This window comes from Bradyrhizobium sediminis, assembly GCF_018736085.1.
GTDB lineage: Bacteria > Pseudomonadota > Alphaproteobacteria > Rhizobiales > Xanthobacteraceae > Bradyrhizobium > Bradyrhizobium sediminis.
Map to the genome: position 1 here is coordinate 4,946,851 of NZ_CP076134.1, position 55,963 is coordinate 5,002,813.

Below are 55,963 nucleotides of genomic sequence, written 5' to 3' on the forward strand. Positions count from 1 at the left end.
GCGAAGCGCTTCGACCTCTTCGCCGCCGCGGCCGAACACGAAGCAATCGCCGCCCTTGAGGCGCACCACGCGCTGCCCCGACTTCGCGGCATCGACCAGCAGCTTGTTGATGGCGTCCTGGCCGATGCCGGGCCTGCCGACGCGGCGGCCGACCGGCACGCGCGAGGCATCGCGGCGCACGCGATCGAGAATTTCCGGCGAGACCAGTTCGTCATAGAACACGACGTCGGCATCCTGCAGCGCGCGCAGCGCCTTGATGGTGAGTAGATCCGGATCGCCGGGACCGGCGCCGACCAGCGTCACGCTGCCCTCGGCCTGGCCCGATGCCAGCGCGCCGGCGAAGACTGCGGGATCGGGAATCTGCTGCAGCGCTGCTTCGGCCTCGTCCTTGCGCCCGGCGAGAACCAGCGCGCCGATCGGACCGTCAACCACGCGCTCCCAGAAGCGGCGGCGCAGCGCCATCTCCGGCAAGCGCTGGTGCATCGATTTGCGCCAGCGGCCGATAAAGGCAGCGAGATCGCCGATGCGGGCCGGCAGCACGGCTTCGATGCGCTCGCGCACGCGGCGTGCCACCACAGGCGAGGCACCGCCGGTACCGACCGCAACGACCACGTCGCCGCGGTCGACGATCGCCGGAAAAATGAAAGTTGAATGGGTAAGGTCGTCCATCACATTGACGGGAAGACCGACCGACTTGGCCCGCACCGACATCGCAACCCCGATGTCGCCGGCGCCGGCGCACAGGATCGCAATCACGCCGTTCAGATCGGCCGTCAGCGGATCGCCTTCCGCGCGCTCGATCCGCGCCGCATCGTCGGCGCCAACCCCGCTCACGTCATGCTGGCCGTCGGTCGCGAAGTAGCGGATGCGCGCGCCCGCGGCCGCCAGCAGGCGCAGTTTCGCCCGCGCCAGATCGCCGGCGCCGACAAGCAGCACCGGACCGGCTTGCAGGTCGAGAAAGACTGGCAGAAATCGCATGCGACACTCGCTGCCCCAACTTGCGGGGTTGACTAGAATTATTTTCTATATATGTCTCGCACAACGCCAGCAAAGAGAAAATTTTTTCTTCTCTACTGCAGTGCAACTATAGAATTTTCACCTCCAAAGGCCAAGGCCAAGAGATGCATCTTCTCGACACCGATTCCACGATCGCCCGGTTGCGTCGCGCAGACCCGCCGATGGGATCTGCGCCCCCGCAGATTCCTGCCGAAGGGCGACTGCCCGTCCCCACCATGGATCACCTCGACGCGCTCGAGGCGCAGAGCATCTACATCTTCAGGGAAGCGTTCGCGCGGCTGAAGAAGCTGGCGCTGCTGTGGTCGCTGGGCAAGGATTCCAACGTCATGATCTGGCTGGCGCGCAAGGCCTTCTTCGGCCGCGTGCCGTTCCCCGCCTTGCATGTCGACACCGGCAAGAAATTTCCGGAGATGTACGCGTTTCGCGATCGCTACGGCAAGGAATGGGAGCTTGATCTGAAGATCGACTCCTGCCCGCCGCTGGAAACCATCGATCCGACCCTGCCGCCGGCGGCGCGGTCGGCCGCGCGCAAGACCGAGGGATTGAAGCTCGCGCTTGCCAAATACGGCTTCGACGGATTGATCGCCGGCATTCGCCGCGACGAAGAGGCGACCCGCGCCAAGGAACGGGTGTTCTCGCCGCGCGGCACCGAAGGCGGATGGGACGTGCGCGACCAGCCGCCGGAATTCTGGGACCAGTTCAACGCCTCGCCGCCGCCGGGGGCGCATCTGCGCATTCACCCGATCCTGCATTGGACCGAGGCCGACATCTGGGCCTACACCCAGCGCGAAAACATTCCGATCATCCCGCTTTATCTCTCCCAGGGCGGCAAGCGCTACCGCTCGCTGGGCGATGCCGATATCACCAATCCGGTGGCCTCCAATGCTTCCAGCATCGAGGAAATCCTGATCGAGCTCGACGGCACCAAGGTGCCGGAACGCGCCGGCCGCGCGCTGGACCATGAGACCGAAGATGCCTTCGAGCGGCTGCGCGTCGCCGGCTACCTATAGCGGATACCGAGTTGAGCGCCCCGATGAACATGATCGTCCCCACTGCGATATCAACGACGCCCAACGGCACCACGCGCCCGCAGGTCCGCATCGTCATTGTCGGCCATGTCGATCACGGCAAGTCGACCCTGGTCGGGCGCCTCTTGCACGAAACCGGCAGCCTGCCCGAGGGCAAGCTCGAAATGCTCAAAGCGGTCAGCGCCCGGCGCGGCATGCCGTTCGAATGGTCTTTCCTGTTGGACGCGCTGCAGACCGAGCGCGACCAGGGCATCACCATCGACACCACGCAGATCCGCTTTCGCACCCGCTCCCGCGACGTGGTGCTGATCGACGCGCCCGGCCACGCCGAATTCCTGCGCAACATGATCACCGGCGCCTCGCAGGCCGACGGTGCGGTCTTGATCATCGACGCGCTGGAAGGCGTCCGCGACCAGACCAGGCGCCATGGCTACCTGCTGCATCTGCTCGGCGTCAAACAGGTTGCGGTCGTCGTCAACAAGATGGACCGGGTTGATTTCAGCGCAGCCAGGTTCGAGGAGATCAGCAACGAGATTTCCGCGCATCTCACCGGTCTCGGCGTCACGCCGACCGCCGTGATCCCGATCTCGGCGCGCGATGGCGACGGCGTTGCCGAACGCACGCCGCGGATCGAGTGGTATGACGGGCCCACCGTGGTCCAAGCGCTGGATGTGCTCGAACCGGCGCGGCCGCTGGAAACGCTGGCGCTGCGGCTGCCGGTGCAGGCGATCTACAAATTCGACGACCGCCGCATCGTCGCCGGCCGCATCGAATCCGGCAGCCTCAGCGCCGGCGACGAGATCGTCATCATGCCCGCGGGCAAGATAGCCAGAATTCGCACCGTCGAGGGCTGGCCGGTGACACCGGTCAATGGAACCCAGGGCGCCGGGCGTTCGGTCGGCATCACCCTCGACCGCGAATTGTTCGTCGAACGCGGCGACGTCATTGCCCATGTCGGGACCAGCCCTCGCGACACGAGGCGGATGCGCGCGCGGATCTTCTGGCTGCATGACAAGCCGCTGGCGGCAGGTGCCTCGATCCTGGTCCGGCTCGGCACCCGGGAAACCCGCGCCAATGTGGTCGCGATCGAGAAGGCCGTCGATCCCGGCGAACTCTCGAGCGTCGAGACCAAGGCGATCGGGCGCAACCATGTCGGCGAAATCGACATCTCGCTGGCGCAGCCGATCGCCGCCGATCCCTACACCGACAATCCGCGTACCGGGCGCCTGGTGATCGAGGTCAACGGCCGTATCGCCGGCGGCGGCCTGGTGCTGTCGGTCGACGCCGGGCAGCGCGCCGTTCCCGTCGATATCGTCCCGGTCGAATCCGCGTTGCGTCCCGACGAGCGCTCGGCGCGTTACCGCCACGGCGGCGCGGTGGTGTGGCTGACCGGGTTGCCGGGCTCCGGCAAATCGACGCTGGCGCGCGCGCTGGAACGCCGGCTGTTCAGCCGCGGCGGCTCGCCGGTGCTGTTGGACGGCGACACGCTGCGCGCCGGGCTCAACAGCGATCTCGGCTTCTCCGCGACCGATCGCACCGAGAACATCCGCCGGCTCGCCGAAGTTGCTACCCATCTGGCGCGCAACGGCCATATCGCCATCGTCGCCGCGGTCTCGCCGGCGGTGGAGGACCGCGCCGCGGCGCGCCGTATCGCCGACACCGCGTTTCGCGAAGTCTATGTTGCGACGCCGGCGGAGGTTTGCGAGAACCGCGACCCCAAGGGCCACTACGCCAAGGCGCGTGCCGGCGCGCTGCAGGGGTTCACCGGGATCATCAACGATTACCAGCCGCCCACGGCAAGCGAATTGACCATCGACACCTCGGCGCGCTCGGTCACTGATGCCACCGACGAGATCGAGCGGATGCTGGCCGGATCTGGCGTCCTGTTCGACGAATTGGCCGATCTCGCCGCCAATATCTGAGGCGTGAGAAGGCCCGTTTGGGGCCTTCTCATCGACCCGGCTTTAGGGCTAAAAGGGCCCCGAACAAGGCCCTTTGCGGGGCCCTTTTGTCGTTGTCCCCCTGAAAACCGCGCATTAGACGCCGTTTCTCGCGAGAAATGCCATCATGAATCGTATCGACGCCCACGGACTGAAGATCGCCCCCGTTTTGTTCGATTTCATCGCCAGGGAGGCGACCCCCAAAACCGGGATTTCTCCGGATGCGTTCTGGGCAGGGCTAGCCGCCATCATCAAGAAGCTGGCGCCGAAAAACCGCGAGCTGCTCGCCTTCCGCGACGCCCTGCAGGCGAAAATCGACGGCTGGCACCGCGCCAGCAAGGGCAAGCCGTTCGATATGAACGCGTACACTTCTTTCTTGAAGGAGATCGGCTATCTCCTGCCGGAGCCGCCGACCCAGAAGGTCGAGACGGCAAACGTCGACGAAGAGATCGGCCAGATCTGCGGACCGCAGCTGGTCGTGCCGCTTACCAACGCGCGCTATGCGCTCAACGCCGCCAATGCGCGCTGGGGCAGCCTGTACGATGCGTTCTACGGCACCGATGCGATCCCGCACGAGACAAGCGAAAGCGGCAGGGGGTTTGACAAGGCCCGCGGTGCCAAAGTGGTCGCGAAGGCCAAAGCCTTTCTGGATTCCGCCGTGCCGCTGGCGACTGGAAGCCACACCGAGGTGACCTCCTACAGCGTCATTGCCGGGCAGCTCGCGGTCAAGCTGAAGAGCGGCAACGCCACCGCGCTGAAATCGAGCGCGCAATTCGCCGGCTACCGGGGCGAACCCGCAGCCCCGAGCGCGATCCTGCTGGTCAATAACGGCATGCATATCGAGATCAAGATCGACCGCGTTCACGCGATCGGCAAGGACGATCCGGCCGGCGTTGCCGATATGATCCTGGAATCGGCGGTCAGCACGATCCTGGACATGGAAGACAGCGTCGCGGCGGTCGATGCCGAGGACAAGGTGCTGGTCTATCGCAATACGCTCGGCCTGATGGACGGCACGTTGTCGGCCGACTTCGACAAGGGCGGCAAGACGCTAAAGCGCGCGCTCAACCACGACCGCGTCTACCATGCGCCGGACGGAAAACAACTCAAACTGCATGGCCGCGCCCTGCTGCTGATGCGCAATGTCGGCCATCACATGTTCACCGACGCGGTGCTCGACGAGACGGGAGCGGAAATTCCGGAAGGCATTCTCGACGCCGCGGTGACCGGCCTGCTCGCGATCCACGATCTCAAGGGCTCGTCGAAAACGAAGAACAGCCGCACCGGCTCGATCTATATCGTCAAGCCGAAGATGCACGGCCCCGACGAGGTCGCGCTGACCTGCGAACTGTTCGGCCAAGTCGAGAAGATGCTGGCGCTGCCGGAAAACACCATGAAGATCGGCATCATGGACGAGGAGCGCCGCACCACGGTCAACCTCAAGGCCTGCATCCAGAACGCCTCGAAGCGAATCTGCTTCATCAATACCGGCTTCCTCGACCGCACCGGCGACGAGATCCATACCTCGATGGAAGCGGGCCCGATGATCCGCAAGAACGACATGAAGGCGCAGCCCTGGATCAAGGCCTATGAAGACTGGAACGTCGATATGGGCCTGATCGACGGCCTGCCCGGCCACGCCCAGATCGGCAAGGGCATGTGGGCCGCGCCCGACAAGATGGCGGACATGCTGACGCAGAAGCTCGGCCATCCGCAGGCCGGCGCCACCACCGCATGGGTGCCGTCGCCGACCGCCGCCACGTTGCACGCGCTGCATTATCATCAGGTCAACGTGCAGGCGCGCCAGCAGGAACTGGCGAAGGGCGGCCCGCGCGCCAAGCTCACAGACATCCTCACCATCCCGGTGTCGCAATCGAACTGGGCGCCCGACGACGTCAAGCAGGAGATCGACAACAACTGCCAGGGCATCCTCGGCTATGTCGTACGCTGGATCGACCAGGGCGTCGGCTGTTCCAAGGTGCCCGACATCCACGACGTCGGACTGATGGAAGACCGCGCCACGCTGCGGATCTCGAGTCAGCATTTGGCGAACTGGCTGCATCAGGGCGTCATCACCAAGGATCAGGTGATGGAGTCGCTGAAGCGGATGGCGGTCGTGGTGGACAAGCAGAACAAGGACGATCCGCTGTACCGGCCGATGGCGCCCGGTTTCGATGGCGTCGCCTTCAAGGCCGCCTGTGACCTGATCTTCAAGGGCCGCGAGCAGCCGAACGGCTATACCGAATTCATTCTGACGGCGCGGCGCCGGGAAGCCAAGGCGGCGGGCTGATCTGTAGCCCGGATGGAGCGAAGCGAAATCCGGGACCACACCAACATGTTGCCGCAGTTCCTTCCGGAACGACTGACTTGCCCGCCCGAGCGCTACGGCTTCGCCAAGGATCAGATCCACAAGGACGTGATGACTGGTTCAGGGCGCTGAAGTAAGTTTGCCTCCCTGGACAACGGAAGGCCCCGGCAGAAATGCCGGGGCTTTTTTTGACTGTCCGTGAGCGGCCTCAGATTACCGCGATGTATTTCAAGAGCGAGATCACTCCAAGGATGATCACCACCACGCGCGCGATCTGCTTGGCGCGGCCGTCGAGCGGCAACAGGTTGATCAGGTAGAGAACAAGAATAACGACAAGAAATGTGACGAGCACACTGATAAGCATCAAAGCCCCCTATGGCGTCATGAAAAGCACGATTGCTTGCGAGCCAACGCCTGACGGCCTGCTTGGGTTCCCCGGAAGGAACCGGATCCCCGCACCCGGCAGTCAATTGGCCGGCACCCGGCCCTGTGCCGGACTACTATTCCCGCGCCACCACCGGCACGCGCTGATAGCGCGCGCTGATCCTTTCGGAGGCCGGCGAGAAATTCAGCGCCGCGCCGCGCTTATCGGCGCCGCGATTGGCCACCACTAGCCCGCTTTCGCCGGCGACGATGTCGCCCCTGCGCAGCGTCGGGTCGTCTTCGATCCTGACCGGCGCCAGCCCGAGCTGATCCTTGCCGTTGCAGGTGCAGCCCGCCACCATCTCGTTGCGGTAGCGGAACGCATTCGGCAGTTCGGAATAGGGTTTGCCGTTGTCGGTCACGGCGTTGTCGATGCTGCTCCCATAGACGATCCTGGTATCGCTGGCCGGACAGAAGCTGTTGCAGGAGGCCGCCCGGGTCTGTTTGTCCGACGCCGGGATCGGGAAATAGCGGCCGTCGCAGGTACGCACGCAATAGACCTGGCCGCCGCCGGCATGGTGCGGACGACCGTCATCTCGCGGCACCATTGGGCCGCCCTCATTGGCAAACGGCAGCTGGATCTGCGGCGCGCGCGAGCGGCCGCCGAACGCGCCGAACAGCGCGGAGAGAAAATCTTCGGCCTGCGCAGCGGGCGCGAGCGCCGAGACCAACAGAACCGCTGCCGCCACACGCCATGCCAGCCGCCTGCCTGATGTCCATTCCATATCGGCTCCGATCTCAGTACAGCGACGAAGTCGAAACGTTCATCGCCTGACGGCCAGACCTCGCGGTCGGGCGCGGCGGCGGCGCAGCCGGGCGGACCGAGATCATCGTTCGCGTGTCCACGGCCCTCGCTTCAAGGTGCGGCGCATGCTTCGGCAGCACCACCACCCTTGTGCCGACATCGACGCGGCCGAACAGATCGGCGACGTCTTCATTGGTCAGGCGAATGCAGCCACTGGAAACGAACTTGCCGATGGTCGAGGGATCGTTGGTGCCGTGAATGCGGTACTGGCTGGTGCCGAGATACATCGCGCGTGCGCCCAAGGGATTACCGGGGCCGCCCGCCACGAAGCGCGGCAGATAAGGCTGGCGCGCGATCATTTCCGCCGGTGGATGCCAGTCCGGCCATTCCGCCTTGCGGCTGATGGTCTGCACGCCGGACCAGGTAAAGCCCTCGCGGCCGACGCCGACGCCATAGCGAATGGCGCGGCCCTGACCGAGCACGTAATAAAGCGCCGTATTGCCGGTATCGATCACGATCGTGCCCGGAGTCTCGCGGCTGTTGAAGGCAACGACCGCGCGCTTCAACCGCTCCGGCACAGCGGCTGCGCTGCCGTCGCCTTCATCGGCGGGCTGTGCCGGCGCCACCATCATGTGGTCTGACGGAAACGCGCTTGGCTGGGTGGAGGCGTAGCCGAACACTTGAGCGCCGAACACTTGGGCGCTGGCGCTTGCGAGCCACGCCGGCGACAGCAGCAATGCCGCGCCGAGGACCAGCGCGCCGGTCGCGCGCAACGAGAGACTACGATTGCCTGCGAGTGCCTGTGTCATGATCTGCCCCGATGCGATGCGCATCACGCTGATGCCTCTGCGCAACCAACCCCACCGGGGCTGCATGGTTCCGTCCGACTCGACGCCGGAGCAGTGCAGTCAACCGGCCGACCCTTCACGTTTCTGCGACGGAACTTTTCGGCTGCGCACGAGTTGGGTCCGTACGTCGCCCGGTCATGGTGATGTTCGCGATCCTGACGGTGGTCGGCGTGGTCGCGTTCCCCACCCTCGGCGCGGGGCTGCTCGCGTCAGTGCTCTTTGCCGGGCTCACCTTTCTCGAAGGTCATTTCATCACACCTGCTATCGTCGGCCGCCGGCTCGAACTGAACGCGCTCGCGGTATTCATCGTGCTTGCCTTCTGGACTTGGCTGTGGGGACCGATGGGCGCCTTCCTGTCCTCGCCGGTGTTGATCGTCGCGCTCATCATCAAGGAACATTTGCTGCCAGCGGATTCGCCGCAGCTGCCGCCGGACTGATCGGATGGGTTAGAACCTCGTCCTGACAGGATGAGGTCTGGGTATGACGCCACGGGCGAACGCTCACGTCACGCAGCGGCCGGGCTCGAGATGCTTCGCGACTTCGGTCAGCACGCTGACCACGGGCTCGCAGGCCACCGCCGTCTTGCGGTCCCCGGATTTGGTCACGGCCGGAGCGGCGGGCGTGTTGCGCGCGTCCCTGGCGACCGGCACGCGGACCAGGACCGAGGTATCGGCAAGGCTGTCCAGGCGCAGCGAGATCGTGCGCGCCGACGCCGCCGGACCGACACCGGCAGCGCGATCGGCTTTGGCGGCACGATTGACGGAGGTTGCCGGCGCGCCCGCGACGGCCTGCCAGCGGTCTGCGAGATCGTGGCCGAAGGCCAGCGGAACCGCGCCGAGCACGAGTGCAACGCCGGCCGTGCCGAAAATTCCCTTTGCCATTTGTGACATGTGCATTCGTCCCTCGCCGCAATCGCGATCGCGGGAACAACGCGGGTGGAACAACGCAGTTCGGGAAACCCGCCATCACATAACCGTGTGCAAAGAATTTCGAGAAGGCGGGAACGAGTCCGGGGATCCCGGCGTCATCAGAACAGCCGGTCATCCCCCCTGCCCCATTGACCGGTGATGTAGGGCGCGGCTGTGGTGATGCCAGCCGCGCCCTGCTTTTATGATTTCTGCTTGCTGGTCTTGTCTCGCACTCGTCCCCGAGAATCGTCAGAACGCCTTAGGCAGCCGACAAACAAAGGGGCTGTGCGTTCTGGAACTGCGACGGTCCGGCACAGGGTGCGCTCGAAACCGCTCACGACATCTGCTAAAATTCAAGAACCGCAATCGACGCCAGAACAGGTGCATGAAAATTGCGGACCTCATGGGATAGAAATCGAGAAATGGCTGGCTGCAATGACTGCTACGACCCAAAAGACCTAACCCACACCACCACAACTTACCGCCGCGCGCTCTGGATCGTTGTGATTCTAAACGCTGGTTACGGCATCGCCCAAATGTTTGGCGGTTTTCTCGCCGGCTCTCAGGCGCTCAAGGCGGATGCTCTCGATTTTCTCGGTGACGGATCAATTACGCTCCTGGGCTTGCTTGCCCTATCGTGGGGCGCGGTCTGGCGCGCCCGAGCCGCGCTTGCACAAGGTGTTTTCCTCGCCGCGCTGGGCGTTGGCGTGTTGGCCGCAGCGGCTTACCGCATGTTCGTGTTGAACTCCCCCGAGCCGTTCCTGATGTCCGGCTTCGGACTAGCTGCCCTTGCCGTAAACGTCGCCGCCGCATGGGTACTCAGCAAACACAGGGAAGGGGACGCCAATGTCCGCGCGGTCTGGCTGTTTAGCCGCAATGACGCCATTGGCAACTTTGCCGTCATTGTCGCAGCCGGTCTGGTGTGGCTCACCGCCACGCCCTGGCCCGATCTCGCAGTGGCGGCCGTGATCGCGGGACTATTTTTGCATTCGTCCTTCGACATCATTCGGGACTCGCTGCGAGAGATGATCCGCACATAGCCCCCTGCTCCCGCAGAGTGAGGTGGAGCGCTGTGGAGCTCCGCTGGGAACGGCCAGAGATCGAGGTTCGTTGGAGTCCGGTGCGGCGTGACGGCGTCTTACGTGGGCGGGGTGATGCCAGCCGCGCCCTGCATTCTTGTCTGGAAACGCAAAGTTGGCTGCCTGCCCCGCTTGCCAGCGGCAAAAAAGAGCGGCGCGCCGTCGAGCGCGCCGATTTCTTTCCTCTCACGCCACCCTCGGCGTCCTGTTGCGCGAGTTGCGCTGGAAGAACAGTGCCTGGCTGGCGACGGCGGAGACCATCGCGGGCTGGAACGGTTTCGAGATCAGGAACGCGGGCTCGGGGCGTTCGCCGGTCAGGAAGCGCTCGGGATAGGCGGTGATAAACACCACCGGGACCTCGAAGGTCCGCAGCAGCTCGTTGACGGCGTCGAGGCCGGATGAGCCGTCGGCCAACTGAATGTCGGCCAGGATCAGGCCGGGCTTCTGGTTCCTGGCAAGCGCCACGGCGTCGCTGTGAGTGCGGGCGACGCCGATCACATGGTGGCCGAGATTCCTGACCAGGCTTTCGAGGTCCATCGCGATGAAGGTCTCGTCCTCGATGATCAGCACATCGGTCGCGATCTCGGCCGCCATTTCACGGCCGGCGTCGTCCGCCAGCCTGCGGGTCTCGCCGACGTCGGCACCGAGAATGAAGGCCACCTCCTCCTCGGAGAAACCTTCCAGCGACAACAGCAGGAAGGCCTGGCGCGGCAACGGGGTGATGTTGGAAAGGCGGCGCTCCGACGGCAGCGGCAGGGCCGTCACGTCGGGATCCTCGTTGAGCGAGACCGAATTCCAGATTTTCGTGAACAACTGGAACAGCCCGGCGCGCGGCCCGTGCCGCTCGTCGAGCAGGGACGGATCCTGCAGCAGCGCCTCCAGCATGGCCCCGACATAGGCGTCGCCGGAGGCCTGATTTCCCGTCAGCGCACGGGCATAGCGCCGCAATAGCGGCAGATGTTCCGCAACGAGCTGTGATCGCGACATCCCCACTCCGTCCTGTCTCGAGGTCAAACTTTTAGGTCAGGCATCCTGTCGGGGTGACCCGGTTTCCCCAGTTGCGCGGGACTACGCCCGAGCCCGAGAAAAGTTCCCGCGTCTGCTGGAACTTTCCGGCGGATTTCGAATTAGCCTTCCTAGAAGTTGCGGCAAGGACTTCAATCCAATGAATAATTAACGAGATTACACGGACTTAGCTCTCGGGGAAGCGTGGAACAGGTCATGAAAGATGTGAAGTCACAAGCCAGCAAGACGGCCGCTCCTGGCAAGCCGGGCCGCCTCAACGCCGAGATTCAGTCACGAATCGGGCATCAACTTCGGGCGATGTATGACGACGTGGTGCGGCAGGGCGTGCCGGACCGCTTCGCAGAACTGATCCGCAAGCTTGATGTTCCCTCTTCCGATCCCCAACTGGGACCTACGGGCGCTCCGGCAGCTCCGGCAATCAAGAATGACGGGAGGGACTGATGCCTCTCACAGATTCGCTCCGCGACGACATCCTGGCGTCGGTTCCGAGCTTGCGCGCATTCGCGATCTCGCTCAGCGGCAACGGCGACCGCGCCGATGACCTGGTGCAGGAGACGCTGCTGCGCGCACTCGCCAATATCGACTCGTTCCAGCCCGGCTCCAACCTGCCGGCGTGGCTGTTCACGATCCTGCGCAACCTGTTCCGCTCCGACTACCGCAAGCGGCGGCGCGAGGTGGAGGATGCCGAGGGCAATTACGCCAAGACGCTGAAGACCCAGCCGGCACAAGGCGCGCATCTGGAATTCGAGGAATTCCGTGCCGCCCTCGACAAGCTGCCGCAGGACCAGCGCGAAGCGCTGATCCTGGTTGGCGCCTCCGGCTTCTCCTATGAGGACGCCGCCGCAATCTGCGGCTGCGCGGTCGGCACCATCAAGAGCCGCGTCAATCGCGCGCGGACGAAGCTCTCCGCCCTGCTCTATGTCGACGGCGCCGACGACTTCGGCCCCGATGAAACGGTCCGCGCCGTGATCGGCGGCGGCGGCGGGTAGCTCGATATTCCCGTCATTGGAGGAGCAAAGCGACGAAGCAATCCATTGTTTGCGAAGATGGATTGCTTCGCGGAGCCTGTCATCGGGCGCGCATTCGTGCGACCCGTTGGCTTGGCCGGGACGGCGGCTGATGTGTGACGCAATAACGAAACCTACCGCACCGGCCTCACCGGTGCCGAGAATTGTTCGCTGCGGTCGCGCTCGGTCATGTCGACGACGGTCTCCATCGGGGCGGTGAGTTCGTAGACGTAGCTGACGTCCGTGAAATACCGCTTCGCGGCGCCGCCGAGCGCTTCCGGCGCGACGCGGTCGAGCAGGATGAGGCCGAAATCGGAGTCCTCGCGGCGGGTCGCGGCGCTGGTGTTGAACTCTTCCCAGCGGAAATGAAATGTCGTGTCGGGTTCATCCCCGGTCACTTGCCAATGCGCCGTGATGTGCGGGTGCTTGCCGACCAGCGACAGTCCCTCGTCGGAATGCGACGCCAGTTCGAAGAACAGCAGCGACAGGCTCTGCGCGGCCCGCGCGCTCACCGCAATATCGGGACCCGAGACCGCGATGCGCTCGGCGTGGGGAATCGCGCGCGCCTCGAACAGCCCCTTCAGCTTGACGCCCTGCCACTGGCTTTCGCTCAACAACGTCACCACGTTCGACATCGCATGGATGCGGCCGATCAGGAGATCGCGGGCGACGTCGATGTCGGCGCCGTGGCGCAGCGTGCGGGTCACGATCGACTGGATCACCGCCAGGATGTTCTTGACGCGGTGATTGAGCTCGTCGATCACGGCGGTGAGCCGCCGTTCGAAGCCGATACGCACCTGGATTTCGCGGCTGAGCCGCAAATTGTTGTAGGCGACGTAGCCGAACAGCCCGCAGACGATGCCGGTCAGCGCAAGCCCGATCGCCGCCACGATGGCGGCGGTCTGCCGGGCGCGCATCATCGCGTTGTTCTTGGCGTAATAGGCGAGCGACCAGTCGCGGTCGCCGAAGCTCACGGTGCGCACCATCGACGGCGGCGGCGCTTCCGGCGACACGATCCTGGAGCCGACGTGATCGCGATCGGTCGCGACCAGTTCCTGATCGGCGCTGTTGGGGTCCCTCAGCGCCACCGAGAACAGCGACAGATCGTCGTTCGCCAGCATCAGCGGCGCCAGCTCGTAGGAAAAGGTCACGAAGCCCGCCGGCTGGGAGGCACTGTCAGGCAGCACCGGCGCGGCAAGCACGACGCCAACCGGTCCGTCGGAGCGCAACAGCGGCATCGGATCGGACGCCACCGGCTTGCCCGCCGTCATGGCGCGGGCGAACATCGGCCCGAGAACTGGATGGTGGCTGTAGGACCGGCCCGGAAAGGCCACCGTCGCCGCGTTGCGGGGTTCGACGTCCATCAGCACATCGACCGGCCTGTCGAGCGACTGCCGGTCCAGCGGCTTGTCGTCGAAATTCCGGATCGAGGGATTGGGAAACCTCTCGCTCGCCAGCTCCTTGCGCGCCGCCTCGAGTTCGCCCGGCTGCAGCCGCGCGATCCAGCTGGCGACCACGAAATCGGTCTTGAAGGCGTAGATCGAGGCCCGCAGCGGCTGCAGCATATTGGCCTTGATCACGGAGGGCGCGCGGAACAGGCCGGAGGCGACGCGGGCGAGCAGTTCACGCTCGGTCAGGCGGTCCTGGACCAGGCTGGCATGAACGTCGATCGCGCGCGCCATCGCGATGCCGTCCACGGTCAGCTCCTGGTCGTGGACGCGATAGGCCGCAAGCCCGGAAAGCAGAGCCCCGATCAATGCGATGAAGGCGATGATGAAACCGAGCCGAACCACTCGCTTACTCAGAAGAAGAGGCGTTGGCGATGAAACAGATCAAACATCTCGCGGCCGCCGGTACGGCGACGAACCGCAACAGAATGAGTACCAACCGTCGGGATAATGAAGCAGCGATCATCGGCGCGCAACTGCGGCTGGAGAGTAGCACTAACAAGTGCCTGCCATGGATTGTCGTTATGGCGAGGCCAGAGGAAGCTAACCGCAGCGAAGCGATTTGGTTCCGTCTTTGCCGCCGTTCACCTCGAGGCCAATCCCAATGGTGTCATTCCGGGGCGATGCGAAGCATCGAACCCGGAATCTCGGGATTCCCCGGTGCGCAATTGCGCACCTGAGGTCTGGTCCTCCGGACCATCCCGGAATGACGGTGTCTGGATTGTCTTGCGCTGCCTGCCGCCTGCCACAAGTATTAACGCGACCGTTCAGCCCGCCTTGACCTTGTCCTTCGCCTTTTCCCTGGCCTTGGCCGCCGGCTCGAGGCCGCCCTTGGCCTCGATGAAGCCGATGATGCGGTCGAGGCCTTCGCACCTCTTCAGGTTGGTCATGACGAAGGGCCGCTCGCCGCGCATCCTCTTCGCATCGGTGCTCATCTTCTCCAGCGACGCGCCGACATGCGGGGCGAGGTCGATCTTGTTGATCACCAGCAGGTCGGAGCGAGTGATGCCGGGCCCGCCCTTGGACGGGATCTTGTCGCCGGCGGCGACGTCGATGACGTAGATGGTGAGATCGGCGAGTTCCGGTGAGAAGGTGGCGGCGAGATTGTCGCCGCCGGATTCGATCAGCACCAGGTCGAGATCGGGAAATCTGGCGCGCATGTCGGCGACCGCGGCGAGGTTCATCGAGGCGTCCTCGCGGATTGCGGTATGCGGGCAGCCGCCGGTCTCGACGCCGGCGATGCGGTCCGGCGTCAGCGACCCCGAGCGCACCAGGAATTCCGCATCCCATTTGGTGTAGATGTCATTGGTGATCGCGGCGATGTCGTAGCGCTCGCGCATGGATTTGCAGAGCAGGTCCATCAGCGCGGTCTTGCCGGAGCCGACCGGGCCGCCGATGCCGATGCGAAGCGGGCCGTGAGATTTCGACATGTCAGTTGCTCTTTCTCTGCCGTCGTCCCGGCGAACGCCGGGACCCATAACCACCGGCGGTCGTATCGTTAGCGAGTTGTCTCACACCATTTTCCAATCGCAGTTGCACGGCGTATGGGTCCCGGCGTTCGCCGGGACGACGCGTTGAGGGATACGTTGCATTCCGGATCACGGCGTCCAGGTCCAGCGAAAATTGTCTTCCCGGAAAGTCCTAGCGAGCTGCGGATCAGCCTTCTCGACGTCGCCGAGCGACTTGCCGCGCGCGTCGAAATAGGTGCGGTCGGCCTCGATCTCCAGCGTGCGCTTGCCGATCTCGCATTCGTAAGGCGCCGCGCGGCCGCCGCCGAGATATTTCCAGTGGTTGCCGTGGCGCGCGCCGCCGCACACGACGTCGCCGGGCTTGAGATTGTTCTTGCCGAGCTCGGCCTGGATTTCCGCCACCAGTTTCGGCGCGGTTGCGACCGCCTTCAAAACCTCGTCCAGACCGAGACTGCCGCCCGCCAATGCCGGCGCGGCCGCGAGCGTGACCAACCCCGCCAGCCCCCAGACGATCCGCGTAGCCCAACGCATGGCGAAAGCCCTCATGAGCGGAACAGCCTCGTATACTGCGTCTCGTGCCGCATCGAGGCGAGATCAGCGCGGAAACTCGCGCTGCCGAGATCGTCGAGCGCAGCGGCCATCACCCGTTTGGCGGTGGCGACGACGACCGGTTCGAGCTGCGCCAGCACGCGCTGGCTGTCGGTCTGCCCGAGCGGGATCAGCCGCGCGCCTGCGGAAATCCAGTTCGACGCCAGCGCGTGAAAGAACGCATGCAAGGTGGGGGCGAGCGGCATCGCATGCGCTGCGCTGACAAGGCCAACCGCGACGGGATAGACGATGGTAGCGCCGCAGGCCGCGATCACCTGACCGAGCCCCTCGCAAGGCCAGGCCGCACGCGCGATGTCGATGAAGGCGCGACCCTGCGCCGAGGTTTCGAGCTGGCGCTCGCGCGAGGGCACCAGGGCGGCGGCGAGCTCCGCGATGCCGCGCAGGGCCGCATCGTCGCCCAATGCGGTGGCGCGGTGGGCGTGGGCCAGCACCACGCCGTCGCAGAAACCGCTGCCGTCCGCCAGCATCGAGGCCAGCCAGTCCCGCAACGAGGCGGCATCGGTGATGTCGCCGGCTTCCACCGCCCATTCGATGCCGCTGGAATAGGAGAACGCGCCGACCGGAAAGGCCGGCGACAGCCAGGTCATCAGCCGGTACAGCGCCGCGGCTTCGGCTTCCGTCATGCCGTCCCGGCCGGCGACCGGCGGCGGCTCATTTGTGGTCATGAGCATGGGAATGACCGTGGTGATGGTCGTGGTCGCAGTGCTCGTCGTGGCGATGGTCATCATGGTGATGATGATCGTGTTCACCATGATGATGGTGGCCATGATCGTGCGATGAATGATCGTGGACCTCCGGCGCGTGGGCGTGGCCGGAATCCGCATAGGCGCCGCCTTCGGGATCGAACGGCGCCTCGATCTCGATCACCCGCGCGCCCAGCCCCTTCACCATCGCCTCGATGACGTGGTCCCTGCGGATGCGCAGGCCCTTGGGCATGATCTGGGTCGGCAGGTGGCGGTTGCCGAGATGCCAGGCGACCCGGACCAGATGGTGCGGATCGTTGCAGCGGATCTCGGCCAGCGGCTCGGGGGCGGCGACCACCTCGACCAGCCGGCCGTCCTCGAGCACCAGCGCGTCGCCGCCGCGTAGCGCAACGGCGGTTTCGAGGTCGAGCAGGAATTCCAGTCCCCGCGTGCCAGTCATCGCCATCCGCCGCCGGTGCCGATCGTCAAAATCGAGCACCACGGTATCGGCCGGCGCTTCCGTCCAGCGATGCTGTCCCCGGACTTCGGTGGCGCGGATCATGGGACCATGCCTGGAGCACTTCCGGTGGCTTCATCCTTCGAGACGGCGCTTGGCGCCTCCTCAGGATGAGGTTTCAGACCCTCATGGTGAGGAGCGCGGCAACGCCGCGCGTCTCGAACCACGAGGCCACCGAATATACAGCCATGATTCCACCCAGGCGGAACGCGCATCAGAACTTCTCGACCTTGCCGTCGCTGATGATCTCGATCACGGTCGGCGACACCTTGAGCGGCGCGGAATACTCCCGCCACACCTTCATGTGCGGCGCCTTGCCATGGGCGTTGAGATCCTCGCGGGTTTCCCAGCGCTCGACCACCACGAACAGATTGGGGTCGTGGATGCTGGTGTGGTTTTCATAGGAGATGCAGCCCTTCTCCTTGCGGGTGGCGGCGATGCATTCCTTGGCGCCCTTGATGAAGGCATCCCGGCATTCCGGCTTCACCTGCGAAGTGGCGACGACGTAGATCATCGATGGTTCTCCGGCTTCTTCCTGCTCAGCGGACGTCGACTTTTTCGGGCGTGATGACCTCGATCTTCGGCGGCGCGGCGAAGCATTTCACCGCGACGCGGCCGAAGGTCTTCATATGCTCGGCGCCGCGGTGCGGCACCAGCGCCTCGGCGTTTTCCCACTGCTCGACGAACACCATCTTGGCCGGATCGGTGACGCTCTCATGCAAGTCATAAGCAATATTGCCGGCTTCTTTCCGGGTTTCCTTGATGCAGGCGGTGGCGGCGGCAATGAATTCGGCGCGCGTTTCAGGCTTCACGGTCAGTGTGGCAACGACGTAAATCACGAGATCCTCCCGGTCTTTTGTTCTGGCTTGAAGTACCGGGAAAGACCTTAGAACATGAAATAGCGCTGCGCCATGGGGAGCACCTCGGCCGGGGCGCAGGCCAAAAGTTCGCCGTCGGCGCGCACCTCATAGGTCTCGGGATCGACCTCGATTTTCGGCGTGGCGGAATTATGGATCATGCTCTTCTTGGAGATGCCGCCGCGGGTATTTTCAACCGCATAGAGCTTCTTGTCGATACCGAGCTTCTTCGCCAGCCCCGAGGCCACCGCGGCCCTGGAGGAGAACACCACCGAGGACGCCGTCAGCGACTTGCCGAAGGCGGCAAACATCGGCTGGTAATGCACGGGCTGCGGCGTGGGAATGGACGCGTTGGGATCGCCCATCGGCGCGGCCACGATCGAGCCGCCCTTGATGACGCAATCAGGCTTGACGCCGAAGAAAGCCGGCGACCACAGCACGAGATCGGCGAGCTTGCCCTTTTCCACCGAGCCGATCAGCCTGGAGACGCCGTGCGCGATCGCGGGGTTGATGGTGTATTTCGCGATGTAGCGCTTGACGCGGAAATTGTCGTTGTTGCCCTTGTCCTGCGGCAACGAACCGCGCTGCTTCTTCATCTTGTCGGCGGTCTGCCAGGTGCGGATGATGACTTCGCCGAGCCGGCCCATGGCCTGCGAATCCGACGACATCATCGAGAGCGCGCCGAGGTCGTGCAGGATGTCTTCCGCCGCGATGGTCTCTTTCCGGATGCGGCTTTCGGCAAAGGCGAGGTCCTCGGCGATCGAGGGATCGAGATGGTGGCACACCATCAGCATGTCCAGATGCTCATCGATGGTGTTGCGGGTGAACGGCCGCGTCGGGTTGGTCGAGGACGGCAGCACGTTCTTCAAGCCCGCGATCTTGATGATATCAGGCGCGTGGCCGCCGCCGGCGCCTTCGGTGTGGAAGGCATGGATGGTGCGGCCCTTGAAAGCCTTCACGGTGTCCTCGACGAAGCCGGATTCATTCAGCGTGTCGGAATGGATCATGACCTGGATGTCATAGTCGTCGGCAACGCTCAGGCAATTGTTGATCGCCGCCGGCGTGGTGCCCCAGTCCTCATGCAGCTTCAGCGCGCAGGCGCCGGCCTTGATCATCTCGACCAGCGCCGCCGGCCGCGAGGCGTTGCCCTTGCCTGAAATGCCCAAATTGACCGGGAACGCGTCGAACGACTGGATCATCCGCGCCATGTGCCATGGCCCGGGCGTGCAGGTGGTGGCAAAGGTGCCGTGCGAGGGGCCGGTGCCGCCGCCCAGCATCGAGGTGACGCCGGACATCAATGCATGCTCAATCTGCTGCGGGCAGATGAAATGGATGTGGCTGTCGAAGCCGCCGGCGGTGAGGATCTTGCCCTCGCCCGCGATGATATCGGTGCCGGGGCCGATCACGATGGTGACGCCGGGCTGGATGTCGGGATTGCCGGCCTTGCCGATGGCGCTGATATAGCCCTCCTTGATCGCGACGTCGGCTTTCACGATGCCCCAATGGTCGACGATCAGCGCATTGGTGATGACGGTATCGGCCGCGCCCTGCTTGTTGGAAGCTTGCGATTGCCCCATGCCGTCCCGGATCACCTTGCCGCCGCCGAACTTCACCTCCTCGCCATAGACGGTGAAGTCCTTCTCGACCTCGATGATGAGATCGGTGTCGGCGAGCCGCACCCGGTCGCCGGTAGTCGGCCCGAACATGTCGGCATAGACGGAACGTTTTATCTTCACGGACATATCGTGCTCCAGCTCTCAGATCGGCGGTTGTTTGCAGAGGCGTGAAATCGCGAACATGGGAGTTCGGAGCTACCCCCCTCCCCAACCCTCCCCCGCAAGGGGGGAGGGAGCCCGACTACCGTGCTTGTGTTGTCAGGGATCACAGCTTGCCCATCACGTCGCCGCGGAAACCGTAGATGACGCGCTTGCCGGCCAGCGCCACCAGCTGCACGTCGCGGGTCTGGCCGGGCTCGAAGCGGACGGCGGTGCCGGCGGCGATGTCGAGCCGCATGCCGCGGGCGCGTCTGCGGTCGAATTTCAGCGCCGGATTGGTCTCGAAGAAATGATAGTGCGAGCCGACCTGGATCGGACGGTCGCCGGTATTGGCGACGGTGAGCGTCACCGTCTTGCGGCCGGCATTGAGTTCGATCTCGCCACCCTGGATGAAGAGTTCGCCGGGGATCATGTGGATATTCCCTTCCTCGTCATTCCGGGGCGCGCGCAGCGCGAACCCGGAATCTCGTTCCAATAACTTCTGGATTCCGGGTTCGGCGCATTGCGCCGCCCCGGAATGACTGGCGTCATCTGATCGGTTCATGCACGGTGACGAGTTTGGTCCCGTCGGGAAACGTGGCTTCGACCTGGATATCGTGGATCATCTCGGCGATGCCATCCATGCACTGCGCGCGGGTCAGGACCTGGGCGCCGGCCTGCATCAATTCGGCGACGGTGCGGCCATCGCGCGCGCCCTCGACGATGAAATCGGAAATGATCGCGACCGCTTCGGGATGGTTGAGCTTGATGCCGCGCTCCAGCCGGCGCCGTGCCACCATCGCCGCCATCGAGATCAGCAGCTTGTCCTTTTCGCGGGGGGAGAGATTCATGCGAGCACTCTGATAATTTCAATCCGGATAATTTCGATCTGATCTAGTTGAGCCACAGCCGCGGTAGCCCCACGCCACTGGCGCAGCCGAGCACCGCCATCATGTCGGCGCGCAGCCGGGCCGCATCTTGGCCACAGAAGCGGGCCATTGCAAACCCGTTCCAGCAGGAGATGCCGACTTCGCTGCCGAAGGAATCGGAAAGCTCGCGGATGCGCTCCACCAGCGCCTCGTCGCCCGGCACGATCAGCGCGGTACCGATGGCGACGCCGCCGTTTGCCACCGCGGGCCGGGCCAGTTTTTCGCCGATGTCGCCGTCGAGGCGGATGTTTTCCGCAAACACCAGCCGGCCGCCGCGCCGCATCCGCCAGCGGTCGACGAATTCGCCTGATAGCATGCGCTCGCCCATCGCGGTGCGGCCGAATACCACGATTTCGCAGAGCAGAAGCGAGGCGCCTTCGGCCAGATCGATGTCGATGCGGCGCGATACCCGCGCCCGGTCGAACAAAATGGTCTCCTGCGGCAGCCAGGCGAGATGCGCCCCCGCGGCCGCCTTCAGCGCAATATTGACTCGCGCGGCGGGCCCCGCCGCCCGGTATATCTTTTCAGCGGCCGCCGTCGTCACCGCAAGACGGGATCCTTCGCCGGCCGCGATATCGATATCGAAACGGTCGCCGCCGGCAATGCCGCCCGCGGTGTTGACGAATACCGCCGAGAGGCCCTCCGCCTCCGGCGACGGGAAACGCACGCGCAGGGAGCCGGACTCGCGGAGATGGCGGCGGCGGGTGACGCCCTCGACCTGGTGCACGTCGAACGTCACGGCTCCTTGCGCCCGGTTGGCCGCAAAGATCGCGGAATTCGCGCTGGTGGTATCGGTCTGCATCCGTCCCCTGATCTTCTCAAAACGGCGCGCGACCGAGGCCGGCCGCGCAAAAAGAAACCTGTTACAGCGCCATCTGGCGGCTGATTTCAGCGGGATCCATAGCGCTGCGATCGCAGGCGTATTTCACGGCACCCCGGTCCATCACCGCGAAACTGTCGCCGAGCTCGCAGGCAAAGTCGAGATATTGTTCGACCAGCACGATCGCGATATTGCCGAGGCTGCGCAGGTACGAGATCGCGCGCCCGATGTCCTTGATGATCGAGGGCTGGATGCCCTCGGTCGGCTCGTCGAGCAGCAGCAGTTTCGGCCGCATCACCAACGCCCGCCCGATCGCGAGCTGCTGCTGCTGGCCGCCGGAGAGGTCGCCGCCGCGGCGCCCCAGCATCGTTTGCAGCACCGGAAACAGCGAGAACACGTCGTCGGGGATGTTGCGGTCGTCGCGCTTCAAAGGCCCGAAGCCGGTCTTGAGGTTTTCCTCGACCGTCAAGAGCGGAAAGATCTCGCGGCCCTGCGGCACGAAGCCGATACCCTTGCGCGCCCGTTCATAGGGCTTCAAGCCGGTGATATCGGCGCCGTCGAAACTGATCGATCCCGAGGCTATCGGGTATTGGCCGACCAGCGCCCGCAACAGCGAGGTCTTGCCGACGCCGTTACGCCCGAGCACGCACATCACCTTGCCCGGTTCGGCCTTGAGCGAGACGCCGCGCAGGGCTTGTGCAGCACCGTAGTAGAGATTGATGTTGTCGACGTTGAGCATGTGGCACGTCCTTAAGGGGGCGAGTAGCGAATGGCGAATAGCGAATAGTTAGAGAAGACTTTCCATTCGCCATTCGCTACTCGCCCCTACCTACCGAGATACACTTCGATCACGCGCTCGTTCGAGGAAACCTGATCGATGGTCCCCTCCGCCAGCACCGAACCCTCGTGCAGGCAGGTCACCTTGACGCCGAGCTCACGGACGAAGGTCATGTCGTGTTCGACGACCATGATGGTCTTGTCCTTGTTGATTTCCTTCAGCAGTTCGGCGGTCTGTTGGGTTTCGACGTCGGTCATTCCGGCGACCGGTTCGTCGACCAGCAGCAGTTTCGGATCCTGCGCCAGCAGCATGCCGATCTCGAGCCACTGCTTCTGCCCGTGCGACAGGCTGCCCGCCAGCCGGTTGCGCGCGTCGGTCAGGCGGATGGTTTCCAGCACGCGCTCGATGCGTTCGGATTCGGATCTGGTTTCGCGCCAGAACAGCGTGCCCTTGACGCTGTGATCGACATTGAGCGCCAGCAAGAGATTGTCCTGGATGGTCTGGCTCTCGAACACCGTCGGCTTCTGGAATTTGCGGCCGATGCCGAGTTCGGCGATCCGGGTTTCGTCGAGCCGGGTCAGGTCGGTGACGCCGTCGAACAGCACCTCGCCCTCGTCCGGCTTGGTCTTGCCGGTGATGATGTCCATCATCGTGGTCTTGCCGGCGCCGTTGGGGCCGATGATGGCGCGCATCTCGCCGGGCTCCAGCGTCAGCGACAGGTTGTTGATGGCGTGAAAGCCGTCGAACGAGACGTGCACGCCGTCGAGATAGAGCAGCGCGGAAGTGGCACGTGTTTCCATGGCGTTCATGCGCTCACTCCGCCGGGTTCGGTTCGCTGACGCCGTCTTCGCGCGCCGCACTCTCGGCATTGGCCGTGAGGCGCTGCGCCTTCCACGGCTCCCACCATGCATTGAAGGTGCCGACGATCCCCTTCGGCAGCAGCAGCGTCACCAGGATGAACAGCGCGCCCAGCATGAACAGCCAGTACGGCGCCAGCGCGCCCGAGGTGAAGAACGTCTTGGCGTAGTTGACGACGACGGCGCCGAGCGCCGCGCCGACCAGGGTGCCGCGGCCGCCGACGGCGACCCAGATCACGGCCTCGATCGAGTTGCCCGGCGCAAATTCGCTTGGGTTGATGATGCCGACCTGCGGCACATAGAGCGCGCCGGCAACGCCGGCCATGCAGGCCGACAGCGTGAACACGAACAGCTTGTAGGATTCGACGCGGTAGCCCAAAAATCGCGTGCGGGATTCGGCGTCGCGCACCGCGATCAGCACCTTGCCGAGCTTGGAAGTCACCACCGCCCGGCAGATCAGGAAGGCGATCATCAGCGCGAGGCAGCTCAGCAGGAACAGCGCCGCGCGGGTGCCGTCGGCCTGGACGCTGAAGCCGAGAATATCCTTGAAGTCGGTGAGGCCGTTGTTGCCGCCGAAACCGAAATCGTTGCGGAAGAACCCGAGCAGCAGCGCATAGGTCATCGCCTGCGTAATGATCGAGAGATAGACGCCGGTGACGCGGGAACGGAACGCCAGCCAGCCGAAGCAGAACGCCAGAAGGCCGGGCACCAGGATGACCATCAGCGCCGCGAACCAGAACATGTCGAAGCCGTGCCAGTACCACGGCAGCTTCGGATAGTTCAGGAACACCATGAAATCGGGCAGGATCGGATTGCCGTAGACGCCGCGGCTGCCGATCTGGCGCATCAGATACATGCCCATCGCGTAGCCGCCGAGCGCGAAGAAGGCGCCGTGACCGAGCGAGAGAATGCCGCAATAGCCCCAGATCAGGTCGATCGCGAGCGCGAGGATGGCGTAGCAGACATATTTTCCGAACAGCGCCACCAGATAGGTCGGCACCTGGAACATGGAGCCGGCCGGCAACAGCAGGTTCGACAGCGGGATCAGCACGCCGACCGCGGCGACCACCGCGAGAAACACGGTCGCACTGCGGTCCAGCGAACGCGTGAGCACATGCGGCATCATCGGAGGCATGCTCCCTTACCTCTCCCGCTTGCGGGGGAGGTCGGATCGCATCGAACGATGCGATCCGGGTGGGGGAAATCTGTCCACACGACCAGCGTGAATCGCGGAGAGACCCCCACCCCAACCCTCCCCCGCAAGCGGGAGAGGGAGCGGAGCTCCGGATGAGATTCGGTTGCAGAAAGCGGCATCATGCTTCCACCGCCCGCCCCTTGAGCGCGAACAGGCCGCGCGGGCGCTTCTGGATGAACAGGATGATCAGCACCAGGATGGCGATCTTGCCGAGCACGGCGCCGGCCACCGGCTCGAGGAACTTGTTGGCGATGCCGAGCGTGAAGGCGCCGACCAGCGTGCCCCAGAGATTACCGACGCCGCCGAACACCACCACCATGAAGGAGTCGATGATGTAGCTCTGGCCGAGGTTCGGGCTGACATTGTCGATCTGCGACAGCGCCACGCCGGCGATCCCGGCAATGCCGGAGCCGAGGCCGAAGGTCAGCGCGTCGACCCGCGAGGTCGCGATCCCCATCGAGGCCGCCATGCGCCGGTTCTGCGTGACCGCGCGCATTTCGAGGCCGAGCGCCGTGTAGCGCAGCATCGCGAGCAGGATGGCGAACACCGCCAGCGTGAAGCACAGGATCCACAGCCGGTTGTAGGTGATCGTGACTTGCCCGATCTCGAACGCGCCGCTCATCCAGGATGGATTGCCGACCTCGCGGTTGGTCGGGCCGAACATGGTGCGCACCGCCTGCTGCAGCACCAGCGACAGGCCCCAGGTCGCCAGCAGCGTCTCCAGCGGGCGGCCGTAGAGGAAGCGGATGATGCTGCGCTCGATCAGGATGCCGATCGCGCCGGCGACGACGAAGGCCAGCGGCACCGCCATCAGCAACGAATAGTCGAACAGCCCGGGATAGCTGGTGCGGATGGTTTCCTGCACCACGAAGGTGGTGTAGGCCCCGATCATGACCATCTCGCCGTGGGCCATGTTGATGACGCCCATCACCCCGAAGGTGATGGCAAGCCCGATAGCCGCGAGCAGCAGGACCGAGCCGAGCGACAGGCCGTACCAGGCGTTCTGCACCATCGACCACAGCGCGAGGCTGCGCTGAATGGCCGCCGTCGCGTTCGCCGCGGCGCTCACGATCGCAGCCGGCTGATCCCCGGTCAGCCCGGTCAGCAGCGCCATCGCCTCCTGGTCGCCGCGCGCCTTGATGGCGGCGATGGCTTCCAGTTTTTCAGCGTCGGTGGCGTCGGGTTTGAACAGCAGGATGGCTGCGCGCGCCTCGGTAAAGGCCAGCTTGGCGGCCTTGACGGTTTCGTTCTTCAGCGCCTCATCGACCAGCGGAAGCATGGCCTCGTCGTGGGTTTTGAATACCGACTGCGCGGCATGGATCCGCTTGGCGGGATCGGGCGACAGTAGGGTCAGTCCGCCCAATGCAGCTTCGACGGCGCGGCGCAGGCGGTTGTTGAGGCGAACGGCGGCCGCGGCCGCAGGGAGGCTCGCGACCGGTTCGGCGGTGGCGGCATCGACGATCTTGCCGTTGGGCTCGGTGACGTAGACTTTTTTGGTGTCGGGATCGGCCATCAGACGGCCATCCTGCAGCGCGCTGATGATGGCAAAGGCGAGCGGATTGCCCGATGACGCGACCGCACCGATCGCATCGTTGGTGTCGGAAAAATCGTCGTTGGCGAACTTGCCGACCGCATCCTCGAACGGGCCCGCGAGCGCCGGAACGGCGAAGGCGGCGATCAGGAAGATCGAGAGGGCAAGCGCGCGAAAACGCTCAAGAACATTGGCAACCACTGGACGACCCCGGCAGGAGTAGAGGAGAAGGCGGCAGCAGCGCCGCCTTCTCCGGTCTCAGAGAGCAATGGGAACTATCAGGAACCCTGACCGCCGCACTTGTTGGTCTTGGTGTTGTAGTTGCCGCACTTCTTGCCGACCCAGTCGCCGATCAGGTCCTTGGAGCCCTCGAGCTCCTTCGACCATGCATCGCCGGCCACCAGGCCCGGGGTCTTCCACACCACATCGAACTGGCCGTTGGCTTTGATTTCGCCAATGAACACCGGCTTGGTGATGTGATGGTTCGGCAGCATCTTGGAGGTGCCGCCGGTCAGGTTCTTGGCTTCGATGCCCGGCAGGGCGTCGATCACCTTGTCGGCGTCGACCGACTTCACCTTCTCGACCGCCTTGACCCACATGTCGAAGCCGATGACGTGAGCTTCCATCGGATCGTTGGTCACGCGCTTCGGGTTCTTGGTGTAGGCCTGCCATGCCTTGATGAACTTCTCGTTGCCCGGATCCTTGATCGACTGGAAGTAGTTCCAGGCGGCGAGATGGCCGAGCAGCGGCTTGGTGTCGATGCCGGCGAGTTCCTCTTCACCGACCGAGAACGCGACCACCGGAATGTCGGTCGCCTTGATGCCCTGGTTGCCGAGTTCCTTGTAGAAGGGAACGTTGGCGTCACCGTTGATGGTCGAGACCACCGCGGTCTTCTTGCCGGTCGAGCCGAACTTCTTGATGTCAGCCACGATCGTCTGCCAGTCGGAATGACCGAACGGCGTGTAGTTGATCATGATGTCTTCCTGCTTGACGCCCTTCGACTTCAAGTAGGCTTCGAGGATCTTGTTGGTGGTGCGCGGATAGACGTAGTCGGTGCCGGCCAGCACCCAGCGCTTCACCTTTTCATCCTTCATCAGGTAGTCGACCGCAGGGATCGCCTGCTGGTTCGGCGCCGCACCGGTGTAGAACACGTTGCGCTCGCTCTCCTCGCCCTCGTACTGCACCGGATAGAACAGGATCGAATTCAGTTCCTTGAACACCGGCAGCACGGACTTGCGCGACACCGAGGTCCAGCAGCCGAACACCACCGAGACCTTGTTCTTGGTGATGAGCTCGCGCGCCTTTTCCGCGAACAGCGGCCAGTTCGACGCGGGGTCGACGACGACGGCCTCGAGTTTCTTGCCGAGCACGCCGCCCTTCTTGTTCTGCTCGTCGATCAGAAAGAGGATGGTGTCCTTCAGCGTGGTTTCGCTGATGGCCATGGTGCCCGAAAGCGAATGCAGAACGCCGACCTTGATGGTGTCGTCCGCCGCCTTTGCGTTGGTAAACGCGGCCAGGCCCAGAACCAGCCCGGCGGTAGCCGCCAGCCAGCGACGGCGGGTCAAAGGCGTCGCTATATCGTGAGTCAATTGAGTAAGCATGAGGTGTCATCTCCCTGACGCAGACGTTAAACGCTGCGAAACGGCCCCACGGCCGCCTGCGTTAATGGAATCGCAAGAACCATGCCATGGGGGACAACGGGTATAACCAAATGTTTTTGTTGATGAATTTAGCGCTGGCCGCAAAAATGCCGAATTTATTTGCCTATTATTCAGCCGGAAAAACTGTATGCTTACGCGGCAGCCTGAGCAATTTTTGAGCAAATGAGGCCTATTGGCTAATTTTCCGGCACAAAATTCTTGCGTTGCAGCACGCGAAAGCCCCCGATCGGGCGAAAAATCGCGTCACTCCACCAGTTCCCTTAACCCCGCCGGGCAACAGTCGGGCGATTCACCTTGAAAGCGCCGCGTTCGTGCTCCATATGATCAACACGACCCAGGGAATCACCGGGTCACTGCGAGCCGCGTGTTCTGAGCCCGTCCAACGGTTTCTGGCTTGCCCCTTCAGCTAACCGAAACCGACGCCCCCAACACGCGGGTGTCTCTGACACCCCTCGCGCGCTCCTGGCTGCAACAATGCCGGGCGCCTGCCCTTTATAATGGAAAGAACCCACCTTTTGACCTCCTTTCAGGATTTCGGCCTTGCCGATCCAATCTCGCGTGCGCTCAAGGAAGAGAATTATCTCACGCCCACGCCCATCCAGGCTCAAACCATCCCCCTCGCACTCGCCGGCCGTGACGTCGTCGGCATCGCCCAGACCGGCACCGGCAAGACCGCATCCTTCGCGCTGCCGATCCTGCACCGGATCCTGGAGAACCGCATCAAGCCGCAGCCCAAGGCCTGCCGCGTGCTGGTGCTGAGCCCGACCCGCGAACTGTCCGGACAGATCCTCGACAGCTTCAACGCCTATGGCCGCCACATTCGCCTGACCTCGGCGCTGGCGATCGGCGGCGTGCCGATGGGCCGCCAAGTCCGCTCGATCATGCAGGGCGTCGAAGTTTTGGTGGCCACGCCCGGCCGCCTGCTCGATCTCGTGCAAAGCAACGGATTGAAGCTCGGCCAGGTCGAGTTCCTCGTACTCGACGAGGCCGACCGCATGCTGGACATGGGCTTCATCAACGACATCCGGAAGATCGTCGCCAAACTGCCGATCAAGCGGCAGACGCTGTTCTTCTCGGCGACCATGCCGAAGGATATCGCCGAACTCGCCGAAGCCATGCTGCGCGATCCGGCCCGCGTCGCCGTGACGCCGGTAGCCTCCACGGTCGAGCGCATCACCCAGCGTATCATCCAGGTCGATCACTCCAACAAGCCGGCATTTCTGGCGCAGCTTCTGAAGCAGGAGCCGGTCGACCGCGCGCTGGTCTTCACCCGCACCAAGCACGGCGCCGACAAGGTGGTGAAGGGCCTCGCCAGGGCCGGCATCACCGCCGATGCCATCCACGGCAACAAGTCGCAGAACCACCGCGAGCGGGTGCTGGCGGCGTTCCGCACCGGCGAGATCCGCACTTTGGTGGCCACCGACATCGCCGCCCGCGGCATCGACGTCGACGGCATCAGCCATGTGGTGAATTTCGACCTGCCCAACATTCCCGAGACCTACGTCCACCGCATCGGCCGCACCGCGCGCGCCGGCGCCGAGGGCGTCGCGATCTCGCTGATCGCTGGCGCCGAGGAAATGGGATATCTGCGCGACATCGAAAAGCTGATCCGCATCGCCTTGCCGCGGGAAGACCGCCGCACGCCGGGCCATCGCGAGCCGGCGCCGGCACCGACGCAGCATCGCGGGGCTCGATCCGGGCCGCGCGTGCACGCCGGCAGGGGCAACAATGAAGCCGCCCCCGGCGCGAAAGGCCCTCGCCGTAACCGCCGTCCTGGTGGTAGTAATGGCGCTCCGCAAACCAACCGCCACGAGACCAGCCGGCACGAGCCGGCGCGTCCGTCGGCGCAAGGCAGCGGCAGGGCCGAAGGGATGCAGGGGGTTGCCTTTTTGCATCGCGAAAGCCGTCCGAATACCAAACCCAACCGTACCCAACGACCGCGCTAATCGTCGATCGATCTGGAGACAACCATGGCTAAAGAAGAGCTGATCCAGTTCGAAGGACTGGTGACCGAAATCCTCCCCGACGCCCGCTATCGCGTGCAGCTCGACGCCGGACACGAGATCGTCGCCTACACCGCCGGCAAGATGAAGAAGAACCGCATCAAGACGCTGGCGGGCGATCGGGTGACGATCGAGATGTCGCCCTACGATCTGGAAAAGGGCCGGCTGATCTTCCGCCATAAGGACGAGCGTCCGGGTGGCGGAGCCCCGCGTGGTGCACCGCCGCGCGGTCAATTCCGCCGCCGCTAGCGCATTTGGGTACCGGTTCGCGTCAGAATGACGCGCTCCGGTCCAATCGCGAGCACCGCGTGACGAAATCATGGCGGTGCGCGGGCAACAGCTCCAATAGCCATCCGGGGCGCGCGATCAAAAAATCGTGCACCTCAGGATTGTTTTGGAGGCAATTTTGGAATATTATAAGCAATCGATTTTCGGCCGGACGACATTAGCTATCCACCGGTACAGCCGGTTTAGACGCTGACGACCCTTCCAAAAATTCGATCTCACCAGCCTGACGAAAGTCGGCTTTACTATATCTATCTTGAGAAGGGACTACCCCCGTGAGCATGGGAACCGTGAAGTGGTTTAACGCGACCAAGGGCTTCGGCTTCATTCAACCGGATGACGGTGGCAACGACGTGTTCGTTCACATCAGCGCCGTGGAGCGCGCCGGCCTTGGTACGCTGCGCGAAGGCCAGAAGATCTCCTACGAGATCGTGGCCGATCGCCGCTCTGGCAAGTCTTCGGCCGACAATCTGCGCGCCGCAGGCTAAACGGATTCTTTCCGGCACGCCGGGCGAATCCGATGATCTGACTAATGTGAAAGGCCGCGCTCGCTGCGCGGCCTTTTTATTTTGTGTCGACTTATTTTGCATCGACGGCGGCGGATATCTTGCCGCGCCGCGCGGCTTCCGCGCTTACAGCGTCGTGCACGCCGTGGTCTTGTACATCACGCAGCTCGATTGCCGCGGACGGGTGTAGGAGACATCATTCAGATTGATCCCGGCCGGCGCCATCACGTAACCGACCGCCGGCACGTATTTGTAGCTGACCTCGCTGAAGATCAGATAGGTTCCGCCAACCTTGAGCGCGGTCGGGATCGTCACCGTCGTGCCCGCCGCCCGCGCCGAGTTTCCCTGGCTCCATTGCACCCGCGCCGCCAGCGTCTTGGGGTCGATGTACAATTCGGTAATCGTGGATTGCGTCGGCGTCGACGAATAGGGGGTCATGATGCCCTTGCTGGCGGCAAAGAAATTGGTCAGGTCGCTGTCGGTGACCGACGTCGATTGCGAGGTCAGGTCAGACAGTGTGCGCGCCATCAGCGTCACCTTGCGGTCGACCGCCACGCCGGAGGAGAATTCGACGGTGCCGAAGAACATCACCAGCATGATCGGCACGATCACGGCGAATTCGGTCGCAGCTATACCGCGGCAATCGGCCAGCATCGCGGCGGCGGAGCACCGCAGGCGAAGCCAGATCAGGGACATCGACATCGTTTTCATGGCGCCATCTCAGAAGGGCTCGTTGCGGAAGGCGGCCGTCGCGCTCAACAGCCGCTTGCTGCCGGTGAGGTTCGCGATGTTGTAGCCGAGCCCGGTGACGAACAGCGGCCACTGGTAGAACACCCGAACCACGACGATGTCGCCGGCTTTGCCGGGGCTGTAACTCATGTTGGGCACGAAATTCTTGCCGGCGTCGATCGGGTCGGCGATCACCACACTGGAGAAGCCGGAATAGCTCTTCACGTCGACATAGAGGTCGTTGCAGTTGAACAGCGCGGGGATCTTTCCGCAGAGATAGGTCTTGAACTGCGCCTCGGTATAGGAGGCGGTCTGCGCCTGACCGGTCATGATCATGCGCGCGGAGTCCTGCGTGATGGTCTCGAGCACCTGGCTCGCGAAGAAGATGATCGCGGTCTCGATGATGGCGAACAGCAGCGCGAAGAATACCGGCGCGACGAGCGCGAACTCGACGGCGGCCGACCCCCGGCGGTTGCGGCGAAACTGGCGCAGGGCGTTTCTGGCGGTGGCCGTTGCGGCAGCGGGCGACGACATCGGGCAATCCTCAAGACACGCGGCAGCGATTTTTCCGCCCGCGAGATGTACTGCAAAGTGATTGTTGAAGTGTTTCGCCGGATCGAAGCGGGCCGGCCCGCTTCGTTAACCCGGCATTAACCGATCTGGGCATGGCGCGCGGCATCGATTCGCGGGACCGCCCTGTCGGGTGTGCCATCAGGCCGTGCCGGGCCCTGCAGGCGAGGTCCGCCAGCCGGTCCGGCGCGGACGGCTCAGTTCTGGGCTTTGCCCGCCGCAGCGGCGCTGCCGCTGGCCTGGCTGCTGAGCGTGCCGGCCTGATCGATCGCGGTCTTGAAGTAGGCCGCGCCATCGCCGAGCGTAACCCGGCGCTGGCAGACCGGCATGCAGCTATAGGATTCGCGTTCGACGCCGCGATAGATGGTGATGAGCTGGTCAGTGGGGCCTTCGACCTGGATGACCCGATCGACCACGATATCGCCGGCGCGATCCATCGCAACGAAGTTGGTGGCGCCGTAGCCCTTGCCGGTGACGACGATGATGCCGCCGCTCTGCAGGGTTACGTCGGCAATCAGCGGGTTTCCGACCACGATGGTGGCGACCTTGCCGGGGAGCTTGACGAGCTTCGCCTGATCGACGTTGACCGCGATGGTGTCGGCTACCGGCGCGGCCAGCGCCGCCGCCGGCCACAGCAGGATTCCAATCGCGAGCGAGCGGAATGAAAAGGGCGCGCGAGCGCGGATACGAAGGGAACTCACAGACATACTCTACCCCGGGACGTTGACTAGCCGGCAAAAGCGATACGCAGCGGAACCGGCGCCCGACCGGGCAAATCTGACCGCAATGTGTGAACGAAGTGCAAACGGTCTTTCGAAACCCGCGCCTCGCGGCCTGGAGTCTTTTCCGTTCCGATTGAATCGGAACGGGCCTCTATCTTTTGTTTTGACGCGTTTTCTTCACGCGAACCGGTATCCGCTTCGCTTGAAAACGCTCTGGTTAGTGCCGGAACGGATAGGCCAGTTGCCCGGCAATCTCCTGGGGAAACGTGGCCTGGTCGTCGACGCCATAATGATCGGGCAGCTTGTTGTCCGGCATCCGGTAGGTTCCGAACAGGACGTCCCAGAGCGGAAAGGTGCCGGCGAAGTTGGTATTGCCGCCCACTTCGAGCGCGGTGTGATGCCAGCGGTGGAAAACCGGGGTGGCCAGCACGTATCTGAACGGGCCGAGCGTCCAGTTCAGATTGGCGTGGACGAACGCCGAGTGGAACATGTTGAAGGGCCCGACCCAGAGCATGACGTTCGGCGAAATCCCCGCCATCAGCAGGATTACGTCGACGATGATGGTTCCGAGGAACAGGTTGACGGGGTGAAAGCGCGCCGCCGAGATCCAGTCCAGATCCTCGGAGGAATGATGGACGGCGTGATATTTCCAGAAGCCGCCGCCGTGGAACATCCGGTGCAGCCAGTACAGCATGAAGTCCGACAGCACCAGGAACAGCACCGCCTGGGACCACAGCGGCAGTTCGGACAGCGGGCCGTGGCCATTGTCGTAAAAGGCGATCAGCGCATCGGCGTCATGGATGTTGAAGACGACGCCGGCGCCGAGCACCAGGAGCCCGATCCGCAGCACGCGCCCGAACAAGGGCACGAAGAACCAGTAAACAATGTCGGTGACGAGCTCCCGCTTGCGCCACCATGGCGTTCCGGGATTGCAGGCCCAGAAATGGGTCAGCACCGAGAACACCAGCGCCAGCACGATCGTGACGGGCACCACCCTCGCGATCGTCTGGCCGAGCATCTCGACGACTTCCATGGGCAAATTTGACATCGCAACCTCATCCGACCGGGTCCTTCAAGGGGTACCCGTTCGCGCTTAAGGAGCCATGAATCCAAAGCCGTCGGCGTCCAACGCACGTTCAGGATAGTGTGTCGTTTTAGGTCACGCTTTCAGCCGACGGGGACTAGATCAACCGGTTGTTAGGAAGTTTCGTTCAGCGTGCGCGCGGAATGGCTGCATCGAACGGATTGGCCAAGACTTCAGTGAGGACAGTATCTTGCAAGCATTCCCCAGAGTTCTAGGCCGCCATTATTTCGCGATTTTTGTATTGGCCTCAGCGACTCTGTCCTATCAGATATTGATAACTCGTTTCTTCAGCGTCATGCTGTATTATCATTTTGCATTTGCTGCCATTTCGCTTGCCATGCTCGGGCTTACCCGCGGAGCCATGGAAGTCTACAACAAACCTGAGCGCTACGCTCTGGAACACGTGGGGATGGAATTCGCACGCCACGCCTCGTGGTTCGCGATCACCGGCGTTGGCGCAATGGTTGCCTTCCTCTGCGTGCCCCTCGTGATCCCCGAGCAATACGTGATGGCGGCGCTGGCGATCACGACGGTCGCCTTCGTAAGACCGTTTACTGAAAGTGGCGTCTGCATAACCCTTTTGTTGACTCGCCTGCCCTATAGCGGCGGCTGGCTTTATGCGGCCGACCTCGCAGGCGCGGCGCTCGGATGCCTCGGTGTCATCTTCGTATTGCTCATGGTCGATCCCGTGAGCGCCACATTGGCGATCGGCGCCTTTGCCGCCGGTGCAGGCTGGATCGTGGTGCGGGACAGCGGCGACATCCGCAGCCTGCGCCTCAGCGGCGCCATCGCGCTGAGTCTGGCTGCGGTCACCATTGTGCACACCGGACTTGAAGCTTCCGGCAGGAGCCATCTCGGCGTGTTCTGGGCCAAGGGCGCACAGCAGATGGGCACGCTGTTCGAACGCTGGAATACCTACTCGCGCGTGCGGGTGACGGCATGGGGAGAGACCGCTCCATTCGGCTGGGGCCTTACCCACGTGCCGGAGATGAAAATAGACCAGAAACGCCTCGATATCGACGCCGACGCGGCCACGGTCATCACCCGTTACGATGGCGATATCAGCAAGCTGTCCTACCTCAAAGACGACGTCATCAATGCCGCCTATCTGGTGCAACCGCCGGCCCAAGTCGCCGTCGTCGGCGTGGGGGGCGGCCGTGATATTCTTTCCGCGCTTTATTTCGGCGCCAAGCGCATCCACGGCATTGAAATCAATCCCGCGATCTTCGAAGTCCTCACCGACAAGTTCGCCGACTTCTCCGGCCACCTCGATCGCCAGCCCGGCGTGTCGCTGGTCAATGCCGAAGCGCGCAGCTACATCAATCACTCATCCGACCGCTACGACCTCGTCCAGATTTCGCTGATCGACACCTGGGCGGCGACGGCTGCCGGCGGATTGACGCTCACGGAAAATCGCCTCTACACCGTGGAGGCATGGGGTGACTTCTATAGGGCGCTGAACCCGGGCGGGATGCTGTCGATATCGCGCTGGTACGATCCAGACATTCACCGTGGCGAGTTCTATCGCCTGGTGGCGATCGCGGCGAGCGCGCTTCAGCGCAAAGGTGTACCCGCAGCCGAGCTGGCGCAGCATGTCGTCGCTCTGAACGTCGGCAATATCGTAACGGTGATTACCCGTCCTGACGCCTTCACCGATGCCCAATGGCAAGCTGCGCGCACCAGAGTTCTGGCCCAGGGCTTCAAGATACTGCTGGGGCCGGATGTTGCTTTCGACACTGTCACCTCGACGTTGTTGTCGGGCATGGCCGACGCGGCATTCTTCGCGTCATTGCCGGAGAACGTCACGCCCTCGACGGACGATAATCCGTTCTTCTTCTATACGACGCGGTTCGGGAATCTTGCCCGCACCTCCCCGAACGCCCCCACCCACAACAACGCGGCGATCAATATGACCTTGATGCTGATCATAGTATCGCTGCTCGCCTGCGTGTACTATATCATCACGCCGTTTGTCCGTCTCGCGAAGCGGATGCCGCTATCGACGCTGACGCCGCCCGTGGCGTATTTCTGCGCGATCGGCATGGGCTTCATGCTGATCGAGATATCGCAGATGCAGCGGCTGATGGTCTTCCTGGGGCATCCCGTCTACGGACTGGGCGTCGTACTTTTCACGATTCTTCTGTTTAGCGGGATCGGCAGCGCCACAGTCGGTGCGCAGGCCCCGCGATCGGGCGCGCTCATCGTGAGGGTTGTCGCCCTGCTGGCAACGGTGGTGCTGGCGGGGCTGTTGACTCCCCTGCTCACGACATGGGCGCGATCGGCAACCACCGACATGCGTATTCTGTCGTCGGTACTGCTGCTGGCTCCCCCGGCATTCTGCATGGGGATGATGTTCCCGCTCGGGCTGAGCATCTGGCGCCATCACGCGGGGCTTCTTCCGTTCTTCTGGAGCGCCAACGGGATTACCTCGATGTTTGCTTCGGTGCTGGGCATGGCCTTGTCGATCGAATTCGGCATCGCCACGACCTACACGTTGGGCGCCTGCTTCTATGTCGTCTGTGCTTTGGTGATTTTCATCAGCCGCCAGGGTATCCGCGCAGAAGAGTTTGCAGCGGGGTCCGTCAAGGGACTGGGATTGGCGCCTCAGGCTGAAGCTGCTGCGGCCAATCCGGCCGCAGCATCGGCCCAATCGACATAGATCGCCATCGCCGATCCGGATCGCTGCGCGGCGCGCGGAGCCATGCGGCGCAGCGCCAACGCCTTGTTGCGAACATCGCACTTAAGCGTTGCGTAACCACCTTCGGCTACACCGTGCCTGAGGTAGCGATGATGTCTGATGTTTCATCGACCGCGGACGGCCCCGCCTGTCGCACCAGCAGCACGGGAGGCCCGCTCGCCATGATGGCCGTGCTGTGGGGCACCGTCGTGATCGCGCTCGCCGCACCAGCCACGACAACCGGCGTGTTCGACGCCATGTCCACCGACGATGCGATGCGGCTGGTCGAACTGCGCGACCTGATCGCCGGACAAGGCTGGTTCGATCTGGTCCAGCACCGGCTCAATCCGCCCGGCGTCCTGATGCATTGGTCGCGCGCGATCGACGCCCCGCTGAGTGCGCTGATCCTGATCCTGCGACCGCTGGCGGGGACACATGGTGCGGAAGCCATCACGCTGGCACTGTGGCCAGCGCTGCTGTTCGGCGCGATCTTGCTGCTGGCCGCGGCGATCGCGAAGCGAATGAGCGACGGCGGCGCTCAACCCAAGACGCAGCTTGCCACCGCTCTGCTGACGGCGCTCTCGGTTCCTGCGCTCGTCCATTTTCGGGCCGGTGCCATCGATCATCATAATGCCCAGATCGTTCTCATGTTCGCTTTCGTCTTGCTGGCGACAGAGATCGAACGAAGCGCCGTCAAGGCATGCCTGGCCGGCGTCACAGCCTCATTGTCGCTGGCGATCGGGTTGGAAATGTTGCCGGCCATCGCCGCGGCATGCGTCGCAATATTCGGGTTGTTGATCTGGCGGGGCGACTCCGTATCCCGCCCGGTCAGTATCTTCGGCGGGGCACTGGCTGGATCGTCCCTGCTTCTCGCCTCGGTGCTGCTGCCGATCCATTCGCTCACAGCTCCCGCATGCGATGCGTTCGGAGGGCCGTTCCTGCTATTGATAGCCGGAGGCGGCGTGAGCCTGGTGGCAGTCGCATACGTCAATCGCCTTCATCCGACGCTGGGCGGACGGCTCGCTGCCGCTGCGGTCGCGGGAGGGGCACTTCTCGGATCGTTTTTCGAGTTGTTTCCCGGATGCATTGCGTCGCCTTATGCGCAGGTTGCTCCGCTGCTGACGGAGTTTTGGCTCGACCGCGTCGCCGAGACCATGTCGTTCCAAAAGGTGCTGCAATATACGCCGCAGAAAATCCTGGGCTTTTACGGCTTTCCGCTGATCACGCTCGGCTTGGCTGTGGTGGCCCTGATTCGCTGCGCGCCGCCCGCGCGATTTCCGTGGATCGTTTCCATCGTCACGCTTGCAGCGCTGATCGGGACCAGCCTGTGGGAGGTTCGCGGCGCTGCGGCCGCCAACATGGTGGCCGCGCCGTTCTGCGCCGTCAGCCTCGCCGGCCTTTGGGCCAACCGCGCACAGGGACGGCAGCTGGTTCTCGCTGCACTGATCGTTTCACCGGCAAGCCTTGGGGCCATTGGCCTTGCGGCGCGGCCCCTGATCGAGCGGATTCTCATGCCGCAATTCACCATTGCCGCGATGGATTCGACGGCGTCATGTCAGACTGTTTCCAGCGTCGCGTCGCTGGCGGGGCTGCCGCCCGGCCGCGTGATGGCTCCGATCGATCTCGGCCCAGCGATATTGGCCGCGACCGGCCACACTGTTTTCGCGGCCCCCTATCACCGCAACAACGATGGCAACCTTGCCATGGTCAATGCGATGCTGTCCGCCCCGGAGGCTGCGCAGCGAATCCTGTCCGACCGCCAAGTCGATTACGTCGTCATCTGCGCCGCCTCTCCCGATCAGAAGGACTTCGTCAAGTCGGCCCCGGATGGGCTGGCAGCGCGCCTCGGCCGCGGCGAGACGCCTGATTTCCTGCAACCGCTCGACCTCGATCCCACCCGCAAACTCACCGCATGGCGCGTACGAGAGTAAGGAATGATCAAGCTGCTCTTGTGCTTCAAGGGAAACCAGCCGTAACCGATTAACCTTGAATCATGAGTATGCGGCCTAGGTGAAAAAAGCTCGCATTGCGCGCGAAGCCTTAATCCCTCATTTACTCTGCTCAAGAACAGCGCCTTCGAACCATGTTTACGCGGCCGAATTAACTGCACTGCAATTTCCCGACCCTAGGGTGACGCCATGGTCACGGTGCTGAGAACGCCGGCGAGACCAAACTTAAGTCGACCAGCCACGTGTACACATGGAGTTAGCTATGAAGAACCTGATTGCGCGTTTCGTGAAGGACGAGTCCGGCGCCACCGCCATCGAATACGGCCTGATTGCAGCCGGCATTTCGCTCGCCATCATCGCCGTGGTGAACGGCCTCGGCACCAACCTGAATGCCAGGTTCACCTCGATCAACAACTCGCTGAAATAAGCGGCTGTTACGGGAAGCGTCAGAGGCCCCGGCAATCCCGGGGCCTTTGCTGTTTTTGAAGTCTGGCGTTGGCGTAGGGTAAACATGCGTGAACCGGCGACAGCCTCTGCCGCGGCCACGACCGCGTTGCCGCCGGCCGGCAGCCGCGACAAGCGGCCGGTGGAACTGGTGTGCCTGGCGCTGGTGCTGGCGCTTCTCGCCCTTGGCTCCCGGATTGCCAGCATCTGGTGAGACGTCCGTCCGTTTCCCGATTGTTCATCTCTGACCGATAGAATTGGGTGATGCTCCGACCTCGCGTCAGCCATACGGGCTGCATAATCCCATGATCCTCGACATCGTCCGCCTCTCGCTGTTTCCGGCCCTGATGGCGTTCGCGGCGGCCAGCGATCTCTTCACCATGACGATTTCGAACCGGGTGTCGCTGGCGCTGGCGGCGGGCTTTCTGGCGGTCGCGCTGCTGAGCGGCATGGGATTCTACGATATCCTGACCCATATCGGCGCCGGCTTGACCGTGCTCGCGGTCGCCTTTGCCTGCTTTGCGATGGGCTGGATCGGCGGCGGCGACGCCAAGGTCGCGGCTGCGGCCGCGCTGTGGTTCGGTTTCGGCCATCTGCTGAACTATCTGCTCTACGCCTCGCTGTTCGGCGGCGCCCTGACCCTGCTGCTGCTGCAGTTCCGGCAATGGCCGCTGCCCTACGCGCTGGCCGGCCAGCCCTGGCTGCTCAGGCTGCACGCCAAGGAGAGCGGCATTCCCTACGGCATCGCGCTGGCGATCGGCGCATTGATGATCTATCCGGAGACCGAATGGATCAAGGCGGTCGACCTCGCCCACTTCGCGGCGCGCTGAGCGCGTTGGTAAACTCCCGTTAACGCGATTTAGATACGCCTCATTAACCATGCTTTGACGAATAGCTGGTCAACTCCCGTCACGGCGGCGGCAGCGTCGCGGCGTAATGTGGAAAGTGAAGCGTAATGAATACCGCACGCATTGTGGTCCTGACCATCGCTGTCGGTGCCGGCGGCATTGCCGCATATCTCGCGAGCGGCTCCGACAACAAGCCTGCGCCGTCCGAACCGGTCGCGCAACTGCAGACCGTGGACGTCCTGGTGGCGAAGGCCGACATCGGCCTCGGCCAGTCGCTCAAGCCCGACGACCTGCAATGGCAGACCTGGCCCGCGGCGGCGACCAGCAGCACCTTCATTCGCCGCGGCGAACGCCCCGACGCCACCACCCAGGTCGCGGGCTCGATCGCGCGCGCGCCTTTCATCGCCGGCGAGCCGATCCGCGAGCAGAAGCTGGTCAAGACCGACGGATCCGGCTTCATGGCGGCGATCCTGCCCACCGGCATGCGCGCCATCTCCACCGAAATTTCGCCGGAGACCGGCGCCGGCGGCTTCATCCTGCCGAACGACCGGGTCGACGTGATTCTTTCCAAACGCGAAAAGAACCCCGACCGCAGCGGCCCCGACGTCGTCAATTCCGAGATCATCCTGAGCAACGTCCGCGTGCTCGCGATCGATCAGGCGCCGAAGGAAAAGGACGGCCAGAACGCCGTGGTCGGCAAGACCGTGACGCTCGAGCTGAAGCCCGAGCAGGCCGAGACGCTGGCCCGCGCGCGCCAGAGCGGCACGCTGGCGCTGGCGCTGCGCAGCATCGCCGATGTCAACATGGTCGAGAATACAACCGACGAGCGGGCTCCCAAGCGTGGCGACAGCGTCAACGTCGTTCGTTACGGCATCGCCAGCCCGACGACCACACAGAAGTGACCGAAAGGACGCACGATATGAAGTGCAGGGGAAATCAGCCGGTGATGCGGACCTTCATGGTCCGCGCCCTGTCGTTTTCGGCTGTGGCAGCGCTGATGTTCAATCAGGCCTTGGCGCCGGTGGTGGCGAGCGACTACCGCGTCGCCGCGCCGATGGCCGCCGATGGACAGATGAATGCGCGCTTTCTCGCCCTCGGCATCGGCAAATCCGTCGTGGTCGACCTGCCGCGCGACATCAAGGACGTGCTGGTCGCTGACCCCAAGATCGCCAATGCCGTGGTCCGTTCCGCGCAGCGCGCCTACATCATCGGCGCTGCGGTCGGCCAGACCAACATCGTATTCTTCGATTCCGCCGGCCAGCAGATCGCCGCCTACGACATCGCCGTCAAACGCGACCTCAACGGCGTCCGCGCCGCGCTCAAGACCACGCTGCCGAATGCCGACATCCAGATCGAGGGCGTCGGCGACGGCGTCATGTTGTCCGGATCGGCGGCAAGCCCGGTCGAGGCGCAGCAGGCCGGTGAACTCGCCGCCCGCCTGGTCGGCGGCGCCGACAAGGTCGTCAACTCGATCGCGGTCCGCGGCCGCGACCAGGTGATGCTGAAGGTCACGGTGGCCGAAGTCGCGCGCAACGTCATCAAGCAGCTCGGCATCGACCTCACCGCCAGCATGAGTTACGGCACCGCGGTCGTCAATTTCAGCAACGCCAACCCCTTTACGGCCTATGGCCGCGCGCTGGTCGCCAACAATGCCACGACCGCGTCGTTCGGAGCGACGCCGTCGGTGACGGCCACATTGCGCGCGATGGAAAGCGCAGGCGTGGTGCGCACGCTGGCCGAGCCCAACCTGACCGCGATTTCCGGCGAGTCCGCGACCTTCATCGCCGGCGGCGAGTTTCCGGTTCCCGCAGGCTACTCCTGCGACCCGACCACGCATGTCTGCACGACCCAGATCAGCTTCAAGAAGTTCGGTATTTCCCTCAACTTCACCCCGGTGGTGCTGACCGAGGGCCGCATCAGCCTGCGGGTGATGACGGAAGTCTCCGAATTGTCCAACGACAACTCGATCACGCTGTCGCAGTCGGTCACGGCCTCGACGGTGAACTCCGTGACCATTCCCTCGATCAAGACCCGCCGCGCCGAAACCACGCTGGAGATTCCGTCGGGCGGCGCGATGGCGATGGCGGGCCTGATCGCCGAACAGACCAAGCAGGCCATCAACGGCCTGCCCGGCCTCGCGCAACTGCCGATTCTCGGCACGCTGTTCCGCAGCCGCGACTACGTCAACAACCAGACCGAACTGATGGTGCTGGTGACGCCGATCATCGTGCGCGCGGTCGCGCAGAAGGACCTGTCGAGGCCGGATGACGGATTCGCCAGTTCGTCGGATCCGCAGGCCGATCTGCTCGGCAGCATCAATCGCATCTACGGCGTTCCGGGCCGCGTCGAGCCGGCACGGAATTATCGCGGCACCTACGGCTTTATTACCGACTGAGGCGGGACGAGGACGAAACCGATGACAGCCAGAATACCCCTCGATCGCAGCCGCGCTTTCCGCCTGGCGGGAGCGCTTGTCGGTCTTTCCGTCGTGCTCGGGGCCTGCAGGCACACCGAAGACGTGTACGCCGCAAGCGCTCCGAACGATTATCGCCTGCGCCATCCGATCGCCGTCGAGGAAGCCAACCGCTCGGTCGTGATCTTCGTCGGCCAGGCGCGCGGCGGCCTTTCCGCTTCGCAGCGCGCCGACGTCATAGGGCTGGCGCAGACCTGGCTCCGCGAAGGCACCGGCGCGATCACCGTCGACGTGCCGGTCGGCACGCCGAACGCGCGGGCGGCTGCGGATTCGTTCCGGGAAATCCAGGCGACGCTGGCGGCCGCGGGCGTGCCGCCGCGCGGCATCGTGGCCCGCCGCTATCATCCGGAAAACCCGCGCCACATGGAGGCGATCCGGATGAACTATCCGAAGATCTCGGCGGTGGCCGGTCCCTGCGGGACCTGGCCCGAGGATCTCGGCCCGTCGGTCAACAACACGAGCTATTTCGAAAACAAGCCCTACTACAATTTCGGCTGCGCCTATCAGCGCAACATGGCGGCGATGGCCGACAATCCGTCCGACCTGCTGCAGCCGCGGAGCGAGACGCCGGCCTATACGCCGCGGCGTTCCACCGCCTTCGACAAGTATCGCAAGGGCACGCCGACGACGACGATCTATCCCGAGGCCGAAAAGGCCAAACTCAGCGATACAGGCAAATGATCAGCTACGCGCGCCAGACCCCCGAAGAGCAGCCGGACGCCTCGTCCCCGGCGGCGGACGATCACATTGCGCCAGCGCCGCGTGTGTCGGTGCAGGCCTTTTGCGAGACCGTGGAGACCGCCGCCGCCGTGCAGTCGGCGGGCGAAGACCGCCGCCTCGGCAAGGCTCACCTCAAGATCCAGATGGGCGGCATGGCAGTCGCCATCGAGGCCTATCGCACCGCGCCGACGCCGAACGTGATCATCCTGGAAACCGAAGGCCGCAGCGACATCCTCGGCGGCCTCGACCAGCTTGCGACCGTGTGCGACGCCGGAACCCGGGTGGTCGTGATCGGCCGCATCAACGATGTCACGCTGTATCGCGAACTGGTCCGCCGCGGCGTCAGCGACTACGTGCTCGCGCCGGTCAACGCGCTGGACGTGGTGCGTTCGGTCTGCAACCTGTTCTCGGCGCCGGAAGCCAAGGCGGTCGGCCGCATCATCGCCATCGTCGGCGCCAAGGGCGGCGTCGGCGCGTCCACCATCGCGCACAACGTCGCCTGGGCGATCGCGCGCGATCTCGCGCTGGATTCCGTGGTTGCCGATCTCGATCTCGCGTTCGGCACCGCCGGCCTCGATTACAATCAGGATCCGCCGCAGGGCATTGCGGACGCGGTGTTCTCGCCCGATCGCGTCGATACCGCGTTCGTCGACCGCCTGCTGTCGAAGTGCACCGACCACCTCAGCCTGCTGGCGGCGCCGGCGACGCTGGACCGGGTCTACGACTTCGGCGCCGACGCGTTCGATGCGATCTTCGATACGCTTCGCACCACGATGCCGTGCATCGTGCTCGACGTTCCCCATCAGTGGTCGGGATGGACCAAGCGCGCCCTGGTGGGCGCCGACGATATTCTGATCGTCGGGGTGCCCGATCTCGCCAATTTGCGCAACACCAAGAACATCTTCGACCTGCTGAAGGCATCGCGGCCCAACGACCGGACCCCGCTCTACTGCCTCAATATGGTCGGCATGCCGAAGCGGCCGGAGATCAACGCCAGCGAATTCGCCAAGGCGATCGAGAGCCAGCCGATTGCCGCTATTCCGTTCGATCCGCAGATGTTCGGATCGGCGGCCAACAACGGCCAGATGATCGCGGAGATCTCCGCCAGCCATCGCACCACCGAGATGTTTCTGCAGATCGCACAGCGGCTGACAGGCCGCGGCGAGACCAAAAAGCCGCGGGGTTCGTTCCTGTCACCCCTCATCGAGAAGCTGCGGGCCAAGTAACCGTCCGCATGGAGTAACGTCGTGTTTGGTAAGCGTAGCGGAACTGACAGCGATACGCGGGCGTTGAAGCCCGCCGCCGGCGCATTCAACCCGCCTGCGGCGGCGCCGGCCGTCCATACCTCCGCCCCGCCCATGGTTTCCTCGCCGCCGATCTCGCCGGCGAAGGCGGCGCCGCCGGCGCCCGCGATGGATGCGCGGCGGTCGGACAGCTACTATCAGGTCAAGGCGACGATCTTCGGCGCGCTGATCGAGGCGATCGACCTTGCCCAGCTCGCCAAGCTCGACGGCGAGTCCGCGCGCGAGGAAATTCGCGACATCGTCAACGAGATCATCGCGATCAAGAACATCGTGATGTCGATTGCCGAGCAGGAAGAACTGCTCGACGACATCTGCAACGACGTTCTCGGCTACGGCCCGCTGGAACCCCTGCTGTCGCGCGACGACATCGCCGACATCATGGTCAACGGCGCCGGCACGGTGTTCATCGAAGTCGCCGGCAAGATCCAGCGCACCGGGATCCGCTTTCGCGACAACCAGCAGCTCCTCAATATCTGCCAGCGCATCGTCAGCCAGGTCGGCCGGCGGGTCGACGAATCCTCGCCGATCTGCGACGCCCGCCTCGCCGACGGCTCGCGCGTCAACGCCATCGTTCCGCCGCTGGCGATCGACGGCCCCGCACTGACCATCCGCAAGTTCAAGAAGGACAAGCTGACGCTGGATCAGCTGGTCAAGTTCGGCGCGATCACGCCGGAAGGCGCCGAAATCCTGCAGATCATCGGGCGCTGCCGCGCCAACGTGCTGATCTCCGGCGGCACCGGCTCCGGCAAGACCACGCTGCTGAACTGCCTGACCAACTACATCGACGACGACGAGCGCATCATCACCTGCGAAGACGCCGCCGAACTTCAATTGCAGCAGCCGCATGTGGTGCGGCTGGAAACCCGTCCGCCCAACATCGAAGGCGAAGGCCAGGTCACGATGCGCGAACTGGTCCGCAACTGCCTGCGTATGCGCCCTGAACGCATCATCGTCGGCGAAGTCCGCGGACCCGAGGCGTTCGACCTCCTGCAGGCCATGAATACCGGCCACGACGGATCGATGGGAACGCTGCACGCCAACAATCCGCGCGAAGCCCTGTCGCGCTGCGAATCGATGATCACGATGGGCGGCTTCTCGCTGCCGTCGCGGACCATTCGCGAGATGATATGCGCCTCGATCGACGTCATCATCCAGGCCGCGCGCCTGCGCGACGGTTCGCGGCGCATCACCCACATCACCGAGGTGATGGGCATGGAAGGCGACACCATCATCACCCAGGACCTGTTCATCTACGACCTGATGGGCGAGGACGCCAACGGACAGATCATCGGCCGGCATCGCTCGACCGGGATCGGACGGCCGCGGTTCTGGGATCGGGCGCGATATTACGGCGAGGAGAAGCGGCTTGCCGCAGCCCTCGACGCAGCCGAAGTCAAGGAAACCTGAGGGAGCGGGCCATGAACATTCAAGCGCTCGCACTGGCATTTCTCGCCGCCACCGCGGTAGGCGGCGTGTTATGGGTCTTCGTCTATCCCCTGCTGTCGGGCGAGAAGAAGGCCGAAAACCGCCGCGCCTCGGTCGCCAAGGCGGAGCCGGTCGCCGCCCGGCAAGCCGACAAGAGCCAGCGCTCCCGACGCGAACAGGTCGAGGGATCGCTGAAGGAACTCGACGCGCGCCTGCAGAAGGAAAAAAGGGTTTCGCTGAGCGTCCGTCTCACCCAGGCCGGCCTGGACTGGACGCCGCAGAAATTCATGATCGTTTCCGGCATCATGGGCGCGGCCTGCTTCGCCCTGGTGCTGATGTCCGGGGGCGGATTGCTGGGGGCCGCGGGCCTCGGCATTGGCGCCGGCTTCGGCCTGCCGCGCTGGGCCCTGGGCTTTCTCAAGACGCGCCGGGAAAAGGCATTTCTCAAGGCGCTGCCGGACGCCGTCGACGTCATCGTTCGCGGCATCAAGGCGGGCCTGCCGCTGTTCGAATCGATCAAGGTGGTCGCCGCCGACGCGCCGGAGCCGCTGCGGGGCGAATTCCTCGCCATCATCGAAACCCAGGCGATCGGCATGCCGCTCGGCGAGGCCTGCGCGCGGCTGTTCGACCGGATGCCGGTGCCGGAAGCCAACTTCTTCGGGATCGTGATCGCGATCCAGCAGAAGTCCGGCGGCAACCTGTCGGAAGCACTCGGCAACCTGTCCAAGGTGCTGCGCGACCGCAAGAAGATGGCCGAGAAGATCCAGGCCATGTCGATGGAGGCCAAGGCGTCCGCGGCGATCATCGGCTCGCTGCCGCCGATCGTCATGCTGCTCGTCTACCTCTCGACGCCCGACTACATCTCGCTGCTGTGGACCCATCCGACCGGCCAGCTGATGCTGGTCGGCTGCGTGATCTGGATGTCCATCGGCATCTTCGTGATGAAGAGAATGATCAACTTCGACTTCTGACGGTGCAGCATGATTGATTTCCTGGTCACAAAGCTCCACGACGCGCGGTTCATGACCATGCTGCTCGCCGCCATCGCCGTGAGCGCGACCGCCTATACCCTGATCATGCCGCTGTTCGCGGGCGAGGGGCTGGCAAAGCGCATGAAGGCGGTCGCCAGCGAGCGCGAGCGGATCCGGCAGCGCGAGCGCGAGCGTCTCACCAAGACCGAGAAGGTATCGCTGCGCCAGACCCCGAAGCAGGTCGTCTCCCGGGTGGTGGAAGACTTCAACCTGACGAAATGGCTGGCGCAGGAAGCCGCGCGCGAAAAGCTGACCATGGCCGGCTATCGCGGCCAGGCGCCCTATATCACCTTCCTGTTCTTCCGGCTGGTGACGCCGATCGTGATGTTCTTCGGCGCTGTGCTGTATGTCTTCGTGATCTCGCACATGGAAAAATCATTGCCGGTCAAGATCGGCATGTGCGTCGCTGCGGCCTATCTCGGCCTGCAGGCGCCGATGCTGTTCCTGAAGAACGCCATCACCAAGCGCCAGCTCTCGATCAAGCGGGCGTTTCCCGACGCGCTCGATCTGCTGTTGATCTGCATCGAGTCCGGCATGTCGATCGAAACCGCGTTCCGCAAGGTCTCGACCGAGATCGTCACCCAGTCGATCGCGCTGTCGGAGGAGTTCACGCTGACCACCGCCGAACTGTCCTATCTGCAGGACCGCAAGGTGGCCTACGAGAACCTCGCGAAGCGCACCGGGCTCGAGGGCGTGAAGTCGGTCTGCCTGGCGCTGCAACAGTCGGAACGTTACGGCACCCCGCTCGGCCAGAGCCTGCGCGTGATGGCGCAGGAAAACCGCGACATGCGCATGAACGAGGCCGAGAAGAAGGCCGCCGCATTGCCGCCGAAGCTGACGGTGCCGATGATCCTGTTCTTCCTGCCGGTGCTGTTCGTGGTCATCCTGGGACCGACCGGCATCAAGGTCGCGGCGATGCAGTGAGGCCGCAGTTTCGCGACGGAGCCGATCAGCTACGGCATTTGACGCTGTCATCGCCCGGCACTTGACCGGGCGAGCCGGCACGCCGGCGGCCCCAAACCAAAAATATCGAAAACAACCCCATGCAAAGTAAGTCGACGGTATCTGGACGCCTCCAGCGGCGCGGTGTCGGGCGAGCCGGCCTTGAATGGTGACGCCGTCAGTCCGGCCGGTTGAGCGAGGCCACCGGCATCGACGCCGCGCCGCCGGCAGCGCGCGGGTTATCCTTGCGCGCCAGCATCTGCTTCAGATAGCCGACATTGGCGGCGGCTTCCTCGGCCGGCAGGTCGGCCTTGACGATTTCCTCGGCTTCGGCGAAGCGGCCCTGCAGGCCGACCACGAGGCCCAGATTCTGCCGCACCCGCGCGTCGGCGCGGGCGTTGCCATAGGCCTTGCGCAGGGTCGCTTCGGCCTTCGGCAGGTCCCTGGAGAGAACGTAGGACAGCCCGAGATTGGACAGCACCGACGGCTCGTCGGGCACGATCCGCAAGGCGCTGGCGTAATAGCGGCGGGCCTCTTCATGCCGGCCGAGCTGATCGAGCGTGGTTCCCTGCACCGACAGGATGCGCCAGTCCGGATTGTCGGGCGAATGGGCGCGGGTGAGGACGTCGAACGCGCGCTGGAAACTGCCGTTGTCGGCGAGCGCCCGGCCATAGCCGGCGAGCAGCGCCTTGTGGCTCGGATGGGCGATGGTGGCCTGCTCGAACACGGCAACGGCCTGGGCGCGCTGACCGGTGGAGCGGAGCGCCTGGCCGTAGCGCAGGGCGGCTTCGGGATCCTTGGGATTGGCGCGATAGCGCTCGCCATAGGCGTCGACCGAGCGCCGCGGATCGGCATCGGGGCCGGGACTGGGACTTGCTTCGGCCTTCGAGGTGATCGAGCCGGTGATGTCGGACATGGTCTGGCAGCCGCCAAGGCTCGCGGCCAGAATCGCCGTCGCGGCTGCGGACGCAAGAAGCCGGGCAAGGCTGGGAGGCTGACGCATGGCACTTTAACTCACGGGCGAATTGACCGGGCCGAACGCGCCAGCAATAGACTGTTAACCCTAACGTCTGGTTAATTGACGCCCTGCGCCCGACTCTCCTCTGCCCTGCCCCCGCCATTTCAATGGAAGACCGAAAACCGCATGCCATCCGTATTCGAGACCGCGGCCACAGTCACAGCTATTCCCATCACCTTTGCCACCAAGGCGACATGGGACGCGATCTGCGCCGGCCTGCCCGCGCAAGCCCGGCAGTTCGCGCTCGCAAACGGCTTTGCCGCCAAGCCCGGGGCCTGCCTGACGCTGCCGTCAGCGGACGGACAGATCGCGCAGGTGCTGTTCGGTCTCGAGGATGAGGCCAGCAAATCCCGCGACCTGTTCCAGCCAGGCTCCCTGCCCGGCCTGCTGCCGCCGGGCATCTACCGTTTTGCCAATTCGCCGCATGATGCGCGCCTCGCCGCGCTGGCGTTCGCGCTTGGATCCTACCGCTTCGGCCGCTATCGCAAGGCGGATGCGCCTGGCGTCCGGCTGGTGCCGCCCGCAGGCGTCGACACAGGCGAGATCGCGCGGATGACGGAAGCCGCTGCCCTTGCCCGCGACCTCATCAATACGCCGTCGAACGACATGGGACCGGAGCAGCTGGCGCAGGCCGCCCAGGAACTCGCCAGCCGCTTCGGCGCCAGCTTCAGCGTCATCGTCGGCGAGGACCTGACGCGGCAGAATTTCCCGCTGATTCACGCGGTGGGCATGGCGTCCTCCCGCGCGCCGCGGCTAATCGACTTCCAATGGGGCGATCCCGCCCACCCCAAGGTGACGCTGGTCGGCAAGGGCGTCTGCTTCGATACCGGCGGGCTCGACCTCAAGTCATCGGCCGGCATGCTGATCATGAAGAAGGACATGGGCGGCGCCGCCAACGTGCTGGCGCTGGCGCAGATGGTGATGGATGCGCAACTCAAGCTGCGGCTGCGCGTGCTGATTCCGGCGGTCGAGAACGCGGTCGGCGGCAACGCGTTCCGGCCGCTCGACATCTTCAAATCGCGCAAGGGCCTCACGGTGGAGATCGGCAACACCGACGCCGAGGGCCGGCTGGTGCTGGCGGACGCGCTGGCGCTGGCCTGCGAGGACAAGCCGGATCTGCTGATCGATCTCGGCACGCTGACGGGTGCGGCGCGGGTGGCGCTGGGGCCGGATTTACCGCCCTTTTACACCAATGATGAAACGCTGGCGCAGGACGTCGCGCGGTGCGCAGGAGCGGAGAACGACCCGATGTGGCGATTGCCGCTGTGGCCGGCCTACGATGCCTGGCTCGATTCGAAGGTCGCCAACGTCAACAATGCGCCGTCGGGCACCTTTGCGGGCTCCATCACCTGCGCTCTGTTCCTGCAGCGCTTCGTCGAGGACACGACACGCTGGCTGCATGTCGATATCTACGGCTGGACGCCGTCGGCCAAACCGGCGCGTCCGGAGGGCGGCGAATGCCAGGCCGCGCGCGCGATCTACAGACTGTTGGGCGAACGCTATGGATGATCCGCGGCTGACGCCGGCGCGACCCGATCTCGCCGCGAAATATCTCGAAGGCAAGGTCAAGGCAGCGCGCTTCGTCACCGGCGAGGAATTCGAGATTGCGGAAGCGATCGCGCCGCTGCGCACCGGGCCGTCGGCCGATGCCGAGCTGGCGACGCAGGCGCTCAAGGGCGAGCGCATCACGATCTATGACCGCAACCATGAAGGTTTTGCCTGGGGCCAGCTGAACGGCGACGGTTATGTCGGCTGGCTGCCCGACCGCGCGCTGGAAAAACCAAAGGGCGCGCCGACGCACAAGATCACGAGCTTGCGAACCTTTGCCTTCCCGGGCCCTTCGATCAAATTGTCGCCCGCCGAGACGTTGCCGATGGGCGCGCTGGTAATGGTGGTGCGCGAGGAGGGCCCGTTCGCCGTGACGCGGGAGGGATGGTATCTGCCGCGCATGCATGTCGATGTCCTCGATGAGATGGCGGAAGATTTCGTCGCGGTCGCCGAGCGCTTCGTCGGCACGCCCTATCTCTGGGGCGGCAAGAGCAGTTTTGGCATCGATTGTTCCGGCCTGCTGCAGGTGTCGCTCAACGCCGCCGGCACCGGCTGCCCGCGTGACAGCGACATGCAGCGCGACGGCCTCGGCCGCCTGCTGGGACTGGCCGAAGCCAGCCATTTGCAGCGCGGCGACCTGATCTTCTGGAGCGGCCACGTCGCCATCGTGCGCGACGCCGAAACCATCGTGCACGCCAATGCGCATCACATGGCGACCGTGATCGAAAACACCCGCGACGCCATCGCCCGCATCAAGGCCGCGGGCAGCGAGGTCAGGGCGATCAAGCGGCTGGGTTAAAAGACAGCGCCTTTGTGCTCGTCATTGCGAGCGCAGCGAAGCAATCCATAGCTGACCAGGACGATGGATGGATTGCTTCGTCGCTTCGCTCCTCGCAATGACGCTGAGATGCCGAAACGGCTACGTCGCCGCCGCGCCGTTCGGCGTGGTTTCCAGCCGGAACGCGGCGGCGAACAGCGCGCGGGTGTAATCGGTCTTCGGATTCTTGAACAGCTCCGAAGCCGGCCCCTCCTCCACCACCTTGCCGTAACGCATCACGATCAGGTGGCTGGCGAGCGAGGCGACCACGCGCAGGTCGTGCGAGATGAACATATAGGTCAAATCGCGCTTGCGCTGCAGTTCGCGCAACAGGTCGACCATCTGCGCCTGGAACAGCATGTCGAGCGCGCTGGTCGGCTCGTCCAGCACCACGAAATTCGGCTCCAGCACCGCAGCGCGGGCGATCGAGATGCGCTGGCGCTGGCCGCCGGAGAATTCGTGCGGATAGCGGAATCGCGTCGCCGGATCCATGCCGACGTCCTTCAGGGCCTTGATGACGCGCGCCTCGCGCTCGTCTTCCGAGAGCGCGCGCTGGTGCACGCTGAGGCCTTCGGCGACGATGTCGCCGACCGACATGCGCGGACTGAGCGCCCCGAACGGATCCTGGAATACGATCTGCATGTCACGGCGGAACGGCCGCATCGCCTTGAAGCGCAGGCCCTGGATATCCTTGCCGAGGAACACGATCGGGCCGTCGGAGGAAATCAGCCGCAACAGCGCCAGCCCGAGCGTGGTCTTGCCGGAACCGGATTCGCCGACCACGCCGAGCGTCTCACCCTTGCGCACGGAGATGCTGACGCCGTCGACCGCCTTGATGTGCCCAACCGTCTTGCGCAGCAAGCCGCGCTTGATCGGAAACCAGACCTTCAGGTCGTCGGACGAGATCACCACGGGATTGCCCGGCCGCGGCGGCGCCGGATCCGGCTTCGGCTCGGCCGCCAGCAGCGCCCTGGTGTAGGGATGCTTCGGCGCGGTGAATACCTGCTCGACCGGGCCCTGCTCGACTATCTTGCCGCCGTTCATGACGCAGACGGTGTCGGCGATGCGGCGGACGATGCCGAGGTCGTGGGTGATGAACAACAGGCTCATGCCGAGCCGGGCGCGGATTTCCGCCAGCAGCGCCAGGATCTGCGCCTGCACGGTGACGTCGAGCGCGGTGGTCGGCTCGTCGGCGATCAGGAGGTCCGGCTCGTTGGCGAGCGCCATCGCGATCATGACGCGCTGGCGCTGGCCGCCGGACAATTGATGCGGATAGCTCGCAAGCCGGGTTTCCGGCTCGGGAATGCCGACCTGGGTCAGCAATTCCAAGGTCCGCGCCCGCGCCTTCTGGCCGCTGATGCCGCTGTGCAGCTGCAGTATCTCGCCGATCTGCGACTCGATCGAATGCAGCGGATTGAGCGAGGTCATCGGCTCCTGGAAGATGATCGAGATGTCGTTGCCGCGAATGCCGCGCATCTCGTTCTCCGACAGGCCGAGCAGTTCCTGACCCTTAAAGCGGATGCTACCGGAGGGATGCGACGCGGTCGGATACGGCAACAGCTTCAGGATCGACAGCGCGCTGACCGATTTGCCGGAGCCGGATTCGCCGACCAGCGCCACGCACTCGCCGCGCTTGATCTCGAAGGAAACATGATCGACCGCGGTCGTGGTGCCGCTCGGCTGGTGGAACGCCACAGAGAGATCGCGGACATCGAGCAGGGGGTGGTTGATGGCGTCCATTACGGCAACTCTCTCAGTAGTCCTGCCAAGCCCGCATGATCGCAGTCGACACGCTCCATGCCCACCGGCAGTCTTTCAAAATCCCGGTCTGCCGAAACAAAAAACCTGCATTGAGCATGGATGGCGGATACGAGATGAACTGCATCAGGCAATTTCAGCCTGTGCATCGCTCTCTGTTCGGCAGTCTCAATCAGTATGTTCCGGCCTACAGGGATCAGCGCGACAAACCCGCTCCATAGAAGCAAATCGAGATAGGCGCGACGCTTCATGTCGAACGGCATCGCGTCTGCCTGTCTGGATGGCGCCAGAACCTCAGCCAGTGTGATTTCGCTCGTTGCCGCAAGACCAGCAGGTCGCCGACGAAGCTCCTTGATGAGTGACTTTGCAGGAGCAGCCGCCTCATCCAGGCCTTCGACCGCCTTGATGAAAACATTGGTATCCAGATAGACAAGACTGGAAGACGCTTCAGTCATCCCATTCGTCTCGCTGACGCCTCAGATCGGCATCAATTTCCGCAGCAGACCGGCGACGGAAGCCCTTGAGAGAGAAAATTTCCTCCAGGCTCATCACCTTTTCCGGCCGCTTCTCCTCCTCCACAATGGTTACCGTGACGGTCGCGGACGGATCCACGCCGGTCCGCAAATCCTCGGGAAGTTTGGATGCCGGATAGTTTTCGCGAATGATCCTGTTCATGGCGCACCTCTATCTGGTTGAGACATACCACAAATCTACCTGAACGTCTTGCGCGGATCGAAGGCGTCGCGCACCGCTTCGCCGATGAAGATCAGGAGCGACAGCATGATGGCGACCGCGAAGAAGCCGGTGAAGCCGAGCCACGGCGCCTGCACGTTGGCCTTGCCCTGCGACAGCAGTTCGCCGAGCGACGGCGAGCCCGGCGGCAGGCCGAAGCCGAGGAAGTCGAGCGCGGTCAGCGTCATCACCGACGACGACACGATGAAGGGCAGGAACGTCATGGTCGCGACCATGGCGTTCGGCAACAGATGCCGGAACATGATCACGGCATTGGAGACGCCGAGCGCGCGCGCCGCCATGATGTATTCGAAATTGCGGCCACGCAGGAATTCGGCGCGCACCAGCCCGACCAGCGACACCCATGAGAACAGCAGGAGGATGCCGAGCAGCACGAAGAAGCCGGGCACCAGCACCGAAGACAGGATCAGCAGCAGATAGAGCGAGGGGATCGCGCTCCAGACCTCGATGAAGCGCTGGAAGCCGAGATCGACCCAGCCGCCGAAATAGCCCTGCACGCCGCCGGCGGCCACCCCGATGATGGAAGAGATGATGGTGAGGCTAAGCCCGAACAGCACCGAGATGCGGAAGCCGTAGATCAGCCGCGCCACCACGTCGCGGCCCTGATCGTCGGTGCCGAGCCAGTTGTATTCGAGGTCGCGGCAGCTCTTGAGACCCTTCTTCTGCACCACCTCCTTGCATTGCGCTTCGGTCAGCATCCATGTCGGCTTCGAGGGCGCCGGCGTCGGCAGGTCGAGATTGTGGGTGTCGTAGGAATAGCGGATCAGCGGCCAGACGATGCTGCCGCCTTTCTCCTTGATCAGCTTCTGCAGATAGGGATCGCGGTAGTCGGCCGCGGTCTCGAAGTCGCCGCCGAAGGTGGTTTCGGAATAGCTGATGAAGGCCGGGAAATACAGATGGCCGTCGAACTTGATCAGGAACGGGCGGTCGTTGGCGATCAGTTCGGCAAACAGCGAGACAATGAACAAAGTGAGGAAGATCCAGAACGACCAGTAGCCCCGGCGGTTGGACTTGAAATTCTGCCAGCGCCGGCGGTTGAGCGGCGACGGCGAGAAGCGATGGCGCGTCATCGGCACCGCTTCGCCGAGCGGCTGTTGCGTTGAGGTCTCGATCGGTTGCGGCGCGGTGATGTTCATCAGACTTCCCGCGCCTCGAAATCGATCCGCGGATCGATCCACATGTAGGCGAGATCGGAGACCAGATTGACCACGAGACCGACCAGCGAAAAGATGAACAGCGTGCCGAACACCACGGGATAATCGCGGTTCAGCACGCTCTCGAAGCCGAGCAGGCCGAGGCCGTCGAGCGAGAAGATGGTCTCGATCAGCAGCGAGCCGGAGAAGAAGGCGTGGATGAACGCGCCGGGGAAGCCGGCGATCACGATCAGCATGGCGTTGCGGAAGATGTGATTATAGAGCACCTGCCGCTCGCTGCAGCCCTTGGCGCGCGCGGTCATGACGTACTGCTTGCGGATTTCATCGAGGAACGAGTTCTTGGTCAGAAGCGTCATGGTGGCGAAGGCCCCCAGCGCCATCGAGATCAGCGGCAGCGTGATGTGCCAGAAATAATCGATGATCTTCCAGTACCAGGGGAACGCCGACCAACCGTCCGAAGTCAGCCCGCGCAGCGGGAAGATGTTGAAGAACGAGCCGCCGGCGAACAGGATGATCAGGAGAATCGCGAACAGGAATCCGGGAATCGCAAATCCGACGATGATGATCGCCGAGGTCCAGGTGTCGAACTTGGAGCCGTCCATCACTGCCTTGCGGATGCCGAGCGGGATCGAGATCAGGTAAGTCAGAAGCGTCATCCAGATGCCGAGCGACATCGAGACCGGCAGTTTCTCCTTGATCAGCTGCAGCACGCTGACGTCGCGGAAATAGCTTTTGCCGAAATCGAAGCGGGCGAAGTTCCACAGCATCAGCGCGAAACGCTCCGGCGCCGGCTTGTCGAAGCCGAACTGCTTTTCCAGGCTCTTGACGAAATCGGGATCGAGCCCCTGGGCGCCGCGGTATTTCGAGCCGACCGCGTCGGCCGACGCTCCGACCTGGGTGCGTGCGCCGAAATCGCCGCCGGTGCCGCCCGAGATCCGCGACGAGCCGCCGGTGTCGGCGCCGGAGAGCTGCGCGATCACCCGCTCCACCGGACCGCCCGGCGCGAACTGCACCACGACGAAGGAGACGAACAGGATTCCGAGCAGCGTCGGGATCATCAGCAGAATGCGGCGGGCGATATAAGCACTCATGTTCTATTTCGCCTGTTCCAGCTTCGCCGCCTTGGCCGCCTCGAACCACCAGAGTTCGGGGGCGCCGACGCCTTGCGCGTAGCGCGGAAGTTTCGGGGGATGTCCGAACTGGTCCCAATAGGCGATCGGATGGCTGGTGCGATACCACTGCGGCACCCAGTAACGCCCGGCGCGGAATACCCGGTCGAAGGCGCGGCAGGCGACCGTCAGATCGGCGCGGGTCTCGGCGCCGAGAATTTTCTCGATCAGCGCGTCGATCGCCGGATTGGCGATCCCGGCCAGATTGTAGGAGCCCTTGGTGGCAGCGGCCTGCGAGGTGAAGAACGGCCGCATGCCGTCGCCCGGGGTCGCCGACATGCTGAAGCGCTGGATGGTCATGTCGAAATCGAAATCTTCCAGCCGGGCGCGATATTGCACGGGATCGACCAGCCGCACGCTGGCCTCGATCCCGAGCGTGCCGAGATTTTTGACATAGGGCGCATGGTGCGGCTGGATCGAGGGCTCGTCGACCAGGAATTCTATTCTGAACACTTCGCCGTTCGGCAACAGCCGCTTGCCGTCCCTGGTGACGAACCCAGCCTCCTGCAGCAATTGCTGGGCCTTGCGCAGCAAGGTCCGATCCTGTCCCGAGCCATCCGACACCGGCGGCACGAACGGCGCGCCGAACACTTCGTC

57 protein-coding genes and 1 pseudogene (2 of these 58 running past the window's edge) are annotated in these 55,963 nt (G+C 64.1%); 25 read left to right on the plus strand and 33 right to left on the minus strand.

Features of this window, described 5'->3' with window-relative positions; translation table 11 throughout:
* Positions 1–978, minus strand: partial view of a siroheme synthase CysG gene (cysG, locus tag KMZ29_RS23830; protein WP_215621478.1) — the 5' portion only. Its footprint begins 459 nt before the window's first position; the window shows 978 of its 1,437 coding nt (coding positions 1–978); the start codon lies at positions 976–978; its stop codon lies beyond the left edge, outside the window.
* A 200-nt stretch (positions 979–1,178) separates the two neighbouring features.
* On the opposite strand from cysG, the gene cysD reads away from it, so the two are divergent.
* The 3 genes from cysD to KMZ29_RS23845 all read left to right on the plus strand — a co-directional run bounded on the left by cysD (position 1,179) and on the right by KMZ29_RS23845 (position 6,275).
* Positions 1,179–2,027, plus strand: coding sequence for a sulfate adenylyltransferase subunit CysD (cysD, locus tag KMZ29_RS23835; protein WP_249779778.1), 849 nt, complete (start codon positions 1,179–1,181; stop codon positions 2,025–2,027).
* Between the two features lie 23 nt (positions 2,028–2,050).
* A complete protein-coding gene (gene cysC, locus KMZ29_RS23840) occupies positions 2,051–3,967 on the plus strand; it encodes an adenylyl-sulfate kinase (protein ID WP_215621479.1) in 1,917 nt (638 codons plus the stop codon).
* Positions 3,968–4,112: 145 nt separating this feature from the next.
* On the plus strand, positions 4,113–6,275 hold the full coding sequence (locus KMZ29_RS23845; protein WP_215621480.1) for a malate synthase G: 2,163 nt from the start codon (positions 4,113–4,115) through the stop codon (positions 6,273–6,275).
* A gap of 226 nt (positions 6,276–6,501) precedes the next feature.
* Here KMZ29_RS23845 and KMZ29_RS23850 read toward each other — a convergent pair whose 3' ends face one another.
* The 3 genes from KMZ29_RS23850 to KMZ29_RS23860 form a co-directional block, all read right to left on the minus strand.
* Positions 6,502–6,657 (minus strand): Thivi_2564 family membrane protein, encoded by a 156-nt coding sequence (locus KMZ29_RS23850; RefSeq protein ID WP_215603673.1) that lies wholly within the window; start codon positions 6,655–6,657, stop codon positions 6,502–6,504.
* A gap of 136 nt (positions 6,658–6,793) precedes the next feature.
* Positions 6,794–7,441 (minus strand): DUF2865 domain-containing protein, encoded by a 648-nt coding sequence (locus tag KMZ29_RS23855; RefSeq protein ID WP_215621481.1) that lies wholly within the window; start codon positions 7,439–7,441, stop codon positions 6,794–6,796.
* 13 nt (positions 7,442–7,454) lie between these two features.
* Positions 7,455–8,270 (minus strand): L,D-transpeptidase, encoded by an 816-nt coding sequence (locus tag KMZ29_RS23860; protein WP_215621482.1) that lies wholly within the window; start codon positions 8,268–8,270, stop codon positions 7,455–7,457.
* 176 nt (positions 8,271–8,446) lie between these two features.
* On the opposite strand from KMZ29_RS23860, the pseudogene KMZ29_RS23865 reads away from it, so the two are divergent.
* Positions 8,447–8,746 (plus strand): annotated as a pseudogene (locus tag KMZ29_RS23865) (AI-2E family transporter); the annotation flags it as partial.
* Positions 8,747–8,809: 63 nt separating this feature from the next.
* Here KMZ29_RS23865 and KMZ29_RS23870 read toward each other — a convergent pair.
* Positions 8,810–9,199: a hypothetical protein gene (locus KMZ29_RS23870; RefSeq protein WP_215621484.1), complete on the minus strand. Its 390-nt coding sequence runs from the start codon at positions 9,197–9,199 to the stop codon at positions 8,810–8,812.
* A 440-nt stretch (positions 9,200–9,639) separates the two neighbouring features.
* Here KMZ29_RS23870 and KMZ29_RS23875 point away from each other — a divergent pair, with 440 nt between their 5' ends.
* Positions 9,640–10,257 (plus strand): cation diffusion facilitator family transporter, encoded by a 618-nt coding sequence (locus KMZ29_RS23875; protein WP_215621485.1) that lies wholly within the window; start codon positions 9,640–9,642, stop codon positions 10,255–10,257.
* A gap of 225 nt (positions 10,258–10,482) precedes the next feature.
* On the opposite strand, the gene KMZ29_RS23880 is transcribed toward KMZ29_RS23875, so the two are convergent.
* Positions 10,483–11,283 carry a response regulator gene (locus KMZ29_RS23880; RefSeq protein ID WP_215621486.1) on the minus strand — a complete coding sequence of 267 codons (801 nt, stop codon included), beginning with the start codon at positions 11,281–11,283 and terminating at the stop codon, positions 10,483–10,485.
* Positions 11,284–11,517: 234 nt separating this feature from the next.
* Between KMZ29_RS23880 and KMZ29_RS23885 the strand changes: the two genes are divergently transcribed.
* Entirely contained in the window at positions 11,518–11,763 is a 246-nt protein-coding gene (locus tag KMZ29_RS23885; protein ID WP_215621487.1) for a NepR family anti-sigma factor, read from the plus strand.
* Positions 11,763–12,311, plus strand: a complete 549-nt coding sequence (locus tag KMZ29_RS23890; protein ID WP_215621488.1) for a sigma-70 family RNA polymerase sigma factor — start codon at positions 11,763–11,765, stop codon at positions 12,309–12,311. Before KMZ29_RS23885 ends, KMZ29_RS23890 begins: the two co-directional genes overlap by 1 nt.
* Before the next feature lie 152 nt (positions 12,312–12,463).
* Here KMZ29_RS23890 and KMZ29_RS23895 read toward each other — a convergent pair whose 3' ends face one another.
* Positions 12,464–14,122 (minus strand): CHASE domain-containing protein, encoded by a 1,659-nt coding sequence (locus KMZ29_RS23895; RefSeq protein WP_215621489.1) that lies wholly within the window; start codon positions 14,120–14,122, stop codon positions 12,464–12,466.
* A gap of 29 nt (positions 14,123–14,151) precedes the next feature.
* Here KMZ29_RS23895 and KMZ29_RS23900 point away from each other — a divergent pair, with 29 nt between their 5' ends.
* Complete coding sequence (locus KMZ29_RS23900) at positions 14,152–14,457, plus strand: hypothetical protein (RefSeq protein WP_215621490.1); 306 nt, start codon at positions 14,152–14,154, stop codon at positions 14,455–14,457.
* Positions 14,458–14,544: 87 nt separating this feature from the next.
* Here the strand turns inward: KMZ29_RS23900 and ureG are convergent, their stop codons facing one another.
* From ureG to urtA, 15 genes are all read right to left on the minus strand, one after another.
* Entirely contained in the window at positions 14,545–15,207 is a 663-nt protein-coding gene (gene ureG / locus KMZ29_RS23905; RefSeq protein ID WP_215621491.1) for an urease accessory protein UreG, read from the minus strand.
* 168 nt (positions 15,208–15,375) lie between these two features.
* Entirely contained in the window at positions 15,376–15,777 is a 402-nt protein-coding gene (locus KMZ29_RS23910) for a hypothetical protein (RefSeq protein WP_215621492.1), read from the minus strand.
* An 11-nt stretch (positions 15,778–15,788) separates the two neighbouring features.
* Positions 15,789–16,526 (minus strand): urease accessory protein UreF, encoded by a 738-nt coding sequence (locus tag KMZ29_RS23915; protein WP_215624394.1) that lies wholly within the window; start codon positions 16,524–16,526, stop codon positions 15,789–15,791.
* Positions 16,507–17,100, minus strand: a complete 594-nt coding sequence (locus KMZ29_RS23920) for an urease accessory protein UreE (RefSeq protein WP_215621493.1) — start codon at positions 17,098–17,100, stop codon at positions 16,507–16,509. The genes KMZ29_RS23915 and KMZ29_RS23920 overlap by 20 nt, the downstream gene beginning before the upstream one ends.
* A 169-nt stretch (positions 17,101–17,269) precedes the next feature.
* Positions 17,270–17,569, minus strand: coding sequence for a putative quinol monooxygenase (locus tag KMZ29_RS23925; RefSeq protein WP_215603687.1), 300 nt, complete (start codon positions 17,567–17,569; stop codon positions 17,270–17,272).
* A 25-nt stretch (positions 17,570–17,594) separates the two neighbouring features.
* Positions 17,595–17,894, minus strand: a complete 300-nt coding sequence (locus KMZ29_RS23930; protein WP_215603688.1) for a putative quinol monooxygenase — start codon at positions 17,892–17,894, stop codon at positions 17,595–17,597.
* A gap of 47 nt (positions 17,895–17,941) precedes the next feature.
* Positions 17,942–19,654: an urease subunit alpha gene (gene ureC, locus KMZ29_RS23935; protein WP_215621494.1), complete on the minus strand. Its 1,713-nt coding sequence runs from the start codon at positions 19,652–19,654 to the stop codon at positions 17,942–17,944.
* 139 nt (positions 19,655–19,793) lie between these two features.
* Positions 19,794–20,099, minus strand: coding sequence for an urease subunit beta (locus tag KMZ29_RS23940; RefSeq protein ID WP_215621495.1), 306 nt, complete (start codon positions 20,097–20,099; stop codon positions 19,794–19,796).
* Between the two features lie 115 nt (positions 20,100–20,214).
* Positions 20,215–20,517, minus strand: coding sequence for an urease subunit gamma (locus KMZ29_RS23945; protein WP_215621496.1), 303 nt, complete (start codon positions 20,515–20,517; stop codon positions 20,215–20,217).
* Positions 20,518–20,560: 43 nt separating this feature from the next.
* Positions 20,561–21,397 carry an urease accessory protein UreD gene (locus tag KMZ29_RS23950; RefSeq protein ID WP_215621497.1) on the minus strand — a complete coding sequence of 279 codons (837 nt, stop codon included), beginning with the start codon at positions 21,395–21,397 and terminating at the stop codon, positions 20,561–20,563.
* Positions 21,398–21,458: 61 nt separating this feature from the next.
* On the minus strand, positions 21,459–22,154 hold the full coding sequence (urtE, locus tag KMZ29_RS23955) for an urea ABC transporter ATP-binding subunit UrtE (protein WP_215621498.1): 696 nt from the start codon (positions 22,152–22,154) through the stop codon (positions 21,459–21,461).
* 86 nt (positions 22,155–22,240) lie between these two features.
* Positions 22,241–23,002 carry an urea ABC transporter ATP-binding protein UrtD gene (gene urtD / locus KMZ29_RS23960; RefSeq protein WP_215621499.1) on the minus strand — a complete coding sequence of 254 codons (762 nt, stop codon included), beginning with the start codon at positions 23,000–23,002 and terminating at the stop codon, positions 22,241–22,243.
* A gap of 4 nt (positions 23,003–23,006) precedes the next feature.
* Entirely contained in the window at positions 23,007–24,176 is a 1,170-nt protein-coding gene (urtC, locus tag KMZ29_RS23965; protein ID WP_215624395.1) for an urea ABC transporter permease subunit UrtC, read from the minus strand.
* 187 nt (positions 24,177–24,363) lie between these two features.
* Positions 24,364–25,977, minus strand: a complete 1,614-nt coding sequence (gene urtB / locus KMZ29_RS23970; RefSeq protein WP_215621500.1) for an urea ABC transporter permease subunit UrtB — start codon at positions 25,975–25,977, stop codon at positions 24,364–24,366.
* A gap of 77 nt (positions 25,978–26,054) precedes the next feature.
* The gene (gene urtA, locus KMZ29_RS23975; protein WP_215603696.1) at positions 26,055–27,377 is read right to left on the minus strand and encodes an urea ABC transporter substrate-binding protein; all 1,323 of its coding nucleotides are present in this window, start codon (positions 27,375–27,377) and stop codon (positions 26,055–26,057) included.
* Between the two features lie 557 nt (positions 27,378–27,934).
* Here urtA and KMZ29_RS23980 point away from each other — a divergent pair.
* From KMZ29_RS23980 to KMZ29_RS23990, 3 genes are all read left to right on the plus strand, one after another.
* Entirely contained in the window at positions 27,935–29,383 is a 1,449-nt protein-coding gene (locus tag KMZ29_RS23980; protein WP_215603697.1) for a DEAD/DEAH box helicase, read from the plus strand.
* A 24-nt stretch (positions 29,384–29,407) separates the two neighbouring features.
* A complete protein-coding gene (gene infA / locus KMZ29_RS23985) occupies positions 29,408–29,689 on the plus strand; it encodes a translation initiation factor IF-1 (RefSeq protein ID WP_143575210.1) in 282 nt (93 codons plus the stop codon).
* A 311-nt stretch (positions 29,690–30,000) separates the two neighbouring features.
* The gene (locus KMZ29_RS23990) at positions 30,001–30,213 is read left to right on the plus strand and encodes a cold-shock protein (RefSeq protein WP_011474122.1); all 213 of its coding nucleotides are present in this window, start codon (positions 30,001–30,003) and stop codon (positions 30,211–30,213) included.
* Positions 30,214–30,357: 144 nt separating this feature from the next.
* Here KMZ29_RS23990 and KMZ29_RS23995 read toward each other — a convergent pair whose 3' ends face one another.
* The 4 genes from KMZ29_RS23995 to KMZ29_RS24010 all read right to left on the minus strand — a co-directional run bounded on the left by KMZ29_RS23995 (position 30,358) and on the right by KMZ29_RS24010 (position 33,300).
* Complete coding sequence (locus tag KMZ29_RS23995; RefSeq protein WP_249779977.1) at positions 30,358–30,933, minus strand: TadE/TadG family type IV pilus assembly protein; 576 nt, start codon at positions 30,931–30,933, stop codon at positions 30,358–30,360.
* A gap of 18 nt (positions 30,934–30,951) precedes the next feature.
* Entirely contained in the window at positions 30,952–31,494 is a 543-nt protein-coding gene (locus KMZ29_RS24000; protein ID WP_215621501.1) for a TadE/TadG family type IV pilus assembly protein, read from the minus strand.
* A gap of 233 nt (positions 31,495–31,727) precedes the next feature.
* Positions 31,728–32,237 (minus strand): pilus assembly protein N-terminal domain-containing protein, encoded by a 510-nt coding sequence (locus tag KMZ29_RS24005; protein WP_215621502.1) that lies wholly within the window; start codon positions 32,235–32,237, stop codon positions 31,728–31,730.
* 232 nt (positions 32,238–32,469) lie between these two features.
* Entirely contained in the window at positions 32,470–33,300 is an 831-nt protein-coding gene (locus KMZ29_RS24010; RefSeq protein ID WP_215621503.1) for a sterol desaturase family protein, read from the minus strand.
* A 226-nt stretch (positions 33,301–33,526) separates the two neighbouring features.
* Between KMZ29_RS24010 and KMZ29_RS24015 the strand changes: the two genes are divergently transcribed.
* The 12 genes from KMZ29_RS24015 (at position 33,527) to KMZ29_RS24070 (ending at position 47,131) form a co-directional block, all read left to right on the plus strand.
* A complete protein-coding gene (locus tag KMZ29_RS24015; RefSeq protein WP_249779779.1) occupies positions 33,527–35,995 on the plus strand; it encodes a hypothetical protein in 2,469 nt (822 codons plus the stop codon).
* A 227-nt stretch (positions 35,996–36,222) separates the two neighbouring features.
* A complete protein-coding gene (locus KMZ29_RS24020; RefSeq protein ID WP_249779780.1) occupies positions 36,223–37,944 on the plus strand; it encodes a hypothetical protein in 1,722 nt (573 codons plus the stop codon).
* A gap of 280 nt (positions 37,945–38,224) precedes the next feature.
* Positions 38,225–38,389 carry a Flp family type IVb pilin gene (locus KMZ29_RS24025; protein WP_215621505.1) on the plus strand — a complete coding sequence of 55 codons (165 nt, stop codon included), beginning with the start codon at positions 38,225–38,227 and terminating at the stop codon, positions 38,387–38,389.
* A gap of 84 nt (positions 38,390–38,473) precedes the next feature.
* Positions 38,474–38,620 (plus strand): hypothetical protein, encoded by a 147-nt coding sequence (locus KMZ29_RS24030; protein ID WP_215621506.1) that lies wholly within the window; start codon positions 38,474–38,476, stop codon positions 38,618–38,620.
* Between the two features lie 91 nt (positions 38,621–38,711).
* The gene (locus KMZ29_RS24035) at positions 38,712–39,236 is read left to right on the plus strand and encodes an A24 family peptidase (protein ID WP_215621507.1); all 525 of its coding nucleotides are present in this window, start codon (positions 38,712–38,714) and stop codon (positions 39,234–39,236) included.
* Between the two features lie 125 nt (positions 39,237–39,361).
* Entirely contained in the window at positions 39,362–40,156 is a 795-nt protein-coding gene (gene cpaB / locus KMZ29_RS24040; RefSeq protein WP_215621508.1) for a Flp pilus assembly protein CpaB, read from the plus strand.
* A 17-nt stretch (positions 40,157–40,173) separates the two neighbouring features.
* A complete protein-coding gene (locus tag KMZ29_RS24045; RefSeq protein ID WP_215621509.1) occupies positions 40,174–41,649 on the plus strand; it encodes a type II and III secretion system protein family protein in 1,476 nt (491 codons plus the stop codon).
* Between the two features lie 21 nt (positions 41,650–41,670).
* Positions 41,671–42,408, plus strand: a complete 738-nt coding sequence (locus KMZ29_RS24050; protein ID WP_215621510.1) for a CpaD family pilus assembly protein — start codon at positions 41,671–41,673, stop codon at positions 42,406–42,408.
* The gene (locus KMZ29_RS24055) at positions 42,405–43,673 is read left to right on the plus strand and encodes a CpaE/TadZ family protein (protein ID WP_215621511.1); all 1,269 of its coding nucleotides are present in this window, start codon (positions 42,405–42,407) and stop codon (positions 43,671–43,673) included. Before KMZ29_RS24050 ends, KMZ29_RS24055 begins: the two co-directional genes overlap by 4 nt.
* 21 nt (positions 43,674–43,694) lie before the next feature.
* Positions 43,695–45,158, plus strand: coding sequence for a TadA family conjugal transfer-associated ATPase (locus KMZ29_RS24060; RefSeq protein WP_215621512.1), 1,464 nt, complete (start codon positions 43,695–43,697; stop codon positions 45,156–45,158).
* An 11-nt stretch (positions 45,159–45,169) separates the two neighbouring features.
* Complete coding sequence (locus KMZ29_RS24065; RefSeq protein ID WP_215621513.1) at positions 45,170–46,147, plus strand: type II secretion system F family protein; 978 nt, start codon at positions 45,170–45,172, stop codon at positions 46,145–46,147.
* A 9-nt stretch (positions 46,148–46,156) separates the two neighbouring features.
* Positions 46,157–47,131 carry a type II secretion system F family protein gene (locus tag KMZ29_RS24070; RefSeq protein ID WP_215603711.1) on the plus strand — a complete coding sequence of 325 codons (975 nt, stop codon included), beginning with the start codon at positions 46,157–46,159 and terminating at the stop codon, positions 47,129–47,131.
* A gap of 196 nt (positions 47,132–47,327) precedes the next feature.
* On the opposite strand, the gene KMZ29_RS24075 is transcribed toward KMZ29_RS24070, so the two are convergent.
* Positions 47,328–48,152 (minus strand): tetratricopeptide repeat protein, encoded by an 825-nt coding sequence (locus tag KMZ29_RS24075; protein ID WP_215621514.1) that lies wholly within the window; start codon positions 48,150–48,152, stop codon positions 47,328–47,330.
* 141 nt (positions 48,153–48,293) lie between these two features.
* On the opposite strand from KMZ29_RS24075, the gene KMZ29_RS24080 reads away from it, so the two are divergent.
* On the plus strand, positions 48,294–49,676 hold the full coding sequence (locus tag KMZ29_RS24080; protein WP_215621515.1) for a leucyl aminopeptidase family protein: 1,383 nt from the start codon (positions 48,294–48,296) through the stop codon (positions 49,674–49,676).
* Positions 49,669–50,514: a C40 family peptidase gene (locus KMZ29_RS24085; RefSeq protein ID WP_215621516.1), complete on the plus strand. Its 846-nt coding sequence runs from the start codon at positions 49,669–49,671 to the stop codon at positions 50,512–50,514. Before KMZ29_RS24080 ends, KMZ29_RS24085 begins: the two co-directional genes overlap by 8 nt.
* A 120-nt stretch (positions 50,515–50,634) precedes the next feature.
* On the opposite strand, the gene KMZ29_RS24090 is transcribed toward KMZ29_RS24085, so the two are convergent.
* The 6 genes in view from KMZ29_RS24090 to KMZ29_RS24115 are tightly spaced (at most 35 nt apart) and all read right to left on the minus strand, a layout consistent with a single transcriptional unit that may run on beyond the window.
* A complete protein-coding gene (locus tag KMZ29_RS24090) occupies positions 50,635–52,272 on the minus strand; it encodes an ABC transporter ATP-binding protein (RefSeq protein WP_215621517.1) in 1,638 nt (545 codons plus the stop codon).
* Positions 52,272–52,745 carry a type II toxin-antitoxin system VapC family toxin gene (locus KMZ29_RS24095; RefSeq protein ID WP_215621518.1) on the minus strand — a complete coding sequence of 158 codons (474 nt, stop codon included), beginning with the start codon at positions 52,743–52,745 and terminating at the stop codon, positions 52,272–52,274. The genes KMZ29_RS24090 and KMZ29_RS24095 overlap by 1 nt, the downstream gene beginning before the upstream one ends.
* Positions 52,738–52,965, minus strand: a complete 228-nt coding sequence (locus KMZ29_RS24100; protein WP_215621519.1) for a hypothetical protein — start codon at positions 52,963–52,965, stop codon at positions 52,738–52,740. The genes KMZ29_RS24095 and KMZ29_RS24100 overlap by 8 nt, the downstream gene beginning before the upstream one ends.
* 35 nt (positions 52,966–53,000) lie before the next feature.
* Positions 53,001–54,179 carry an ABC transporter permease gene (locus KMZ29_RS24105; protein ID WP_215621520.1) on the minus strand — a complete coding sequence of 393 codons (1,179 nt, stop codon included), beginning with the start codon at positions 54,177–54,179 and terminating at the stop codon, positions 53,001–53,003.
* Positions 54,179–55,288, minus strand: coding sequence for a microcin C ABC transporter permease YejB (locus KMZ29_RS24110; protein ID WP_215603718.1), 1,110 nt, complete (start codon positions 55,286–55,288; stop codon positions 54,179–54,181). The genes KMZ29_RS24105 and KMZ29_RS24110 overlap by 1 nt, the downstream gene beginning before the upstream one ends.
* Before the next feature lie 3 nt (positions 55,289–55,291).
* Positions 55,292–55,963 carry the 3' end of an extracellular solute-binding protein gene (locus tag KMZ29_RS24115; RefSeq protein ID WP_215621521.1) on the minus strand. Its footprint extends 1,197 nt past the window's final position, so only the last 672 of its 1,869 coding nucleotides appear in the window; the start codon falls outside the window, past its right edge; its stop codon occupies positions 55,292–55,294.

Excerpts from the sequence above, each read along its gene's own strand:
- cysD (WP_249779778.1), top strand. The coding sequence starts at position 1,179 with ATGGGATCTGCGCCCCCGCAGATTCCTGCCGAAGGGCGACTGCCCGTC.
- cysC (WP_215621479.1), top strand. The coding sequence starts at position 2,051 with ATGAACATGATCGTCCCCACTGCGATATCAACGACGCCCAACGGCACC.
- KMZ29_RS23845 (WP_215621480.1), top strand. The coding sequence starts at position 4,113 with ATGAATCGTATCGACGCCCACGGACTGAAGATCGCCCCCGTTTTGTTC.
- KMZ29_RS23850 (WP_215603673.1), bottom strand. The coding sequence starts at position 6,657 with ATGCTTATCAGTGTGCTCGTCACATTTCTTGTCGTTATTCTTGTTCTC.
- KMZ29_RS23855 (WP_215621481.1), bottom strand. The coding sequence starts at position 7,441 with ATGGAATGGACATCAGGCAGGCGGCTGGCATGGCGTGTGGCGGCAGCG.
- KMZ29_RS23860 (WP_215621482.1), bottom strand. The coding sequence starts at position 8,270 with ATGACACAGGCACTCGCAGGCAATCGTAGTCTCTCGTTGCGCGCGACC.
- KMZ29_RS23870 (WP_215621484.1), bottom strand. The coding sequence starts at position 9,199 with ATGTCACAAATGGCAAAGGGAATTTTCGGCACGGCCGGCGTTGCACTC.
- KMZ29_RS23875 (WP_215621485.1), top strand. The coding sequence starts at position 9,640 with ATGGCTGGCTGCAATGACTGCTACGACCCAAAAGACCTAACCCACACC.
- KMZ29_RS23880 (WP_215621486.1), bottom strand. The coding sequence starts at position 11,283 with ATGTCGCGATCACAGCTCGTTGCGGAACATCTGCCGCTATTGCGGCGC.
- KMZ29_RS23885 (WP_215621487.1), top strand. The coding sequence starts at position 11,518 with ATGAAAGATGTGAAGTCACAAGCCAGCAAGACGGCCGCTCCTGGCAAG.
- KMZ29_RS23890 (WP_215621488.1), top strand. The coding sequence starts at position 11,763 with ATGCCTCTCACAGATTCGCTCCGCGACGACATCCTGGCGTCGGTTCCG.
- KMZ29_RS23900 (WP_215621490.1), top strand. The coding sequence starts at position 14,152 with ATGAAACAGATCAAACATCTCGCGGCCGCCGGTACGGCGACGAACCGC.
- ureG (WP_215621491.1), bottom strand. The coding sequence starts at position 15,207 with ATGTCGAAATCTCACGGCCCGCTTCGCATCGGCATCGGCGGCCCGGTC.
- KMZ29_RS23910 (WP_215621492.1), bottom strand. The coding sequence starts at position 15,777 with ATGCGTTGGGCTACGCGGATCGTCTGGGGGCTGGCGGGGTTGGTCACG.
- KMZ29_RS23915 (WP_215624394.1), bottom strand. The coding sequence starts at position 16,526 with ATGCTCATGACCACAAATGAGCCGCCGCCGGTCGCCGGCCGGGACGGC.
- KMZ29_RS23920 (WP_215621493.1), bottom strand. The coding sequence starts at position 17,100 with ATGATCCGCGCCACCGAAGTCCGGGGACAGCATCGCTGGACGGAAGCG.
- KMZ29_RS23925 (WP_215603687.1), bottom strand. The coding sequence starts at position 17,569 with ATGATCTACGTCGTCGCCACTTCGCAGGTGAAGCCGGAATGCCGGGAT.
- ureC (WP_215621494.1), bottom strand. The coding sequence starts at position 19,654 with ATGTCCGTGAAGATAAAACGTTCCGTCTATGCCGACATGTTCGGGCCG.
- KMZ29_RS23940 (WP_215621495.1), bottom strand. The coding sequence starts at position 20,099 with ATGATCCCCGGCGAACTCTTCATCCAGGGTGGCGAGATCGAACTCAAT.
- KMZ29_RS23945 (WP_215621496.1), bottom strand. The coding sequence starts at position 20,517 with ATGAATCTCTCCCCCCGCGAAAAGGACAAGCTGCTGATCTCGATGGCG.
- KMZ29_RS23950 (WP_215621497.1), bottom strand. The coding sequence starts at position 21,397 with ATGCAGACCGATACCACCAGCGCGAATTCCGCGATCTTTGCGGCCAAC.
- urtE (WP_215621498.1), bottom strand. The coding sequence starts at position 22,154 with ATGCTCAACGTCGACAACATCAATCTCTACTACGGTGCTGCACAAGCC.
- urtD (WP_215621499.1), bottom strand. The coding sequence starts at position 23,002 with ATGAACGCCATGGAAACACGTGCCACTTCCGCGCTGCTCTATCTCGAC.
- urtC (WP_215624395.1), bottom strand. The coding sequence starts at position 24,176 with ATGATGCCGCATGTGCTCACGCGTTCGCTGGACCGCAGTGCGACCGTG.
- urtA (WP_215603696.1), bottom strand. The coding sequence starts at position 27,377 with ATGCTTACTCAATTGACTCACGATATAGCGACGCCTTTGACCCGCCGT.
- KMZ29_RS23980 (WP_215603697.1), top strand. The coding sequence starts at position 27,935 with ATGGAAAGAACCCACCTTTTGACCTCCTTTCAGGATTTCGGCCTTGCC.
- infA (WP_143575210.1), top strand. The coding sequence starts at position 29,408 with ATGGCTAAAGAAGAGCTGATCCAGTTCGAAGGACTGGTGACCGAAATC.
- KMZ29_RS23995 (WP_249779977.1), bottom strand. The coding sequence starts at position 30,933 with ATGTCGATGTCCCTGATCTGGCTTCGCCTGCGGTGCTCCGCCGCCGCG.
- KMZ29_RS24000 (WP_215621501.1), bottom strand. The coding sequence starts at position 31,494 with ATGTCGTCGCCCGCTGCCGCAACGGCCACCGCCAGAAACGCCCTGCGC.
- KMZ29_RS24005 (WP_215621502.1), bottom strand. The coding sequence starts at position 32,237 with ATGTCTGTGAGTTCCCTTCGTATCCGCGCTCGCGCGCCCTTTTCATTC.
- KMZ29_RS24010 (WP_215621503.1), bottom strand. The coding sequence starts at position 33,300 with ATGTCAAATTTGCCCATGGAAGTCGTCGAGATGCTCGGCCAGACGATC.
- KMZ29_RS24025 (WP_215621505.1), top strand. The coding sequence starts at position 38,225 with ATGAAGAACCTGATTGCGCGTTTCGTGAAGGACGAGTCCGGCGCCACC.
- KMZ29_RS24030 (WP_215621506.1), top strand. The coding sequence starts at position 38,474 with ATGCGTGAACCGGCGACAGCCTCTGCCGCGGCCACGACCGCGTTGCCG.
- KMZ29_RS24035 (WP_215621507.1), top strand. The coding sequence starts at position 38,712 with ATGATCCTCGACATCGTCCGCCTCTCGCTGTTTCCGGCCCTGATGGCG.
- cpaB (WP_215621508.1), top strand. The coding sequence starts at position 39,362 with ATGAATACCGCACGCATTGTGGTCCTGACCATCGCTGTCGGTGCCGGC.
- KMZ29_RS24045 (WP_215621509.1), top strand. The coding sequence starts at position 40,174 with ATGAAGTGCAGGGGAAATCAGCCGGTGATGCGGACCTTCATGGTCCGC.
- KMZ29_RS24050 (WP_215621510.1), top strand. The coding sequence starts at position 41,671 with ATGACAGCCAGAATACCCCTCGATCGCAGCCGCGCTTTCCGCCTGGCG.
- KMZ29_RS24055 (WP_215621511.1), top strand. The coding sequence starts at position 42,405 with ATGATCAGCTACGCGCGCCAGACCCCCGAAGAGCAGCCGGACGCCTCG.
- KMZ29_RS24065 (WP_215621513.1), top strand. The coding sequence starts at position 45,170 with ATGAACATTCAAGCGCTCGCACTGGCATTTCTCGCCGCCACCGCGGTA.
- KMZ29_RS24070 (WP_215603711.1), top strand. The coding sequence starts at position 46,157 with ATGATTGATTTCCTGGTCACAAAGCTCCACGACGCGCGGTTCATGACC.
- KMZ29_RS24075 (WP_215621514.1), bottom strand. The coding sequence starts at position 48,152 with ATGCGTCAGCCTCCCAGCCTTGCCCGGCTTCTTGCGTCCGCAGCCGCG.
- KMZ29_RS24080 (WP_215621515.1), top strand. The coding sequence starts at position 48,294 with ATGCCATCCGTATTCGAGACCGCGGCCACAGTCACAGCTATTCCCATC.
- KMZ29_RS24085 (WP_215621516.1), top strand. The coding sequence starts at position 49,669 with ATGGATGATCCGCGGCTGACGCCGGCGCGACCCGATCTCGCCGCGAAA.
- KMZ29_RS24090 (WP_215621517.1), bottom strand. The coding sequence starts at position 52,272 with ATGGACGCCATCAACCACCCCCTGCTCGATGTCCGCGATCTCTCTGTG.
- KMZ29_RS24095 (WP_215621518.1), bottom strand. The coding sequence starts at position 52,745 with ATGACTGAAGCGTCTTCCAGTCTTGTCTATCTGGATACCAATGTTTTC.
- KMZ29_RS24100 (WP_215621519.1), bottom strand. The coding sequence starts at position 52,965 with ATGAACAGGATCATTCGCGAAAACTATCCGGCATCCAAACTTCCCGAG.
- KMZ29_RS24105 (WP_215621520.1), bottom strand. The coding sequence starts at position 54,179 with ATGAACATCACCGCGCCGCAACCGATCGAGACCTCAACGCAACAGCCG.
- KMZ29_RS24110 (WP_215603718.1), bottom strand. The coding sequence starts at position 55,288 with ATGAGTGCTTATATCGCCCGCCGCATTCTGCTGATGATCCCGACGCTG.